General features: G+C 66.0%; 49 protein-coding genes and 1 riboswitch (2 of these 50 running past the window's edge). Of the genes, 25 read left to right on the forward strand and 24 right to left on the reverse strand.

Annotation, left to right across the window (positions count from 1 at the left end):
• Positions 1-238: the 3' portion of a signal peptidase II gene (locus LU671_RS09885; RefSeq protein WP_232855563.1), read on the forward strand. 251 nt of this gene lie to the left of the window's left edge; 238 of the gene's 489 nt are visible here — the last part of the coding sequence; the start codon falls outside the window, past its left edge; it ends in the stop codon at positions 236-238.
• 170 nt (positions 239-408) lie between these two features.
• On the forward strand, positions 409-615 hold the full coding sequence (locus LU671_RS09890; protein WP_203652342.1) for a hypothetical protein: 207 nt from the start codon (positions 409-411) through the stop codon (positions 613-615).
• A gap of 536 nt (positions 616-1,151) precedes the next feature.
• Here LU671_RS09890 and LU671_RS09895 read toward each other — a convergent pair.
• Entirely contained in the window at positions 1,152-1,997 is an 846-nt protein-coding gene (locus tag LU671_RS09895) for a type 1 glutamine amidotransferase domain-containing protein (protein WP_203652341.1), read from the reverse strand.
• Positions 1,998-2,011: 14 nt separating this feature from the next.
• A complete protein-coding gene (locus tag LU671_RS09900; RefSeq protein ID WP_203652340.1) occupies positions 2,012-2,317 on the reverse strand; it encodes a putative quinol monooxygenase in 306 nt (101 codons plus the stop codon).
• Positions 2,318-2,404: 87 nt separating this feature from the next.
• Between LU671_RS09900 and LU671_RS09905 the strand changes: the two genes are divergently transcribed.
• Positions 2,405-3,331, forward strand: a complete 927-nt coding sequence (locus LU671_RS09905; RefSeq protein WP_203652339.1) for a LysR family transcriptional regulator — start codon at positions 2,405-2,407, stop codon at positions 3,329-3,331.
• Here the strand turns inward: LU671_RS09905 and gspF are convergent.
• From gspF to gspG, 7 genes are read right to left on the reverse strand one after another with little or no spacing between them, the layout of a single operon-like run.
• Positions 3,312-4,517, reverse strand: a complete 1,206-nt coding sequence (gspF, locus tag LU671_RS09910; protein WP_232855564.1) for a type II secretion system inner membrane protein GspF — start codon at positions 4,515-4,517, stop codon at positions 3,312-3,314. The two genes, LU671_RS09905 and gspF, sit on opposite strands and share 20 nt — an antisense overlap.
• A complete protein-coding gene (gene gspE, locus LU671_RS09915) occupies positions 4,517-5,938 on the reverse strand; it encodes a type II secretion system ATPase GspE (protein WP_232855565.1) in 1,422 nt (473 codons plus the stop codon). Before gspE ends, gspF begins: the two co-directional genes overlap by 1 nt.
• Complete coding sequence (gene gspD, locus LU671_RS09920; RefSeq protein ID WP_232855566.1) at positions 5,935-8,304, reverse strand: type II secretion system secretin GspD; 2,370 nt, start codon at positions 8,302-8,304, stop codon at positions 5,935-5,937. The genes gspE and gspD overlap by 4 nt, the downstream gene beginning before the upstream one ends.
• A complete protein-coding gene (gspM, locus tag LU671_RS09925) occupies positions 8,301-8,822 on the reverse strand; it encodes a type II secretion system protein GspM (RefSeq protein WP_232855567.1) in 522 nt (173 codons plus the stop codon). Before gspM ends, gspD begins: the two co-directional genes overlap by 4 nt.
• Positions 8,812-9,732, reverse strand: coding sequence for a type II secretion system protein GspL (gspL, locus tag LU671_RS09930; RefSeq protein ID WP_232855568.1), 921 nt, complete (start codon positions 9,730-9,732; stop codon positions 8,812-8,814). The genes gspM and gspL overlap by 11 nt, the downstream gene beginning before the upstream one ends.
• Positions 9,729-10,661, reverse strand: coding sequence for a type II secretion system minor pseudopilin GspK (gene gspK, locus LU671_RS09935; protein WP_232855569.1), 933 nt, complete (start codon positions 10,659-10,661; stop codon positions 9,729-9,731). Before gspK ends, gspL begins: the two co-directional genes overlap by 4 nt.
• A gap of 24 nt (positions 10,662-10,685) precedes the next feature.
• Positions 10,686-11,132: a type II secretion system major pseudopilin GspG gene (gene gspG / locus LU671_RS09940; RefSeq protein ID WP_203652333.1), complete on the reverse strand. Its 447-nt coding sequence runs from the start codon at positions 11,130-11,132 to the stop codon at positions 10,686-10,688.
• A 148-nt stretch (positions 11,133-11,280) separates the two neighbouring features.
• Between gspG and gspI the strand changes: the two genes are divergently transcribed.
• Positions 11,281-11,640 (forward strand): type II secretion system minor pseudopilin GspI, encoded by a 360-nt coding sequence (gene gspI / locus LU671_RS09945; RefSeq protein WP_232855570.1) that lies wholly within the window; start codon positions 11,281-11,283, stop codon positions 11,638-11,640.
• A 137-nt stretch (positions 11,641-11,777) separates the two neighbouring features.
• Here the strand turns inward: gspI and LU671_RS09950 are convergent, their stop codons facing one another.
• Entirely contained in the window at positions 11,778-12,773 is a 996-nt protein-coding gene (locus LU671_RS09950) for a bile acid:sodium symporter family protein (protein WP_232855571.1), read from the reverse strand.
• Between the two features lie 142 nt (positions 12,774-12,915).
• Between LU671_RS09950 and ampC the strand changes: the two genes are divergently transcribed.
• From ampC to LU671_RS09980, 6 genes are all read left to right on the forward strand, one after another.
• Positions 12,916-14,055, forward strand: a complete 1,140-nt coding sequence (gene ampC, locus LU671_RS09955) for a class C beta-lactamase (RefSeq protein ID WP_232855572.1) — start codon at positions 12,916-12,918, stop codon at positions 14,053-14,055.
• Position 14,056: 1 nt separating this feature from the next.
• A complete protein-coding gene (locus LU671_RS09960; RefSeq protein ID WP_232855573.1) occupies positions 14,057-14,680 on the forward strand; it encodes a glutathione S-transferase family protein in 624 nt (207 codons plus the stop codon).
• A 307-nt stretch (positions 14,681-14,987) separates the two neighbouring features.
• Positions 14,988-15,320 (forward strand): hypothetical protein, encoded by a 333-nt coding sequence (locus LU671_RS09965; RefSeq protein WP_186714050.1) that lies wholly within the window; start codon positions 14,988-14,990, stop codon positions 15,318-15,320.
• A 138-nt stretch (positions 15,321-15,458) separates the two neighbouring features.
• The gene (locus LU671_RS09970) at positions 15,459-16,238 is read left to right on the forward strand and encodes a DNA/RNA non-specific endonuclease (RefSeq protein ID WP_232855574.1); all 780 of its coding nucleotides are present in this window, start codon (positions 15,459-15,461) and stop codon (positions 16,236-16,238) included.
• Positions 16,239-16,350: 112 nt separating this feature from the next.
• A complete protein-coding gene (locus LU671_RS09975; RefSeq protein WP_232855575.1) occupies positions 16,351-17,355 on the forward strand; it encodes an AAA family ATPase in 1,005 nt (334 codons plus the stop codon).
• Positions 17,352-17,990: an HNH endonuclease gene (locus tag LU671_RS09980; RefSeq protein WP_232855576.1), complete on the forward strand. Its 639-nt coding sequence runs from the start codon at positions 17,352-17,354 to the stop codon at positions 17,988-17,990. The genes LU671_RS09975 and LU671_RS09980 overlap by 4 nt, the downstream gene beginning before the upstream one ends.
• On the opposite strand, the gene LU671_RS09985 is transcribed toward LU671_RS09980, so the two are convergent.
• Both LU671_RS09985 and LU671_RS09990 read right to left on the reverse strand, forming a co-directional pair.
• Entirely contained in the window at positions 17,959-19,335 is a 1,377-nt protein-coding gene (locus tag LU671_RS09985) for a hypothetical protein (RefSeq protein WP_232855577.1), read from the reverse strand. The two genes, LU671_RS09980 and LU671_RS09985, sit on opposite strands and share 32 nt — an antisense overlap.
• 6 nt (positions 19,336-19,341) lie before the next feature.
• Positions 19,342-20,673, reverse strand: a complete 1,332-nt coding sequence (locus LU671_RS09990) for an McrB family protein (RefSeq protein ID WP_232855578.1) — start codon at positions 20,671-20,673, stop codon at positions 19,342-19,344.
• A gap of 356 nt (positions 20,674-21,029) precedes the next feature.
• Here LU671_RS09990 and LU671_RS09995 point away from each other — a divergent pair, with 356 nt between their 5' ends.
• A complete protein-coding gene (locus tag LU671_RS09995; RefSeq protein ID WP_232855579.1) occupies positions 21,030-22,364 on the forward strand; it encodes an MFS transporter in 1,335 nt (444 codons plus the stop codon).
• Positions 22,365-22,494: 130 nt separating this feature from the next.
• On the opposite strand, the gene katG is transcribed toward LU671_RS09995, so the two are convergent.
• From katG to LU671_RS10025, 6 genes are all read right to left on the reverse strand, one after another.
• Positions 22,495-24,741: a catalase/peroxidase HPI gene (gene katG / locus LU671_RS10000; protein ID WP_232855580.1), complete on the reverse strand. Its 2,247-nt coding sequence runs from the start codon at positions 24,739-24,741 to the stop codon at positions 22,495-22,497.
• 316 nt (positions 24,742-25,057) lie between these two features.
• Positions 25,058-26,470: a pyridoxal phosphate-dependent decarboxylase family protein gene (locus LU671_RS10005; RefSeq protein ID WP_203652324.1), complete on the reverse strand. Its 1,413-nt coding sequence runs from the start codon at positions 26,468-26,470 to the stop codon at positions 25,058-25,060.
• A gap of 185 nt (positions 26,471-26,655) precedes the next feature.
• Positions 26,656-27,600 (reverse strand): LysR family transcriptional regulator, encoded by a 945-nt coding sequence (locus LU671_RS10010; RefSeq protein WP_203652323.1) that lies wholly within the window; start codon positions 27,598-27,600, stop codon positions 26,656-26,658.
• Positions 27,601-27,686: 86 nt separating this feature from the next.
• Entirely contained in the window at positions 27,687-28,397 is a 711-nt protein-coding gene (locus LU671_RS10015) for a YebC/PmpR family DNA-binding transcriptional regulator (protein ID WP_232855581.1), read from the reverse strand.
• Positions 28,398-28,515: 118 nt separating this feature from the next.
• Positions 28,516-29,907 carry an FAD-dependent oxidoreductase gene (locus LU671_RS10020; RefSeq protein ID WP_232855582.1) on the reverse strand — a complete coding sequence of 464 codons (1,392 nt, stop codon included), beginning with the start codon at positions 29,905-29,907 and terminating at the stop codon, positions 28,516-28,518.
• A gap of 14 nt (positions 29,908-29,921) precedes the next feature.
• Positions 29,922-31,238 carry an MFS transporter gene (locus LU671_RS10025; RefSeq protein ID WP_232855583.1) on the reverse strand — a complete coding sequence of 439 codons (1,317 nt, stop codon included), beginning with the start codon at positions 31,236-31,238 and terminating at the stop codon, positions 29,922-29,924.
• A gap of 245 nt (positions 31,239-31,483) precedes the next feature.
• Between LU671_RS10025 and LU671_RS10030 the strand changes: the two genes are divergently transcribed.
• Both LU671_RS10030 and LU671_RS10035 read left to right on the forward strand, forming a co-directional pair.
• On the forward strand, positions 31,484-32,353 hold the full coding sequence (locus LU671_RS10030; protein WP_232855584.1) for a LysR substrate-binding domain-containing protein: 870 nt from the start codon (positions 31,484-31,486) through the stop codon (positions 32,351-32,353).
• A 913-nt stretch (positions 32,354-33,266) separates the two neighbouring features.
• Positions 33,267-33,641: a DUF2784 domain-containing protein gene (locus LU671_RS10035; RefSeq protein WP_232855585.1), complete on the forward strand. Its 375-nt coding sequence runs from the start codon at positions 33,267-33,269 to the stop codon at positions 33,639-33,641.
• On the opposite strand, the gene tam is transcribed toward LU671_RS10035, so the two are convergent.
• On the reverse strand, positions 33,618-34,394 hold the full coding sequence (gene tam, locus LU671_RS10040) for a trans-aconitate 2-methyltransferase (RefSeq protein ID WP_232855586.1): 777 nt from the start codon (positions 34,392-34,394) through the stop codon (positions 33,618-33,620). The genes LU671_RS10035 and tam overlap by 24 nt on opposite strands.
• Positions 34,395-34,547: 153 nt before the next feature.
• Positions 34,548-35,957 (reverse strand): amino acid permease, encoded by a 1,410-nt coding sequence (locus LU671_RS10045; RefSeq protein WP_232855587.1) that lies wholly within the window; start codon positions 35,955-35,957, stop codon positions 34,548-34,550.
• A 438-nt stretch (positions 35,958-36,395) separates the two neighbouring features.
• On the opposite strand from LU671_RS10045, the gene LU671_RS10050 reads away from it, so the two are divergent.
• The gene (locus LU671_RS10050) at positions 36,396-37,814 is read left to right on the forward strand and encodes an aminotransferase-like domain-containing protein (RefSeq protein ID WP_186715225.1); all 1,419 of its coding nucleotides are present in this window, start codon (positions 36,396-36,398) and stop codon (positions 37,812-37,814) included.
• Between the two features lie 44 nt (positions 37,815-37,858).
• Here the strand turns inward: LU671_RS10050 and LU671_RS10055 are convergent, their stop codons facing one another.
• Both LU671_RS10055 and LU671_RS10060 read right to left on the reverse strand, forming a co-directional pair.
• A complete protein-coding gene (locus tag LU671_RS10055) occupies positions 37,859-38,599 on the reverse strand; it encodes a hypothetical protein (RefSeq protein WP_232855588.1) in 741 nt (246 codons plus the stop codon).
• A 269-nt stretch (positions 38,600-38,868) separates the two neighbouring features.
• On the reverse strand, positions 38,869-39,615 hold the full coding sequence (locus LU671_RS10060; RefSeq protein WP_186734299.1) for a sulfite exporter TauE/SafE family protein: 747 nt from the start codon (positions 39,613-39,615) through the stop codon (positions 38,869-38,871).
• Between the two features lie 244 nt (positions 39,616-39,859).
• Between LU671_RS10060 and LU671_RS10065 the strand changes: the two genes are divergently transcribed.
• The 11 genes from LU671_RS10065 (at position 39,860) to LU671_RS10115 (ending at position 55,170) form a co-directional block, all read left to right on the forward strand.
• Positions 39,860-43,255, forward strand: coding sequence for an Ig-like domain-containing protein (locus LU671_RS10065; protein ID WP_232855589.1), 3,396 nt, complete (start codon positions 39,860-39,862; stop codon positions 43,253-43,255).
• Positions 43,256-43,346: 91 nt separating this feature from the next.
• Positions 43,347-44,312, forward strand: coding sequence for an SCO family protein (locus LU671_RS10070; RefSeq protein WP_232855590.1), 966 nt, complete (start codon positions 43,347-43,349; stop codon positions 44,310-44,312).
• Positions 44,313-44,387: 75 nt separating this feature from the next.
• Positions 44,388-45,665 (forward strand): bifunctional O-acetylhomoserine aminocarboxypropyltransferase/cysteine synthase, encoded by a 1,278-nt coding sequence (locus LU671_RS10075; protein ID WP_232855591.1) that lies wholly within the window; start codon positions 44,388-44,390, stop codon positions 45,663-45,665.
• Between the two features lie 64 nt (positions 45,666-45,729).
• The gene (locus LU671_RS10080; protein ID WP_232855592.1) at positions 45,730-46,503 is read left to right on the forward strand and encodes a hypothetical protein; all 774 of its coding nucleotides are present in this window, start codon (positions 45,730-45,732) and stop codon (positions 46,501-46,503) included.
• A 112-nt stretch (positions 46,504-46,615) separates the two neighbouring features.
• Positions 46,616-46,960 carry a carboxymuconolactone decarboxylase family protein gene (locus tag LU671_RS10085; protein WP_198742706.1) on the forward strand — a complete coding sequence of 115 codons (345 nt, stop codon included), beginning with the start codon at positions 46,616-46,618 and terminating at the stop codon, positions 46,958-46,960.
• A 78-nt stretch (positions 46,961-47,038) separates the two neighbouring features.
• Positions 47,039-47,608 (forward strand): GNAT family N-acetyltransferase, encoded by a 570-nt coding sequence (locus LU671_RS10090; protein ID WP_203652316.1) that lies wholly within the window; start codon positions 47,039-47,041, stop codon positions 47,606-47,608.
• A gap of 173 nt (positions 47,609-47,781) precedes the next feature.
• Positions 47,782-47,986, forward strand: a riboswitch (cobalamin riboswitch).
• Positions 47,987-48,093: 107 nt separating this feature from the next.
• On the forward strand, positions 48,094-50,220 hold the full coding sequence (locus tag LU671_RS10095; RefSeq protein WP_232855593.1) for a TonB-dependent receptor: 2,127 nt from the start codon (positions 48,094-48,096) through the stop codon (positions 50,218-50,220).
• A 234-nt stretch (positions 50,221-50,454) separates the two neighbouring features.
• A complete protein-coding gene (locus LU671_RS10100) occupies positions 50,455-51,510 on the forward strand; it encodes a GlxA family transcriptional regulator (protein WP_232855594.1) in 1,056 nt (351 codons plus the stop codon).
• A gap of 131 nt (positions 51,511-51,641) precedes the next feature.
• Complete coding sequence (locus LU671_RS10105; RefSeq protein ID WP_232855595.1) at positions 51,642-52,847, forward strand: NAD(P)/FAD-dependent oxidoreductase; 1,206 nt, start codon at positions 51,642-51,644, stop codon at positions 52,845-52,847.
• Between the two features lie 279 nt (positions 52,848-53,126).
• The gene (gene dkgB, locus LU671_RS10110; protein ID WP_232855596.1) at positions 53,127-53,930 is read left to right on the forward strand and encodes a 2,5-didehydrogluconate reductase DkgB; all 804 of its coding nucleotides are present in this window, start codon (positions 53,127-53,129) and stop codon (positions 53,928-53,930) included.
• Positions 53,931-53,988: 58 nt separating this feature from the next.
• Positions 53,989-55,170: an MFS transporter gene (locus LU671_RS10115; RefSeq protein ID WP_203652312.1), complete on the forward strand. Its 1,182-nt coding sequence runs from the start codon at positions 53,989-53,991 to the stop codon at positions 55,168-55,170.
• Positions 55,171-55,275: 105 nt separating this feature from the next.
• Here the strand turns inward: LU671_RS10115 and ahpF are convergent, their stop codons facing one another.
• Both ahpF and ahpC read right to left on the reverse strand, forming a co-directional pair.
• Positions 55,276-56,838, reverse strand: coding sequence for an alkyl hydroperoxide reductase subunit F (gene ahpF, locus LU671_RS10120; RefSeq protein ID WP_232855597.1), 1,563 nt, complete (start codon positions 56,836-56,838; stop codon positions 55,276-55,278).
• A gap of 281 nt (positions 56,839-57,119) precedes the next feature.
• A protein-coding gene (gene ahpC / locus LU671_RS10125) for an alkyl hydroperoxide reductase subunit C (protein ID WP_008090543.1) crosses the window boundary here: on the reverse strand, positions 57,120-57,454 show its 3' portion. It continues 229 nt past the right edge of the window; the window shows 335 of its 564 coding nt (coding positions 230-564); its start codon lies beyond the right edge, outside the window; it ends in the stop codon at positions 57,120-57,122.

Here is a 57,454-nt window from a genome sequence, read left to right on the forward strand (position 1 = left end):
CTGGGCGCTCAGGCACTGGCAGGCAACTCCGGTGAAGGCCGGCGCGGCCTACTTCATCGCCATGGGCGGACTGGCCAACCTGATCGACCGGGTGCTGCGCGACGGGCATGTGGTCGACTACCTCGTGCTCAACCTTGGGCCGCTGCATACCGGCGTGTTCAACCTTGCCGACATCGGCATCATGGTGGGTGCGCTGGTGCTGGCGTTGGGTGCCTGGAAGAAACCGGCCAGGGTCTGATCCCTCTTGCCAGGAGGTCGCGCACCCAGGAGCGTCCGACCTCCAAAATCGCTTGGCCAGATACTGGCCACACAAGCCAAGGAAACTTCCTTCAACTCTCAAGGCCCAGTCCGAGAGCAACTCGAGTTAACTTCACGCTACCTCAGTTTTCCTGCATTCGAGGGCAGCGCATGGACGAAGAGATAAAAGATCAGCATGAGGTCAATTCAGACGTCGCCTACTTCGAGGCTATTGCCGTCGAGAAGTTGTCCCGACTTCTAGCATCGAAGCAGTACGGCAGTTTCCTTACAGATGAAGTCATTGATGCCTTCAAAAATGTCGAAAGCTCAGCCTATGCTGGCAGGCCGCGCAAGCCACGCAGGCTCTCAAACACCTGAGAAATGTGAGCCCTGGTGTCGCGAAGCTATTGATCGCGTTTGGGCCGCCAGGTGCCTGCCGTAACCCTTGCAGCGCCTATGAGATCGAGCGCCGCCCGCGCGGCGCATCGCGACGCAAGGCCGCTCCCACATCTGTTTCGGGCCAGTCAATCCTGTGCCATTACCTTGTCCGCCTTGCTGGTCCAGCACGGTTTCAGCGTGGGCACTACTGCCGCCTCGCCTGTCTCAAGACATGCACCAAGGCGGGCAACCATGGCCTGACAGGCTCGGCACGTTGCAACAAATGTGGGAGCAACTGTCTTGCTCAATTTTTAGAATCTGGCGCGATCCCTGTGGGAGCGGGTTTACCCGCGAAGCAGGCGACGCGGTACCTGGCACCGGCTATGCCGGTGTTCGCGGGCAAGCCCGCTCCCACAGCGACCGTGCAGCCCTCAAGCCACGCGCCACGCCTGTGGGCGGCCTTGCGTCGCGATGCGCCGCGCGGGCGGCGCTCGATCTCATAGGCGCTATACCTGTTTCGCCAAGCACCTGAATCGCTATTGCCCTGCAGCCTCCAACCGTTCCAGCAGCGCATCGGCCAACGCCTTGTCGGAGAATGGGTTCTGCCCGGTGATCAACTCACGATCAACCACCACATGGGGCTGCCAGGCCTCGGCATAACTCATGTCACCTCCCGCGCCGGCCATGGCCTTGGCCGGATAGAACTGCAGGCGCTGGTCCTTGAGCGAACCTTCGAACACCTGCTCCTCCGGGTCGGAAAAGATGGTCATGCGATAACCCTGGTAGCTCCAATCTCCGGCTGCCGGGGTTTCGCCACGGGCCAATGCGGCGCGATAGGCGACCGGATCCTGCTGCGCCGACAGCAGCGTGATCGGGCCGTGGCAGATGGCGGCCGTGGGCTTGCCGGCCTGGTGGAAATGACGCAGCAAGGTGCCGACGTCCGGGTTGTTGGCCAGGTCGATCAGCGGCGCATGGCCACCTGGGATGAAGATCCCGGCGTAACGATCCAGATCGCCCGCCAGCACCTCCTTCAACGACAGCGTGTCGCGAATGTCCGGCAGGCTTTCGACCACCTGGCGGATTCGCTGCATCTCGCCGGCATCGCCGCCGAAGTACATCGGGTCGATCGAGCGTTCGTCGACACTCGGCGCATTGCCCCTGGGCGTCACCAGCACCAGCTTGTAGCCGGCCTTGAGCAAGCGGTCGGCGGGCACGCCGAACTCGTTGAGATAATAACCGGTGGGATACTGTTTGCCGTCCTTGAGCGGCAACTGGTTCTCGCTGGACAGCAGCACCAGCACTTCGCCCTTCGCGGCAGCGGCGGCGTGGCCACCCAGCAAGGCGCCGGCCAGCGCCAGCGCAACGGGAGCAATCTTGTTCATGGTCGATTCCTGATTCAGTTGAATGGCGCGATGTCCAACGGACGGGCAAGCTGCACCTGGGTCGGTGCGGCCAGCCAATCGGCGGTGGCGGCGCGGTAGGCCTGGTAATGGGTGCTTTGGCGATGGGCCTCGACGGCGGCCTCGTCGACGTACAGCTCGAACAGATCGAACGCCAGCGTCCCGCCCTCGCGCACGAACAAGTCGTAGCGCAGGTTGCCTGGCTCGGCACGGGAATGCTCGACCATCCGGCGCAGGGCCTGCTCGGTAGCGTCACGGTATTCGGGAAGGGGCTGGATGATGGCGAAAATGGCGATGGTCATGGGCGACTCCCTCAACAGGTTGGGCCCATCCTAACCATCGCGCTATGATTCGATAATTCGAAAGAACTTATTTCTGCGATCCAATATATGAATATCGGTAACAAGGATCTCAACCTGCTGCACCTGTTCCAGGTGCTCTACGAAGAGCGCAGCGCCTCCCGTGCCGCGCAACGCCTGGCGCTCAGCCAGCCGGCCCTGAGCCACAAGCTCAACAAGCTGCGCCACCAGTTTGGCGACCCGCTGTTCGTGCGCGCGCCACGCGGCCTCACGCCCACCCCCAGGGCCCACGAACTGGCACCCGAGGTGCAACAGTTGATCGGGCACCTGCAGGACTTCTTCAGCCGCTGCGACGGCGAGCACTTCCTCGAACGCCCGGTCCAGTTGCACCTGTACAGCACCGACTACCTGGAGCAGACCTTGCTGCCCGGGCTGCTGCCGATTCTTCGTGACCAAGCGCCCAACCTGACCCTGATCACCCACAACACCCGGGGCGACCTGCCCCGCGAGGCATTGGAGAAAGGCACCTGCGACCTGGCCATCGCCGGCTTCTACAGCGACCTGCCGGACACCTTCCACCAGCAGCGGCTGCTCAGCGAGGACTTCGTGGTGCTGGCCGCCGCCGACAACCCGAGGTTGGTCGACGGCCTGACCCTGGAGGCATTCGTGGCCTGCGACCACCTGTTGACGACCTTGACCGGCGATCTCGACGGCCGGGTCGACCAGGCCCTGCGGGCCCTCGGCCAGCAACGTCGGGTGGTAGCCGGGCTGTCCAGCTTCATCGCCCCCACACGCCTGGTGCGTGGCACCGACCTGCTGCTGACCTGCCTGCGCTCGCTGGCCATGGAGGCAGTCGAGCGCGACCCCGGCCTGCGCCTGCATGCCCTGCCCCTGGTGCTGCCGCACGTCGAGGTGATGCAGATCTGGCACGCGCGCACCCACGCCGATCCCTTGCGTGGCTGGTTCCGCCAGCAGGTGTGGGAGGTGGCGCAGCAGGTCATTGCACCAGCTGGTTGATCTCGATGATCGGCATCAGCACGGCCATGACGATCAGCAGTACCACCGCGCCCATGACCACGATCATCAACGGCTCCAACAGCGCGGTCATGCCCATGGCGCGGCGTTCGATGTCCTTGGCCAGGCTGTCGGCGGCGCGGTCGAGCATCGGCGGCAGGTTGCCGGTCTTCTCGCCGCTGGCGATCAGGTGGATGAGCAGCGGCGGAAAGACCTTCTCCACCGCCAGCGCCGAAGCCAGCCCGGCGCCCTCGCGCACCCGCGCCGTGGCCTCGTTGACGCACTGGTCGAGGCGATCGTTGCCCAGGGTCTGGCGCGCCGCCTCCAGTGCCCGCAGCAACGGCACCCCGGCGCTGCCGAGGATCGCCAGCGTGGAGGCGAAACGCGCCGTATTCAGGCCCAGCACGAAGCGTCCGAACAATGGCAGGCGCAGGATCCGCCCATGCCATGCCAGGCGCGCCGCCGGCGCGCGCAGGTAGACCCGCCAGCCCCAGAACACCCCGGCCAACAGGGCGAAGCACAGCACCCCCCATTCGCGCACGAAGTCACTGGCCGCCAGCATGGCCAGGGTCAACCCGGGCAGGTCCTGGCGCGCCTGGGTGAAGGCACTGACCACCTGTGGCACCACGTAGCTGAGCAGGAAAATGACGATACCCACCGACACCAGCCCCACCACCCCGGGGTAGATGAACGCGGTGAGGATCTTGCCGCGCAGGGTGTTGCGGTCCTCGATGTAGTCGGCCAGGCGCTCCATCACCTGGGCCAGGTCGCCGGACTCCTCGCCCGCCGCCACCAACGCCCGGTAGATCTCGGGGAAGTCCCGCGGCCGCTCGGCCAGGGCATCGGCCAGGCGCATGCCGCTGCGTACATCGCCACGCACCGCGCCCAGCAACTGCGCCACATGCTTGCGCTCGGCCTGCTCCAGGGTCGCCCCCAGCGCCGCCTCCAGCGGCAGGCCGGCGGCCAGCAGGCTGGCCAGCTGACGCGTGGCCCAGGCCAGGTCGCCGTCGGACAGCTTCGCGCCGAACAGACCATTGCCCTGCCCGCCCACAGCCAGGGCCTCGACCTCCAGGGTGGTCAGGCCCAGGGCGCGCAGCTGGGCCATCGCCGCCGCCGGACTGTCGGCTTCGAGCAGGCCCTTGACTACGCGGCCCTGGGCATCGGCGGCTTCATAGCGATAGCGATTCATCAGGCGTCCCGTGTCACGCGCAGGACCTCTTCCAGGCAGGTGCTGCCACTGTCGACCCAGCGCTGGCCGTCCTCGCGCATGCTGCGCATGCCGTTGCGCCGGGCGGCGGCGCGCAGGACCTGTTCGTCCGCGCCCTGATGCACCAGGCTGCGCACCTCGTCGTCCACGCAGAACAGCTCGTGGATGCCGGTACGACCGCTATAGCCGCAATGGTTGCAGTGCGCACAGCCCACCGCACGGTACTGCCCGGGCGTGGCCGGGTCGGGCTCGCGACAGTGCGGGCACAATCGGCGCACCAGGCGCTGGGCCAGTACCCCGAGCAGCGCCGAGGCCAGCAGGAACGGCTCGACCCCCATGTCGACCAGGCGGTTGACCGCCGACACCGCGTCGTTGGTGTGCAGGGTGGCCAGCACCAGGTGCCCGGTCAGCGAGGCCTGCACGGCGATCTGCGCGGTCTCCAGGTCGCGGATCTCGCCGATCATGATCACGTCCGGGTCCTGGCGCAGGATGGCGCGCAGGGCCACGGCGAAGCTCATGTCTATACGCGCGTTGACCTGGATCTGGCTGATGCCCGGCAAGTCATATTCCACCGGATCCTCCACGGTGAGGATGTTGCTGACGCTGGCGTCCAGCCGCGCCAGCGCGGCGTACAGGCTGGTGGTCTTGCCCGAGCCGGTGGGGCCGGTGACCAGCACGATGCCATGGGGCTGGCGGATGAGCTGGTCGAGCCGCGCCAGCAGGCCTGCGTCCATGCCCAGTGCTTCCAGGCGCAGGCGTCCGGCCTGCTTGTCGAGCAGGCGCATCACCACCCGCTCGCCATGACCGGTGGGCACGGTGGAGACGCGGATATCGATGGGTCGCCCGGCCACGCGCAGGGCGATGCGGCCGTCCTGGGGCAAGCGCTTTTCGGCGATGTCCAGCTGCGCCATGATCTTGATCCGCGACACCAGCGCGCCGTGCAGCGCCTTGCGCGGCGAAACCACGTCGCGCAGGGTGCCGTCGACCCGGTAGCGCACCAGGCAATGGCTCTCGAACGGCTCGATATGGATGTCGCTGGCCTGGTCGCGCGCGGCCTGGGTGAGCAAGGCGTTGATCATGCGGATCACCGGCGCGTCGTCCTGGGCCTCGAGCAGGTCGGTGACTTCCGGGATGTCCTGCAGCAGGCGATCCAGGTCCACCTCGTTCTCCGCCGCGCCCACCACCGCCGCCGCGCTTCCGGTGTCGGCGTAGGCACTGACCAGCAGCGCGTCCATCTGCGCATCGTCGAGCGCCTCGACCAGCACCTGGCCATGGCGCCTGCGCACTTCGGCCACTGCCCAGGCCGGGCTCGACGGGCAGCGCGACAGCACCGCACCGGCCTCGCCATCCACCTGCAGCACCAGGCGTTGGGCCTTGGCCCAGGCGTATGGCAAGCGGCTCAACGCGCCACCTCGTCCACCGGCACCGCGCGGATCGCGGCCCGTGGTGCGCGCAGCGCCGCCGGCTGGGCGCGGCCCTGGTCGGGCACGCCCTGCTCCACTGGCGGCAACAGCGGCATGTCCATGTCCGGCAAGGCCCAGGAATGCTCGGGCTTGAGGCTGCCCTGGGCGCGGCGGATGAAGTCGTAGCGGTTCAGGGTGATGCTGCGCCCGACCGCCGCATCGCGCACGATGTAAGGGCGCAGGAACACCATCAGGTTGGTCTTGTTGCTGGCGCGGCGCTCGCTGCGAAACAACGCACCGACCCCCGGCAGCCCGGACAGCCACGGAATGCCCTCGTTGGTCTGGGTGTAGCCGTCCTGCAGCAGGCCGCCCAGGACCATGATCTGGCCATCGTCGAGCAGGATGCTGGTGTCGATGGCGCGCTTGTTGGTCACCGTGCCGGCGGCGCTGGAGGCGCGCTGGTCGACGCTGCTGACTTCCTGGTAGACGTCCAGCTTGACCGTGCCGCCCTCGGAGATCTGCGGACGCACGTTCAGCCGCAGCCCCACCTCCTCGCGCTGGATGGTCTGGAACGGGTTGTTGCTGTTGCCGCCGCCGTCGGTAACGTACTGGCCGCTGACGAAGGGGATGGTCTGGCCGACGAAGATGCTCGCCGCCTCGTTGTCCAGGGTCAGCAGGTTGGGCGTGGACAGCACGTTGCTGCCGCCCTTGCTCGTCAGCGCACGGGCCAGCACCTTGAGGTCGAGCACCTCGCCGATGCCCGGGATTTTCACCGTGCCATCGACCACCCCCACTGACAGCCCCTTCGGCAGCACGTCGATGCTGCTGGGTCCCTTGACCAAGCCGCTGCCGCCGAGGTTGGCGCCGCCGAATACACCATTTTTGCCAAGGTTGCCGGCCTGCCACTGGATGCCAAACTCGTTGGCGTCGTCTTCACCGACTTCGACGATCAGGCTTTCCACCACCACCTGGGCGCGGCGCTGGTCGAGCTGGTCGATGACCTCGCGCAGGCTGCGGTACAGCGGCTCGGGCGCGGAAATCAGCAGGGTGTTGGTGGTCTTGTCGGCCTGGATGGTCGCGCCACCGGCGGAGAACGCGGTGCCCTGGTCGTTCTGCTGGGTGGTGCTGCCATAACCGTTCGGTGTCGTGCCGGCGCCCTGGCTGTTGCCACGGCTGCTGCTGGCGTTGTTGTTGGCGCTGTTGCCTTGCGTGCTGCTGCCATTGCCGTTGGCGCCGTTGCTACTGCCGCCGGTGAGCATGCCGCCTCCACTGAGCAGCGCACGCGTGGTGTCGTTGCCGGCAGTGTCACTCTCGCCGGTCAGCAGCCCGCGCAGGCTCTGCGCCAGCTTGTCGGCCTGGGCATTGCGCAGGTACACCACATGCAGGTTGCCGGCGCTGTTCTGGGCGTTGTCGAGCTTGTAGATCAGGTCGCGGGCCAGCTGGGTGCGCTCAGGGCTGCCGGAGCGGATCACCACGCTGTTCGAACGCGGGTCGCCCAATACGCTGATCTTCTGGGTCGGGTCGCTGCCCTGGCTGTCGAGCAGTTCATTGACCATGCCGGCGATGTCGCTGGCGATCCCATTGTTGATCGCCACCACGTCGGTGTCGATGGCCGTGGGAATGTCGACCCGGTCGAGGATCTGCGCCACCCGCTCGAGGTTCTCGGCGTAGTCGGTGACGACCAGGGTGTTGTTGCCGGGGTAGGCATTGATCGGGTTGTCCGGCGAGACGATCGGGCGCAGCACCGGGATCAGGTTGACGGCGTTCTCGTATTGCAGGCGGAAGGTGCGGGTGACCATGCCGTTGCCGGCGTCGCGGTCCCCGGTCACCAGTGCGCCGCCGAGCAGCTTGGCGTCGGCCTGGGGCACCACCTGGGCCACACCGCCGACGTCGACCACGCTGAAACCTTGCATGCGCAGGGCCGACAGCAGCATGGCGTAGGCCTTGCTGGCGGGGACTTCGCCCTCGGAGACCAGGGTCAGCTGGCCCTTGACCCGCGGATCGACCAGGAACTGACGCCCCGTGGCACGGGACAGGCCGCGTACCACCGCCTGAATATCGGCGTCGACGAAGTTCAGCTGTACCGGCTGGTCACCCAGTGGATTGGCCTGGGGCGGCGTCGCCACGGCGCGGCTGTGGCGCTGACCGACCCGAGGGCCAGGCTGACGCGTTGCCGGGCGGGTCTGCGCCTCGGGCTGCGCACGATGATCCAGCCCGGCCGACGAGGCGCCGGCCTCGGCCAGCGGGCGGCCCAGCTCGCTGCTGGCCAGGGGGCGTTGCACGCTTGGTGCGCTGGCGCAGGCGCTGAGCGCCAGGGCCAGGAGCAAGGGCGCGAACGGCAGTCGCGGTGAACGGAGGGACATCATGAAGGGTCCTTAGCGCCATGCGCCTGATCCATGCGAAGAGTTCCGGAGAAGGTCACCGGGCTGCCCGGCTCGGCAGCCGGATCGCGGCGCAGCGCCAGTTGGCCGGTGTCCAGGCCGAGCCGTGGCGGCACGCTCTGCAGCCAGGCCATCGCCGCTTCGGCCGGGGCCCGCTGCCAGCTCAGGCGCCAGGCATCGCCCTCGGCATCGAGCTGTGTCTGTGCCAGCAGGCCGGCCTGTTCCAGGCTTTGCCGCAATGCCAGGGCGGTATCTGCGGGCCGCTGCGCCAAGCGCTCGCCGAGCAGTGCGTCGAGCGCCTGGGCCTGGCCGCGCAGCTTGGGTGTCTCGGCTTGCCAGTGGTCGATCCGGGCCAGGGCCGGCTGGACCAGCACCTGCCAGCAGAACAGCACGCCGAGCAGACCGCCGCCCAGGGCGACGGCGCGGCGCTCCTGCGCGGCCAGGGCCTGCCAGCGTTGCCGCCCCTGCGCACGCAGGGTAGCCAGGCGCGCCTTAATCGACATGGGCCAGCTCCTCGCCAGACGGATTGGCCGCTCGCAGTGTCCAGCCCTGCCCGCTGGCCTGGCCGTCGATGCCACGGGCGGCAAGATCAGCCTGCCAGGCGCTGTCCGCCGGGACCTTGCCGCCGTCGGGCAAGGGGGTAATACGCAGCTGGCCATCCTGGTAATCCATGGCCTCGACATTACCGGCCAGGAACGGCATGACCTGCCCGGCACCCTCCAGCAATGCCGTCAGCCCCGCCGCCGCGCTACCCTGCCCGCCCTGCAGTTGCTGGCGCGCCTGCTGCAACGGGTTGAGCACCACCGGCAACTGCGGGAAGGCCGTGCGCACCTGTGTGACCATGCGGGTACGCAATGCTTCGCCCTCTCGAGCCAGGTGCGCGGCGTAAAGATTAAGGCCCAGGCACCAGACCAACGTTGCCGCCGCCCAGATGCCCAACGTGCGCCCCCAGGCCATCGGCTTCGTCGGCCCGGCCAGCCCGCCGCACAGATCCGCCGCCGACAGGGCATCGTCCTGTCGGGCGTACAATCCAGCCGACCTGATTCCATCGACCTGCAACCACGCCTGCAGCCTCGCCAGTTCCGTCAACCCGAGCCAGGCCACCGCGACCTGCCCATCGGCCCGACGCGGCCCATGCGCGACATGGACCTGCCCGGCATCACCCAGCACCAGCCCCTGCACCGCGCAGCACACGGCCGACGTAAGGCGCTTGCCGGCCAGGGGTGGCATGGCGATCTCCAGGGCCAGGCTATCCTGCTCGTGCAGGTGCAGACGCCAGGGCGCGCCCTTGGCCTGCCGAAGCAACTGTCCACGGCTCGCCTGCCCGTGCCGATCAGCCAGGCGATACTCCAGCACCGACGCCTCGTCCAGTTCGGCCAGCGGTGCCAGCCATACCTCCATGACCGTGCTCATGCGCCCACCCGACGCCAGATGACATCCGGTAACTGCCCCTCGCGCTGGCGCAACAGCGCCTGCAGGGGAAGTTCACGATTGCCCAGGCGCGCCAGGCCATGCAGGCGGAACCAGTCGCTGTTGATCCCCACCCGGACGTTGGCCATGGCGAGGGATGGCATGCGCAGACGATTGACGAAATCGCCGCGATTGATGAACCAGCGCCCGCCGTCACGTTCAGCCACCAACGCCGCGGCCTGCTGCAACGACAGGCCCGGCACCTGAGCGGCAAGCACTTCGGCACTGGCGGTGTTGCCGTTGACCCAGGTCAGCGCCGGCAGCACCGTGACGAACCGGCGCAGGCGCTTCAGGGCTTCGCCATCCATGCCCTTGAGCCCGGCCAGGGCCTCGACGCTGCGCAGCATCGGGCGCCTGGCCGGCAACGCTTCGTCGGCGCTGGCCGGTGAAGTCGCACGGCCGCTGGCCAGGCCCAAGCCGGCATTGGCGGGAGTGGCCAGCGGACGCTGTGGGTAGCTATCGATCACCTGCCCGGCAATGGCCGTGGCCAGTCGCTCATTGACCCCTATCAGCGCGCACAGACGCTGGAAGGTCGCCAACGCCTCGACGTCCACCTGGCCATCGACCACCAGGTTGCGCAGGTTGAACTTGCCCTGCTCGTCCTCCAGTTGCCCGTCGAAACGCACGCTGGCGGACGGCACATCGCGCATCGGGCGTGACCAGGGCTGGCCGCCGCGCACCAGCGGATCGCGCAGGCGCTGTTCGAACAGCACCTGGCGGCTAAGCTGCAAGCCGCCTTCCAGGGCCCATTGGCCTTGCAATGCCAGCTGGCGATTCTCCACCTGACGGGTCAGCAAGCCCTGACGCTCGATCATGCCGGCGGCAATCACCGCCACTACCGCAGCGATCAGCAACGCACTGATCACGGCCATGCCCTCCTGGCGCGCCATGGCCGGTCACAACTGCCAGGAGCCGAGGTCGGCATTCACCCCATCGCCGCCGGCCTGGCCGTCGGCGCCCAGGGAGAACACATCGATCTCGCCGTTGGCGCCCGGGTTCAGGTACTGGTACGGGCGCCCCCATGGGTCGTTGGGCAGGCGGTCGAGGTAGGCGCGCCATTGGCCGTCCTTGGCCTGGGCCGGTTTTTCCACCAGCACCTTCAGGCCCTGGTTCTGGTTGGGGTAGGCGCCGTTGTCCAGCCGGTACAGCTTGAGTGCCTGCATCAGCCCGCCGATGTCCTGGCGCGCCGCAGTGGCGCGGGCCTGGTCGGGGCGATCAAGCACCTTGGGCACCACCATCGCCGCGAGAATCCCGAGGATCACCACCACCACCATGATCTCGATCAGGGTAAAGCCTTGCTGGCGGATACGCTGGGCGGGCATGTTGCGGCGGTCGATCTGCATCTCGGCATTCCTTGCGTGAGTTCGAATCGGGGGCCGATTGTGGCAAGCCGGTATGTCACGGATATTGAAAAAGCTCGGGAGTCGGCGTCGTCAAACCGTCATCGCACCGCTCTACAGTGCCGCTTTGGCCTGCGCGAATGGAGTTCCCGTGCGCACCACCGAGGACGGTTTCACCCTGATCGAAGTGCTGGTGGCGCTGACCATCGTCGCCGTGGCCATGGCCGCCGCCGTGCGTGCCACCGGGTTGATGACCCAGGGCAACGGGCTGTTGCGCGACAAGGGACTGGCCCTGCTGGCGGCCCAGGGGCGCCTGGCCGAACTGCGCCTGGAGGGCGGCGCGAAGGCAGGCGTCAGACAGTTCGAATGCGACCAGGGGCGTTTGCGCCTGCGCTGTGAGCAACGCTTGTCGCGTGCGCCGGGGGCGATGCTGGAAGTGTCGCTGCAGGTCTTCGACCGCCAGCGCGAAGGGCCGGCGCTGGCGCGATTGCAGACATTGGTGGGTCAGTGAATGTGAATCGGACGCCTTCGTGAGAGCGAACTCGTGGGAGCGGGCTTGCCCCGCGATAGCGCTCGCCCAGGCAATCGCTATCGCGGGGCAAGCCCGCTCCCACCGCATCCTTACAGCCAGGCCTTCAGGGATGATCCTTACAGCGAGGCGCGCACCTCAGGATGCCCCTCCTCCACCCGCGCCGCATACCGCTGCGCCAGCACCGCGCAGACCATCAGCTGGATCTGATGAAACAGCATCAACGGCAGGATCATCGCCCCAATGCCGCCCCCCACGAACAACACCTGCGCCATGGGCACGCCTGTCGCCAGACTCTTCTTGGAACCAGCAAACAGGATGGTGATGCGGTCCTCGACATTGAATCCCAGCAGCCGCCCGAGCAAGCGCGTGCCCAGCAACACCACCGCCAGCAGGATACCGCACACGGCGAACAGCCCGGCCAGGTGCTGCGGCGACACCGTATGCCACAGACCGGTGACCACCGCTTCACTGAAGGCGGTGTAAACCACCAGCAGGATCGAACCCTGGTCCACCACCTTCAGCCAACGCGCATTGCGCTTGACCCAGGCGCCGATCCAGCGGCGGGCGACCTGCCCGGCGACGAAGGGCACCAGCAACTGCAGGGTGATCTTCAGCACCGCGTCCAGCCCGGAGCCGGTGTCGCCCGAGGCGCCCAGCAACAGCATCACCAGCAGCGGCGTCAGGAAGATCCCCAGCAGGCTCGAGGCCGCCGCGCTGCAGATCGCCGCCGGCACGTTACCCCGGGCCAGCGAAGTGAAGGCGATGGCCGACTGCACCGTGGCCGGCAAGGCGCACAGGTACAGCACGCCCAGGTACAGCTCGTTGCCCACCAACGGCACGAACAGCGGCTTGAACGCCAGGCCCAGCAACGGGAACAGCACGAAGGTGCAGGAGAACACCAGCAAATGCAGGCGCCAGTGACCGGCACCGGCGATGATCGCCTCGCGCGACAGCTTGGCGCCATGCAGGAAGAACAGCAGGCCGATGGCCAGGTTGGTCAGCCAGCCGAACAGCACCGCCCCCTCGCCGGAGCACGGCAGCACGGTGGCGATGAACACCACCCCGAGCAGGGCCAGGGTAAAGTTGTCGAACAGCATCCGTAGATATCTCATCACAGTTTCCGTCTTGTCTTTGTGCAAGCCTGGACGATAAGGTCTTGGCCCTTGTGCCGCTAACGCCGGAACCCCTGTCGGTGTCGCCCAACGGACACCTCGCTTCGCCACGCCCCTGATCCACGACAAGGAACGCCCCACCATGAAACGCCCCCCACGCCTGCTGCTGGCCGCCACCCTGATGCTGGCCGCGCCGCCGCTGCTGGCCAACGACCTGCAAGCCACCGTCGATGACGTGATCCCGGCGCTGATGCGCGAGCGAGGCATCGCCGGCATGGCCGTGGCGGTGTATGCCAACGGCCAGTCGCATTACTTCAACTACGGTCTGGCCGACAAGGCCAGCCGCCAGGCAGTGAGCCGCGACACGCTGTTCGAGGTCGGTTCGGTGAGCAAGACCTACACCGCTACCCTCGCCGCCCTGGCCAGCGCCGAAGGCAAGCTCGACTTGCAGGCCCCGGCCAGCCGCTACCAGCCGGCCCTGGCCAAAGCCTCGATCGGCAGCGCCAGCGTGCTGGAACTGGGGGCCTACAGCGGCGACTGCCTGCCCTTGCAGTTCCCCGATGAGGTGCAGACGCCGGCCCAGACCCTGACCTGGTTCCAGCACTGGCAACGCCGCTTCGCGCCCGGCACCCACCGCTGCTACTCGAACCCCAGCCTGGGCCTGTTCGGCGACCTCGCGGCCCGCGCCCAACAGCGGCCCTTCGCCGAACTGATGACCCAACAGGTGCTGCCCCGCCTTGGGCTCAAGCACACCTATCTGGAGGTGCCGGCCAGTGCCCGCGGGCTCTACGCACAAGGCTACGACGCCAAGGACAAGCCGGTGCGGGTCAACCCGGGCCCCTATGCCGAGCAGGCCTATGGCATCAAGACCAGTGCCAGCGACCTGCTGCGCTATGTGCAGTTGCAGCTGCAACCGGACACCCTCGACCCGGTCATACGCAAGGCCATCGCCATCACCCAGTCCGGTTACTTCCAAGTCGGCGCGATGACCCAGGGTCTGGGCTGGGAGCGCTACCCCTACCCGGTCAGCCTCGACACCCTGTTGGAATACAACGGCGACAAGATCATCCGCGGAGAAAACCCGATCCAGGCGCTGAACCCGGCGCTGCCCGCCGAGCCTGCCGCCTGGTACAACAAGACCGGCGCCACCGGCGGCTTCGGTGCCTACGTGGCATTCGTGCCGTCCAGGCAGATGGGCATCGTGCTGCTGGCCAACCGCAACTACCCCAACGAAGAACGCGTGCGCGCCGCGCAACGCATCCTTTCCAGCCTGGAGCCGTGACATGCTGAAGATCCTTGGCAAGGCCTCGTCGATCAACGTACGCAAGGTACTGTGGACCTGCGCCGAACTGAACCTGCCGTTCCAGCGCGAAGACTGGGGCAGCGGCTTTCGCACCACCGACACGCCCGAGTTCCTGGCGCTGAATCCCAACGCCATGGTGCCGGTGATCGTCGATGGCGACTTCGTGCTGTGGGAGTCCAATACCATCCTGCGCTACCTGGTCAACCAGTACGACGGCGAGGCGCTCTACCCCGGCGCCCCCCGCGCCCGCGCCGCGGTGGACCAATGGCTCGACTGGCAGGCCACCGACCTCAACGACGCCTGGCGCTACCCGTTCATGTCGCTGGTGCGCCAGTCGCCGGCGCACCAGGACCCCGCGCTGCTGGCCGCCAGCAGCGCCCAGTGGACGGCCAGGATGCGCCTGCTCGAAGCACGCCTGCAGGCCACCGGCGCCTATGTCGCCGGCGACGCCTTCAGCCTCGCCGACGTGGCCATCGGCCTGTCCCTCAACCGCTGGCGGCGCACGCCCCTGGAGCACCCCGAGTTGCCGGCGCTGGAGGCCTATCATGAGCGGCTGCGCCAACGCCCCGGCTACCTCGAGCACGGCGACAACGGACTGGCGTGACAGAACCGGCAGGATTGTCCGACAAGATGTAGTGAGCAAAAATAATCACTACAAACCTGTTGACGCCCTTCCCGCGCCTTGTGCATGATGAGGCCGTCTCCCCGATCGGGAGCGGTGGCAAGGGTGTTCCAGACGGCCTGCGCGGTAACGCAGGCCGTCCGTGGAGAGGGAAACTGCCCAGAAGGCAGCGTGAGAAAGCCCCTGTTGCGATGCTGCTGTAGCAGCCTTGGTTAGCGCGCTACATGGTGTGGCGCCGAATGTGAACTTCAGCCGAACTTCACCAACGAATGAGAGTAATGGGGGCTTTATGATGAACTTGAACAACAATCCAACCATCGACCAATTGGCCCGGCTGTTCGCCGCACGCAAGGACAGCCTCGACGACCACCTGCTGTGGGTCAGCCAGTCCGGCGAGGTCCGTCTGGATCGCCTGCCGCCGAACACGGTTGAAGCCGAATTCGAATCGCACATGCCCAGCATGCGCGCCCGCTTCAAGGTCTACCGCCGTGGCCAGGGCTACGTCGGCAGGAAGGCCGCCGCCGACACTTCCTTTGTCGGTCGCGTGCTGCAGACCCTGCAACAAGAATGGCCCGCCGCCCGCGAGCGGCAGGCAATCAAGGTGATCGACTCGCTGAACTGAATGCCTCGGCAGTCCACCGTTGCTTGAGCCCGGCCCGCAAAGGCCGGGCTTTTTCATGCCTGATGGCCAGCCCTTTCACAGGCAATCGATCCGCAGACTGTTGTACCATCCCGCGCCTTTGATCAAGGAAGACGCGCCATGCGCCGTTTGCTGTTCCTGCTGTTGCTCCTCAGCCTGACCTCCTGCGCCCCGCGCCTGCCCTCCCCGCCGCCTCCCGAACCCGCCGCCCCGCCCCTCACCCTGCTCGATCACGGCCGCTTCCGGCTCTGGTACGACTGTCAGCGCGGCGAGCCGCACCGCTTCGCGTTCACCCTATGGAAAGACCAGGGCCATTTGCAGCGCATCGACAACTTCCGTATCGACCGTAGTCTGCCCGAGGGCTGCAGGGGTCAGTTCTCGGCCAAGGCTTACTCGACTCCCAAGGGTTACCACCGCGGACACCTGGCGGCCAACAATCATTTCGACGACGACCGCGTGGCGATGGATGCCTCCAACCTGATGAGCAACATCGTTCCGCAACTGGCTTCACACAACAGCCGCACCTGGTACCAGACCGAGCTGCTCACCGAGTGCTACCGCGACCTGCACCCGGTGACGGTGATCGGTGGCGTGGTGTTTGGTCATGCCGGCGCGGCACTGGACAACGACGCCTTTGTCACGTCCCACGGCATTGCCACGCCCGAGGTGTTCTGGAAGGTGCTGCTGACCGAGGATGACCAGGGCAAGCCCCAGGTCATCGCCTGGTGGATCCCGCACCAGGCCGGGCTGGGCACCGACCTCGACCCATACCTGCGCAGCGTTCGTGAAATCGAGGCGTTGCTCGGCCCGGGCGAGGCACCGATAGAGGTGCCGGAGGCCCTGAAAGACCAGCGCCCGGTCCAGACTTGGCCAATACCGGCCGGCTGTGATCGACAATAAACCGGTCGACGGACAGGCTTGAGGGAGGCAAGAAATGGCGTAAAGCCATCACTCAACGTATGCTGCCCGCTCGCGAACGGCCCCGATTGCCGATCCCAGGAAAGGATTCTCCATGCGTACCCGACTGCACGACTTCGACTACGATTGCCCCCTCTCGATCCTCATCGGCGAAAACGGCAGTGGCAAGAGCCAGGCCCTTGCGGATATTGCCGAGGCCTACATCAGCAAGAACCGCACGGTCATCGCCATTGCCAACTGCCCGTTCGACAAGTTCCGTGACAAGGGCAAACGCTACTTCTTCATGGGTGGCCGCTATGGCCAAACCTTCCTCTCGATCGCGCTGCAACGTGTCATCGCGTCGATCAAGGAACCTTCCGATACCCGTTTTCTGATCGGTAAGGTACTTGAGCGCCTGGGATATGAGCCTCGCATGGGCATCTGCCAGGAGAACGCCAAAGCTCGAATCGACTGGTTCGACCTAGGAAGCAGCCAGTCTTCCGAGAGTCTCTCGCGGTATTCGGACAAAGGGGCGTGGACACTCAATCTGTACAAGGACGAACTACGCAACTGGCCGGCGATATTCCTGCACAAGGGCAACGAACAATTCCCGCTGGAGCAGGCGAGCTCCGGTGAGATCCAGTTGATCACGACCCTGGCCTTCATTGCTTCCCACATCGACAAAGATGCGGCGATCCTGATCGACGAACCGGAAAACAGTCTTCATCCACGTTGGCAGCATGACTACATCAAGAGGCTGTTCGACCTCTTTCACTACCACAGGCCCAGGGTGGTCATCGCAACCCACTCACCGGTCATGGTCACCACCGCGCCCCACGCCGAAATGCCCTGGCAGGCCTATGCCGTCAAGGACAACGCCCCCCGCCCCCTGGACTGTGGCGACGAAGGCATGGAGCAAGTGCTATGGGACGTGTTCAGGATGCTGACGCCACGCAGCGCTTTCCTGTCCCACCATATGACCACCCTGCTGCACCGCCGGCAGCAGGGCATGCTGACTGAACAGTTGTTCCACCGTGAGTTCGATGAATTGGAAGCCGCCGCCGCACATGACGGCAAGCAACTGCTGCTGATTCGCAAGGCGAGGATGCTCGTATCATGACCACATTCACCTACACGATGGATGAGCACCTGAGTATCGCCAGGGCACTACAGGTCGGCACCAGACCTCGCCCTTCGGCCAGAGAAATCTGGGAATCCGCCCATGTAGCACCGATCAAGCGACGGCTCAAGGCGCACAAACGCCGTGAACAAGGCGAGCGCTGCTGTTATTGCCAGAGACCTATTGGCGGCGAGTACAACATGGTGCTGGATATAGAGCATGTATTGCCAAAGAGCCAGTTCAATCATTGCATCTTCGACCTGCCGAACCTGGCGGTGGCATGCGCCAAATGCAACAGGAAGGTCAAGCGCGCACGACTGGACTTCATTGACCCGGCATTGCTGCGCATCCCCAGAATGCACAAGAGCCTACTGTTCAACCCGGATCATTACCGCATTGCTCACCCGAACCTGACCGATGCCTACAAGCATCTTTCCATAAACGTTCACCTGGTCGGACGGAGCACCTTGTTTCACTACGACCTGATCACCCCCATGGGCAAATACATGTACGACTTTTTCGAACTCCATGAGTTCGAGGCCGAATCCATCAGCCACGCCCAGGGCATACCCGCCCCGGTGAACGAAGACCTGCACGAACAGATCAAGGCAATTGAGCGGGAGATCTACGGTTGAACGCAGCGGCCTCGCTGCGCAGCGCCATCGACTGGTAAAGACTCGCGTAGCGTTCCAGCAAGACCCTGGTTTGCAGCAAGTGCACGGACAATGGCGGGTCCCAGGCTGGGGTCGCTTCCAGTGCATGCACCTCGAAGGCGCGACCCGGCAGCCACATTTCCAGGGCAATGGGCGGTTCGCCCGACGCAGTCGCGGATAGATGACAGCGCAGCAGCAAAGCGTAGATTTCCAGGTTGGTGAAGTCCCGTTCCTCCTTGGTCGGTGGCTCGTCCTCTTTCTCCTTCGGCCGCTGCCAAAGGGGTTGCGGGTAATACTTGAAGTCGACCACACGCCACCGCTCGCCAGCGTTCACCACCAGGTCGGGGCGCCGATGCAGATGGTTGCGCGAGAACACCAAGCGCTGCGCCTTTCGCCAGCGCGCCATGTCCCTGGGACCGCACACCCCGCGTGGCAGATGTTCGAAGTCACAGTTGTGGATGGTGGTGTCGGCATTTTCGGCCAAGGCATGACACAGGCACATCGACTCCCATACCGCCCAGAATCCTTGAACGCCCCAAACCAGGCCAGGTGACTGCTCCACGCTGCTCGCACCCTGCAGGTAGCGCGCCAGGGCATCATGCAACCGGCAGTAGGTGGCATCCCTTGGCGCGGCCTGGCGGTCGATTCGCCACAACAAGTGGCTAAGCCGCTCGCGGCAGTGCTTGATCTGCTCGGCATCACCCAGGTAGAGCGAGTCGTCTGCCGCCAGGTAGCGGTGCTGGAAGTCCTCCGCCAGGGCGATTCCATCACGGAAGAAACTGCCCCAGGCGCACTGAAGGTCCACCTGCAGCAGGTGCTGGTAGAAGTCCCGTGCCAGAAAACAATAGAGCCCCACGATTGCCTGTTTGCCCAGGCCCATTGTCCGACGCATGCCTGGTACCCGGTCCAGATACGGGATGTCGCCTTCGTCGAAGAGCGCACGGGACAGGTACCGGTCGAGTCGCTGGACGTCCTGAGGAGACGTCATGCCAGGATGCGCATGCAAGGACACTATGCTGCGAGGGTCCACCTCATCGAACAGCTCGTCGAATGCCAGCATGTCGACAAACCCCGCCCCCTTGCCCGCTGCCTGCGCGCCACCTTTGCCATGCCGCTCCACGCCATCCCTGGCCGCCATGATGCGCTCGCCATGTCCGGTGCGGCGAAACACGGCAAACATGCGGTAAAGCAGCGAAAAGACTGCGGTAGGTGATAACCCGCTGCAGTCGAGACCGTGAGGCACCTTGAGCAGAGTGCGTCCTTCGGCGCTCAGGAACAGGCCAATGTCCTTATCGCCTTCGACGATTTCAAGCGCTTCGCATAGCATCCTGGCTCAAGACTCCTCGCCTTTGGCATTGGCTGAAGGAGGCTTCATCAGGTTGTCGAAGAAGGTATCGAGACGATCAACGAACTGGTCGAACGTGCGCAACGTCTGTCGATTCATGCCGACCAACTCTGCAAGAGGCGTCTTGTCGCGCGCGTAGACATTGTCCCAAAGGTAGAGGCACAACTTGCCGGCGATATCGGCTCGCTGAATACAAGGCTCATCGACTTCCGCCTCCAACTCCTGCAGCGCATCCAGGAACTTCAGGATGGTGAGCCCTTCACTACCGGCGTCCGCCTTGGTCAGGTAGTAGGGATAAATGCCGCTGCCTTCGGAAAGAATGGCCTTGAACTTGCGTTTTGCGCCCACATCGTAGCCGGCCAGTTTCAGGATCCTGTCCTGCGTCGCCTTGCTGCAGTTTCTGGTGAATGCCAAGACGTTGTTTTCGAACGACGCACTGTTATCACCTCCGGCCCCAGACTCCGTGACGCTATTGGCAAGCGATCGCAGCCTGTGCCAGGCATCTGCGTCCTGAAGCTCGTGTACCTTGCCTTTGCGGGGCGGGCGCGCCTTGATGAACCATGGCCCGACCAGCTTGTCATCCAGTTGGGGCGCCGTGCAGGTCTCGCGGATGAAGTCATTCAGCACCTTGAGAAATGCCTCCCAACGAACCGGTTCGGCCGACGGAATCAAGGCATCGGCCTGGATGCGTTCCTCATCCGACTCGCCCAGGTGGACCCGACAAAACTCGAAATGCCAGCGGCGCTTGAATGCCGAGTCCATGAAGAAGATCGATTCGTCACTGGTGTTCATGGTGCCGATCATGTGCAGGTTCGGCGGCAACATGAGCCGGTTGTGCTCCAGGCCCTCGCGCAGTTTCTGCTGCAGAATGCTTTGCGTGGTAGTGACAGGCCCCATTGAAACCTTCAATGCCGAGCAGATCACCTCAGATACGGTGATCGAATAGCTCGACCATCCCTCATCGTCCCTGTCCAGCAATTGGAAGATATCGCCGAAGATCTCAGCGCAGTTACCCCGGTTGATCTCGTCGATCAACAACATCACCTTACCGGGCGTTTCTTTTTCCAACTCGGCATACGCACGCGTCAGCGCCTGGATCAGCGGGCCGGCATGCACCCTGTACTCGATCCGATGGTCAGCGTTAGTCAGGGGAAGCACCCGGGCGACGAACTCGCCATAGCTGTACTCAGGATGAAAGGTAACAGGGATGATGTTCTGGTCGACGGCACCCAGCTCGTCAGCCTTGTACTTGCGGGCGCGATGACTTTTGCTGGTGCCCGGAGGACCAAACAGAATCAATTGATGGGGAACTGATGCCATGTCGACCTCTTTCCATGAGTAGATGGCCCCCCCCAGAAACCTGTCAGGCTGACCAGAAATAGATTGCCCGCCAAATTACCATCAAAGTGCCACCAACCAAACCCATCAGGCATCCGCAATTCGCCCCCTAGAGCGCTCGCGCGCCCCTTAACGGCCCTTTCATCGACCTTTCGGGCGAGAACCGATGCAAGTGCTCCGGCCGCTTTGCCCCCCAGGTGTGGTCGTAACGGATAACCCGATGTCGTCTACGACAAAGCCTCCACCTCTTGCCGCTTGTCTACTGGCCCCAGAACAACGACGGCGCGCCCCGAGTGAGCCGCACCGGCCCAGGCTGCCCAGCGCAACGGAGAGCATCCATGTCCATTCCCCATGAGGTCCCGCCCGCCACCTTGCGGCGGGTGATCGTCGCCTCGGCCATCGGCAACTTCGTCGAATGGTTCGACTTCGCCGTCTACGGTTTTCTCGCCACCTTGATCGCCAGCCAGTTCTTCGCCAGCGAAGACGCAGGCGTCGCCCTGCTCAAGACCTTCGCCGTGTTCGCCGTGGCCTTCGCCCTGCGCCCGCTCGGCGGTATCGTGTTCGGCGCGCTGGGCGACCGGCTCGGACGCAAGCGCATCCTGTCGCTGACCATCCTGCTGATGGCCGGCTCCACCACCCTGATCGGCCTGCTGCCGACCTACGCCAGCATCGGCGTGCTGGCCCCGGTACTGCTCACCCTCGCCCGCTGCCTGCAGGGGTTTTCCGCGGGCGGCGAGTATGCCGGTGCCTGCGCCTACCTGATGGAGCACGCGCCACGGGGCCGGCGGGCGTTCTATGGCAGCTTCGTGCCAGTCTCGACATTCAGCGCCTTCGCCTGCGCGGCGGTCATCGCCTACGGCCTGGAAGCCAGCCTCACGCCCGAGGCGATGAATGCCTGGGGCTGGCGCGTGCCGTTCCTGGTGGCCGCGCCCCTGGGCCTGGTGGGCCTGTACCTGCGCTGGCGCATGGAGGAGACCCCGGCGTTTCGCCAGGCGCTGGCCGAAGGCAAGGCCCACGCGCACTCGCCGCTGGGCGACACCCTGCGCCACCACGGCCGCACCATCCGCAACCTCGGCGCGTTCATCTCGCTGACGGCGCTGTCGTTCTACATGTTCACCACCTACTTCGCCACCTACCTGCAGACGGTCGGCCACCTCAGCCGCGCCCAGGCGCTGCTGGTCTCGACCGTGGCCCTGCTGTTGGCCGCCGCCGGCTGCCCGCTGGCGGGTGCCTTCAGCGACCGCGTCGGCCGGCGCCGGACCATCGGTTTCACCTGCCTGTGGGTGATGCTCGCGGTGTTCCCCGCCTACTGGCTGGCCAGTTCCGGTTCGCTGTCGGGGGCCTTGCTGGGGGTGATCCTGCTGGCCATCGGCGCGCTGATGAGTGGCGTGGTCACCGCCGCGCTGCTGTCGGAATGCTTCCCCACCCGCAGCCGCTACACCGCCTCGGCGATCACCTACAACGTCGCCTACACCCTGTTCGGCGGCACCGCGCCGCTGGTGGCGACCTGGTTGATCGAACAGAGCGGCAGCCGCCTGGCACCGGCGTTCTACCTGGTAGTGATTGCGTTGCTGGCATTGGTGGGTGGGTTGGCCTTGCCGGAAACCTCGCAGGCTTCATTGCATGAGGGCACCCCAGGCAACGATCAGCCTGGGGTGTCGCAGGACCTGTAGGTGATAGCCCTGGGGCTTTTCGTGGGAGCGGGCTTGCCCGCGATGATGGCCTGAACGGTTGATGGCCTCATCGCGGGGCAAGCCCGCTCCCACAAGCCCGCTCCCACGAAACGACGCCCCAGGCCTTTCCTCAGGCCAGGTCGAAGCGGTCCAGCTCCATGACCTTCACCCACGCCGCCACGAAGTCCTTGACGAACTTGTCCTTGGCATCGCTGCTGCCATACACCTCACTCAAGGCACGCAGTTGCGCATGGGAGCCGAACACCAGGTCGACCCGGCTGGCGGTCCATTTCACCTGGCCGGTCTTGCGATCACGGCCTTCAAACGCTTCGTTGTCCGCCGAGGTCGGCTTCCACTCCACGCCCATGTCCAGCAGGTTGCGGAAGAAGTCATTGCTGAGCACGCCGACCTTGTCGGTGAACACGCCGTCCTTGCTGCCGCCATGGTTGGCGCCGAGCACCCGCAGGCCGCCGATCAGCACGGTCAGCTCCGGTGCGGTGAGGGTCAGCAACTGGGCCTTGTCCAGCAGCAGCTTCTCGGCCTTGACGCTGTAGCGGGCCTTGCTGAAGTTACGGAAACCGTCGGCCAGCGGTTCAAGCACGGCAAACGACTCGACATCGGTCTGTTCCTGCGAAGCATCCACGCGCCCCGGGTGGAACGGCACGCTGATGTTGTGCCCGGCATCCTTGGCCGCCTTCTCCACCGCCGCGCTGCCGGCCAGCACGATCAGGTCGGCCAGGGAGATCTTGTTACCGCCCTCGCCGCGGATCTTCTCCAGTGCCGTCAGCACCTTGTCCAAGCCCTGGTTCGCCGTCCAGCCGTTCTGCGGAGCCAGGCGCAACCGCGCGCCGTTGGCGCCACCGCGCTTGTCGGAACCACGGAAGGTCGAGGCCGAGGCCCAGGCGGCGGAAACCAGTTCAGGGACACTCAGCCCCGAAGCCAGCACCTTGGCCTTGAGCGCGGCGATATCGGCGTCGCTCGGTTGCGGTCCTGATTTGGGCAACGGGTCCTGCCACAGCAACTCCTCGTTGGGCATTTCTGGCCCTAGGTAGCGGGCCAACGGGCCCATGTCACGGTGGATCAGCTTGTACCAGGCACGGGCGAAGGCGTCGGCAAGCTGGTCGGGATTGTCCTTGAAACGCCGGGCGATGGGTTCGTAGACAGGGTCGAAACGCAGCGCCAGGTCAGAGGTGAGCATCGAGGGCGCATGTTTCTTGCCCGGGTCGTGGGCATCGGGCACGGTCCCCGCACCCTTGCCGTCCTTTGGCCGCCACTGGTGGGCACCCGCGGGGCTCTTGGTCAGTTCCCACTCGAAATTGAACAGGTTGTTGAGGTACTCGTTGCTCCACTTCGTCGGGGTCGACGTCCAGATTACTTCCAGACCGCTGGTGATAGTGTCGCCGCCCTTGCCGGTACCGAACTTGTTGCTCCAGCCCAGGCCCTGCAGCTCCAGACCTGCGGCTTCCGGCTCGGCGCCGACATTGTCGGCAGGGCCGGCACCGTGGGTCTTGCCGAAGGCGTGGCCGCCGGCAATCAACGCCACGGTCTCTTCATCGTTCATGGCCATGCGGCCAAAGGTCTCGCGGATGTCCTTGCCGGACTTCACCGGGTCGGGCTCGCCTTCCGGGCCTTCCGGGTTGACGTAGATCAGGCCCATCTGCACGGCGGCCAGCGGGTTTTCCAGGTTGCGCTCGGCCGACAGGTCGCGGTTCTGTTCCTCGCCATGCTTGGCGGGCTCGGCCACCAGGTCGCCCTGGCCCGGCGGCTGAGCCTTGACCTGGTCCTTGCCGTAACGGGTGTCACCGCCCAGCCAGACCTTCTCCGAGCCCCAGTACACGTCTTCGTCGGGTTCCCACACATCGGCGCGACCACCGGAGAAGCCGAAGGTCTTGAAGCCCATGGATTCGAGGGCGACGTTGCCGGTGAGCACGATCAGGTCGGCCCAGGAGATCTTGTTGCCGTACTTCTGCTTGATCGGCCACAGCAGGCGCCGGGCCTTGTCCAGGCTGACGTTGTCCGGCCAGCTGTTGAGCGGGGCGAAGCGCTGCTGGCCGGAGCCGGCGCCGCCACGGCCGTCACCGATGCGGTAGGTGCCGGCGCTGTGCCAGGCCATGCGGATGAACAGCGGGCCATAGTGGCCGAAGTCGGCCGGCCACCAGTCCTGTGAGTCAGTCATCAAGGCGGTCAGGTCATTTTTCAGGGCCTGGAAATCGAGACTCTTGAACGCCTTGGCGTAGTCGAAGTCCGGGTCCATGGGGTCGGACTTGCTGGAGTGCTGGTGGAGGATCTTCAGGTTGAGCTGGTCAGGCCACCAGTCACGGTTGCTGGTGCCGCCACCGGCGGTCTGATGGAACGGGCATTTCGATTCGTTCGCCATCTGCTTCTACCTTTTGGGTCGGTTCAATTCAGATTTCCGGGCGTTCTTGTATTTTCGTTGCCAGGTGTTGGAACGGGTGCGCCCGAAAGCGCGCCCACTCCTCATCAGTGTGGCCGGGCACGGCGGTGCACCGGCTTTTCGCGGAACCAGCAGAAAGACTAGCCGAGCTTGGGCAGAGGTCTAATAGAGGCGCTATTGGGGGGTGATAGCCTTGCTCTGTCAGCATTGCAAAACGTGTCGCGGGGCAAGCCCGCCCCCACAAACACGTGGGAGCGGGCTTGCCCCGCGACAGCGTTCAGCGCTTGAGCTTGCCGCGTTACTCGGCCACTACCGCCTGCAACCGGGCCCACAGCCGCTCGACATGCGCACGCTCGGTCGGCAGCGCCCCCACCGACACCCGCACCATCCAGCGCCCGTCGAGAGTCGCCGGGGTCACGTAGGCATCGCCCGAATTGTTGAGACGTTCGGCCCAGGCACGGGTATGGGCATCCAGCGCCTCACCCGCGAGGCCCGCCGGGCAATGACGGATGCACAGGGTCTGCAATTGCACCGGCGCCAGCACTTCCCACTGCGCCGTCGCCTCGACCTGGGCAGCCAGCCAACGGGCGTTGTCCAGGTCGCGACGCAGGCGTTGCTGCAGGGCCTCGACCCCTTCGCTGCGCAGCATGAACCACAGTTTCAGCGCGCGGAACCGGCGCCCCAGCGGGATGCCCCAATCGCGCAGGTTCTTCACCTCGCCATCGACCGCCGATTGCAAGTAGCTGGGGTTGGTGCTCATCACCCGGATCAGATGCTGCGGATCGCGCACGTAGTAGATCGAGCAGTCGAAGGCCACACCCAGCCATTTGTGGGCGTTGACCACCACCGAGTCGGCCAGCTCGATGCCGTCCCACATCCAGCGGCACTCCGGAAGGATCATCGCCGAGCCGGCCATGGCCGAGTCCACATGCAGCCACAGCTGGTTGGCCTGGGCGATCTCGCCGATGGGACGCAGCGGGTCCAGCGCGGTAGTGGTGGTGGTGCCGGTGGTGGCGACCACGGCGCAGGGCTGGTTGCCGGCGGCCAGGTCCTGCTCGATGGCCTCGCGCAGCGCCTCCGGACGCATGGCGTAGCGGGCGTCGGTGGGGATCAGGCGGATATTGTCGCGGCCGAATCCGGCCAGCAGCGCGGCCTTGTCCACCGAGCTGTGGGCGTGGGCGCTGACGTAGACGATCAATGGCCTGGCCTGGGCCTGCAGGCCGCCGTGCACCTGGGCGTGGTCGGTGGCGCGTTCGCGGGCGCTGATCAATGCCACCAGGGTGCTGGTCGAGGCAGTGTCCTGGATCACCCCGCTCCACTGCCCGCTCAGGCCCAGCAGCTGGCGCAGCCAGTCGAGGGTGGTTTCCTCCAGCTCGCTCAGTGCCGGGCTGGACTGCCACGACAGGCCAAGCACGCCCAGGCCGGTGCTGAGGAAGTCGCCGAGCACCGACGACAGGGTGCCGTTGGAGGGGAAGTAACCGTAGAAGTCCGGATGCTGCCAGTGGGACAGGCCGGGCATCACCAGCTTGTCGACGTCGGCGAGGATGGCTTCGAACGGTTCGCCTTGCTGCGGCGCGCCCTCGGGCAAGGCGGCCTTGAGGTAGCCCGGCTGGACCTGGGCCATGACCGGGCGCTCGCCGACGGTCTGGCGGTAGTCGGCGATCAGGTCGATCAGTTGGTGGCCGTACTGGCGGAATTGTTCGGGGGTCACGGGGGGCTCTCCTGTGGATTGTCAGGTGCGTGTGCCGGCCTCTTCGCGGGGCAAGCCCGCTCCTACAGGGACCGCGCAATCCTGTAGGAGCGGGCTTGCCCCGCGAAGAGGCCGGCACTGGCAACACAATGCCCGCAGTCTAGGCGCCTGCCGGCTTGCGAATAACCCCGCTTCGCGCATAGCTGCTATGGCGAAGGCGCATGCCCACCTTGCACGCCGAACTGCGACTGGCGCCACACCTCGAATACCCGGTTGCGCAGCCAGCGGTGCTCGGCCGAGGCCTGCAGGCGCTGGTGCCACACCACCCAGTAGCGCTGGGTGTGGTCGATGAAGCCCATCGGCCGCCAGCTCAGGCCGTGCAGCCGCGCCAGTTGCCGGGCGATGTGCTCGGGCACTGTAGCCAGGGCCTGGCCATTGCCGAGCACCTGGACCATGGCACTGAAGAACGGCACCTCCAGGCTGATGCGCCGCTGCAGCCCCTGAGCGCGCAAATGACGGTCGATGAAGCTGTCCTTGTCGCCGCCCCCGGACACCCGCACATGCTTGAAGGCCAGGTAGTCGTCCTGGCTCAGCTCGGCGCGGGTGCTCAGCGGATGGTCATGGCGCATCAGGCACACCGCCCGGTCCTCGCCCAGCAACCGGCCATGCAGGTTGGGCGGCGATTCGTCGAACAACGTGGTGGCCAGGTCGATCTCGCCGCTGGCAAGCAAGGCGTACTGCCCAGCCTGCCAGGTGCGGTACTCCAGCGACACGCCCGGCGCTTCCTGCTCCAGCACCGCGACCAGCTGCGGCAGCATGTGCTCGGCCACGTAGTCGGAGGCGGCGAGGCAGAAGCGCCGCTCGCAGCGCGCCGGGTCGAACGCCGCGGGCTGGCGCAGGGCGTTGAGCTCCTCCAGCACCTGGCGCAACGGCTCGACCAGCGCCTCGGCGTGCTCGCTGAGCACGTAGCCACGGCCCTGGCGGACCAGCAGCGGGTCGTCGAATGCCTCGCGCAGGCTGGCCAGCTGGCGGCTCAGGGCCGATTGGCTGCAGCCCAGGCGTTCGGCGGCGTGGCTGAGGTTCTTCAGCTGCAGGAGGCAGTCGAGGGTGCGCAGGTGGGCGAGGCTGAGGGAGGCGAAGGTGGGGTGCATGAGGCAGGTCCGGAAATGATCGCGGGGCAAGCCCGCTCCCACAGACGCGCTGGGAGCGGGGTTGCCCCGCGAGGATGACGCGCGGATCAGTCGGTCAGGCCGACATAGACGTTCTGCACGTCTTCGTTCTCGTCGATCGCCTCGAGGAAGGCCTCGACCTCGGCCAGCGCTTCGGCGCTCAGGCTGGCTGCGCTCACCGGGTTCTTCGGGGTGTAGCCGATCTTCGCCGAGGTGACGGTGAAGCCATGCTCCGGCAGGGCCTTCTGCACGGCATCGAGGTCGGTGGTGTCGGTGATGAACAGGGTCGAACCCTCTTCCTCGCCATCCTCGAAGTCCTGGGCACCGGCTTCAATGGCCGCCATTTCCGGGTCGGCGTCGCCTTCCGGGGTAGCCTCGATCAGGCCGACATGGTTGAAGTCCCAGGCCACCGAACCGCTGGCGCCGAGCTGGCCCTTGCGGAACAGCACGCGGATCTGCGCCACGGTGCGGTTGATGTTGTCGGTCAGGCACTCGACGATCAGCGGCACCTGGTGCGGGGCGAAGCCTTCATAGCTGACCGCATGGTACTGCACGGCCTCGCCGTCCAGGCCCGCGCCTTTCTTGATCGCGCGCTCCAGGGTCTCACGGGTCATCGAGGCTTTCTTGGCCTGGACGATGGCCAGGCGCAGGCGCGGGTTCATGTCCGGGTCGGCACCGGACTTGGCAGCGATCTGGATCTCCTTGGCCAGCTTGCCCATGACCTTGCCTTTGGCATTGGCCGCTGTTTCTCTATGTTTGGCTTTCCACTGTGCGCCCATATCGACTCTCTTTGTTTCCGCGGCCGGTTCAGGAAGCGACCGGCCTTAAAGTGGGGAGAGTTTATACGCCCTGCGCACCGGGTTCGACAAGAAATCGCGTATCCCGCGTGGGAGCGGGTCAGCCCTTGTCCGCCTTCCCCGCCGCCGCCGCGAACTTCGCCAGGCGCACGTCCAGCCGGCGCGGCCGCACGCCACGGTCCTCGGCGCGTTCCTTGCGGCGGATGGCATTGCGCACCAGCAACGACCCCAGGTAGCGCACCGGCTCCGGCGGAAACTGCCCCAGCGGCCCCTTGACCAGCGGCGAGCGGGTCCAGGCGTTGTCCAGCCCCAGTGCCAGCGACGACAGGATCTGCCCGCCCATGTGGCACGGCCCCACCCCGCTGCCGGAGTAGCCGAAACCGTAGAACACGTTGCCCTGCCCATCGAGCCGACCGAAGAACGGCAGCCCGGTCACCGAGCGGTCCGACGGCCCGTTCCAGCTTGCCGCCAGCGGCACCTCGGCCAGCGCCGGGAAGAACTCGGCCAGGCTTTCACGCAGCAGTGGCTGGTACGGCGAAGGCTGGTCGAACACCGGCAGCATGCGCCCGCCGTAGGCGAAGGTATTGCCGCCCTTGCCGAGCATCAACCGGCCATCGGAGGTGTTGTGGTAGTAGTGCACGAAGATCCGCGAGTCGAGCACGCTGACGCCGCTGTCCAGGCCGATCTGACGCAACAGTTCGGGGCACGGCTCGGTGATCACCATATCGCTGGAGACGATCGCCACGCTGCGTTCGAACTGCGGGAAGGCCCGCGCCATCCAGGCATTGAGGCCCAGCACCACGCGGTCGGCGCGGACGGTGCCGGCGCGGGTGCGCACCTGCACCGGCGCGCCATGCTCCAGGCCGGTCATCGCCGTGCCCTCGTGGATGCGCACGCCACGCTGCAAGGCCACCCGGCGCAGGCCGCGCACCAGCCGCCCCGGCTGCACCGTGGCCGCGGCCGGCGAGTACCAGCCCTCCAGATGCCGGTCGGAGCCGGCCAGGCGCTGCACCTGCTCCAGCGCCAGGCGCTGAAACGAATTGATCCCCTGCTGCTCCAGCGCGGCGATCACCGCATCGGTGCCACCGAGCTGGGCCTGGTTGGTGGCGGTGTAGAGCGTGCCGTCCATGCGGTAGTCGCAGCGAATGCCGTTGGCCGCGCAGAACTCGCCGATGGCGCCGATGCTGCGCTCGGACTCGCGCACCAGGCGCACCGCCTCGGCCACGCCGAACAAGCGCTCGAGGGTGAAGTACTTGGCCGACCAGGACAGCGCGCAGCCACCGTTGCGCCCGCTGGCCCCGGCGCCGCAGATATCCGCCTCGAGCAGCAGCACTTCCAGCTGCGGCGCCTGTTCCTTGATCATCAGCGCGGTCCACAGGCCGGTGTAGCCACCACCGACGATGCACACGTCGCAGCGCACGTCGCCGGCAAGCGGCGGGCACGGCGCCTGGTCTTCCTGGTCCAGGGCCTGTTGCAGCCAGAAGGGTCTCATCTACTTGCTTTCCTTTAGGTACGCAGTGGCTTGATCGCCATGCTGGTGTTGGGTGCCACATCGGTGGCCTGGGGTGCTGTTGCCGGGCGGCTGTTCCAGTGCGGCAGCAGCACCAGGGCGGAGAACAGCGCCGTGCCGGCGAAGACGATAAACACCGTGACGCTGTCGAAGTAACCGGGCAGCAGGCCGCCGAGCACCGCACCCACCGAGCCGCAGCCATTGACGAAACCGGCCGCGGTGGCGCCGGCCTTGGCCGTGCCGAAGTCGATGGCCGCGGCGCCGCTGATCATCGAGTCCGGGCCATACAGGGTCAGACCCATCACAAACAGCAGGGCCACCACCAGCAGCACGCTGCCGCTGTGCATCGCCGCCATGAAACCGGCCAGGGTCAGGGTCAGCAGCACCAGGCTGATCACGCAGGCCGGCATGCGCCGGGCGCCGAACAGTTTGTCCGAGGCCAGGCCGATGAGAATCGGCCCGAGCAACCCGGCCAGTTCGAAGGCCGTGGGAATGATCGCCGCGCCGACCTTGCCCACCGACGGCATCTGCTCGAAGACGATCACCGGGCCCCACAGCAGGATGGCGTAGCGCGCAGGTTTGAGCATGAAGTAGGCCAGGCCCAGGGTCAGCACCGTGCGGTTGCGCAGGATCTCGCGCAGCGGCGCCCACACGCTGCACAGATTGCCCCCCGGCGCCATGCTCTGCGGCTCGGGCTCTACCGCCGGCAAGCCGACGTCCTCGGGCTTGTTGCGCTGGAAAATGAAGAACAACACCGCCACCACGGCCACCACCACGGCGCTGGAGAAGAACGCCGCATGCCAGGTGCCGACCAGGGTGTAGGCCCACCAGCCGGCGAACGGCGAGGCCACCAGGCCGCCGAAGGCGTAGCACGAACTCCACAGCCCCAGCACCCGTCCGCGCTGGGAGGCCGGGAAGAAACTGCCGATGTTCTTGCACAGCCCCGCCCAGCCGGTGGACTGCGCCAGCCCCTGGATCAGCATGCAGGTGGCGAAGATCGGGAAGGTCGCGTAACTGCCCATCACCACCGCGGCCGCCGCCGAGATCAGCAGCCCGCCCAGCACCACCACACGGGGGCCAAAGCGGTCGGCGAGCATGCCCCAGGTGAACTGGCCCACGGCGTAGGCGGACAGGTAGATCGCATCGAGGTTGGCCATGGCGGCCTTGTCGAGCATGAAATTCGGATCCTCGCCGATGCCGAGCTTGGCCACCGAGAAGGCTTTGCGGGTGAAGTAGAAGGCGGCGTAGGCCAGCCAGGTAATCGCGAAGATCTGCACGCGCCAGCGTTTGATGGCGCCCAGGGATTGATTCATTGACTCTGACCTCTTGCTTGAGTGTGCCGGCAGAATGTGAAGAAACGCCTGTCTTGTTGTTGTGTTGCGCACTGCGTGACGGAGGGACGTCACCTGGTCAGATGGCGGTGGTGCCGCCATGGCCGACATGGCGCCGCTCGTGGCGGCGCAGCCGGGTTGAAACACATGGAAACAGCTGCTGACTGATAAATAAAATCGATTTATCGTATTTCACACATAAGCCCAGCTTGTAAGCGGAGTGTTCGATGTCGGTCTCCCATGCTCAACTCAAGGCCTTTCATGCAGTCGCCGAACAGGGCAGCTTCACCCGTGCGGCGCAGAAGCTGTTTTTGACCCAGCCGGCGGTGTCCGACCAGGTGCGCAAGCTCGAGGAGCGCTTCGGTGTGCTGCTGTTCCAGCGCAACAAGCGCTCGGTGCAGCTGACCGACCTGGGCGAGCGCTTGCTGGGCGTGACCCAGCGTCTGTTCGCCTGTGAGGCCGAGGCCGTGGAGCTGCTGCAGGACTCCCGCGCCCTGCACACCGGCAGCCTGACCCTGGCGGTGGACGCGCCGGTGCACGTACTGCCGCAGATCGCCCGGTTCTGCCAGCGCTATCCGGGGATCCAGGTGAAGATCGAGACCGGCAACACCGACGAGTCGCTGGCCCGGCTGTTCAGCTACCAGGCGGACCTGGCCCTGCTCGGGCGCGATGTCGATGATGAGCGGTTGTTCTGCGTGCCGATGCGGCGTGACCCGATGGTGGCGTTCGTTTCGCACAACCATCCGTGGGCCAGCCGGGGGCAGATCAACCTGGCGGACCTGGATGACACGCCGTTGGTGCTGCGTGAGCCGGGGTCGGTGACGCGGCAGACGCTGGAGGAGGAAATGCAACGGGCCGGGTTGCGGATCCGGCCGGCGATCCAGGTCGAGGGGCGTGAGGCGGCGCGGGAGGCGGTGGTGGTGGGGATTGGCGTTGGGGTTGTTTCGGCGGCGGAGTTTGGGGCTGATGCGCGGGTTTGTGCTTTGCCGATTGTGGATTGTCGGCGGCATTTGACTGAGACGCTGGTTTGTTTGAGTGAGCAGAGGACGCGGCGGGTGGTGGCTACGTTTTTGGGGATGGTTTTGGAGGGGATTTAGGGCTGGGGCTTTAGTGATTGTTTTGAACTTTGCATACATATTCGTAGGCGATGTCGACATTTAGTCACCTTTTCGCCTTTACGGCGACCTACTTTTCTCTAGGGAAAAGTAGGCAAAACCGCCCCGCTCCATTCATCCGGCCCCTGCGCTGCGCTCCGGGGTTCCCTCGCTCCGTTCTTGCTCCCGGGAGGACCGCGCTGAACGCCCCATCCTGGGGCGCAGCGCTTGACGGCCATCCATGGCCGTCACCTCCCTTCGCAAGAACTCCGCTCGGCCTCCTGAAGTCGCAATTGGTGTTGCCTGAACTATTGCGCGCTTAGAAGCAAGAGCAAGAGCAAGAGCAAGAGATGCGAAGTTAGTTGTTTGACAGTTAGTTATGTATTGATTCTACCGGCCCTTTCGCGGGGCAAGCCCGCTCCTACAGGGATCTATATAACGGCGACTGTCGTGTAGGAGCGGGCTTGCCCCGCGATGCGATCGAGAGATTAATTAGATTTAAACTAGCGACAGCGGCGCCAGTCCAGGCGCCGCCCCTAACTTCGCGACTTCAGGAGGCCGAACGCAGGACTTGCGGAGGGAGGTGACGGGCATGGATGCCCGTCAAGCGCTGGGGCCCAGGATGGGCCCTGCAGCGCGGTCCTCCCGGGAGCAAGGCCGGAGTGAGGGAACCCGGAGCGAAGCGTAGGGCCGGATGAATGGAGCGCAACGGCTTTGGTTACTTTGGCCACGACCAAAGTAACCCGCCGTAAGGGCGGAAAGGTGAATAAGCGTCGACATCGCAAATGAATGCGCATACAACTATCAAAACAACTACCGCCCAGCCTCAAAAACCCAGAAACCCAGAAACCCAGAAACCCAGAATCAAAAAACCATGACAAACTAACCCGACTCCAACAGCAAGGCCCCACCCACCATGTTCTACCGCCTGGCCGCCGACACCCTGGTCCTGTTCCACCTCTCGTTCATCCTGCTGGTCCTGTTCGGCGGCCTGCTGGTGCTCTGGCGCCGCCGCGCCCTGCTGATCCACCTCCCCGCCCTCGCCTGGGGCCTGGCCGTGGAAGGCCTGCACCTGGAGTGCCCCCTGACCGACTGGGAAAACCACCTGCGCACCGCCGCCGGCGACGCCGGCTACCACGGCGGTTTCGTCGAACACTACGTCTGGCCAGTGATCTACCCCGCCGGCCTGACCCCACAGATCCAGCTGTGGCTGGGCACCGTCGTGCTGCTGCTCAACCTGGGGGTTTACGCCTGCGTGATCTGGCGCCTAGCGCGTCGCCACCACGAATAACCGCGGGAACGGCAACAACACCCTGCCATCGCTGGCCGGCGGATAGTCACGCTGCATGGCCTGCAGGTAAAGCTGCAGGAAACTCGCCTGCTCCTGCTCATCCAGCCGCGCCAGGTAAGGCCGCAGCGCCGAGCCCTTGAACCACTCCACCACCGCCTCGGCACCACCTTCCAGCGGGTGGTGATAGGTGGTGCGCCACACATCCACCCGCGTACACAGCGGGCTGAGCAGGTCGTAGTAGAAGCCGGCGTTGTGCCGCGGCGGCAGGCTGAAATCGGCGAACTTCCCGGCCCAGGGCCCCTGGCTGGCAATCTCTCGCAGTTGCCGGTGCGCCGGCTCATCGAGGTTGTCGGGGGTCTGCACGGCCAGGCTGGCGCCCTCGCTCAGTTGCCGCACCAGGTGCGGGTAAAGCTTGGCGTGGTCCGGCACCCACTGTAGCGACGCGTTAGCAAGGATCAGGTCCTGAGGCTCGTGGGCCGTCCAGCTGGCAATCTCGCCAATCTCGCAGCGCACCCGCGGAATGCTTAGGCGTGGCCGCTGCCGGGCCTTGCCGATCATGTCCGGATCGCTGTCCAGGGCGACGACCTGGGCATCCGGACAGCGCTGCAGCAATACCTCGGTAGAGTTGCCGGGGCCGCAGCCCAGGTCCGTGGCGTGCCGCGCCGGACGCGCCGGCACGGCAGCCAGCAGATCGCGCACGGCGCGGGTGCGTTCGTCTTCGAACAACGAATACTGGGTGGCGGACCAGGCCATGGGCGACTCCTTGTAGGGCAATTGTGTGCAGCATAAGCCATGTCGGCATGTAGCAACGTAAGGATGATCTGACTGGCAAAGGAGGCGATGCCCACAAATGAAAACGGCCGATCCCTTAAAAGGGACCGGCCGTTGCCAGAGGCACTGCCGCGATCAGTGACGCGTGGCGGTACGGATCTGGTGCACCACGCCCATCGCCACCACGATCGCCGCGGCGATGCCGGTGGAAATCACCAGGATCTGGTAGTCAGGCATGAAGGCCATGGTCACCAGGGCCGCCACGATGAACAGGATCACCAGGTAGGTCAGCCACGGGAACAGCCACATCTTCAGGCGCACTTCCTTGCCCTCGGCGATCAGCTTGCGGCGCATGCGCAACTGCGAGAAGGCGATCACCAGGTACACCAGCAGGGCGATCATGCCGGTGGTGTTCATCAGGGTTTCCAGCACGTCCTTCGGCCGCAGGGTGTCGCTGAAGTTGATCAGCGCGCAGAACACCGCCACCAGGCACGAGCCGATGATCGCATTCACCGGCACGCCGGTACCGGTGCGGGTGTACTTGAACAGGCGCGGCGCGTCGCCGCGCTGGGCCAGGGAGAACAGCATGCGCGAGGCGGTGTAGTGGCCGGAGATCAGGCAGCTGCTCACCGAAGTCAGCACCACGAAGTTCATCAGCAGCTCGGCATACGGCACACCCAGCAGCTCCAGGGTACGGCGGTAGGCGCCATAGCCGGAAACGCCCAACTGCGGGTCGTTCCACGGTACCAGGCAGACGATCAGGAAGATCGAGCCGACGTAGAACAGACATACCCGCCACACCACCGAGTTGGTCGCCTTGACGATCTGGGTGGCCGGATCCTTCGCCTCGGAGGCCGCGATGGTGACGATCTCGGCGCCAAGGAAGGCAAACATCACCCCCAGCAAGGCCCCGATCACCGTGGTGATGCCGTTGGGCATGAAGCCTTCGGCAGTCAAATGGGTGATACCGCGCACTTCGCCGAACTGCCAGATGTTCATCACCGCGGCGGTGCACACCACCAGGAAGCAGACGATCGCCACCACCTTGATCAGCGCGAACCAGAACTCGAACTCGCCGTAGTGCTTGACGTTGAAGAAGTTGACGGTGATCAGCAGCAGCGTCGTGGCCAGCACGAACACGTTGACGCTCACGTCGGGGAAGAAACCGTGCAGGATCTTGCCCGCCACGTAGGCCTCCCAGGCCATGAGGATCACCCAGTACCACCAGTACAGCCAGCCGATGGTGAAACCGGCCCAACGGCCAATGGCGCGGTCGGCGTAGGTGGAGAACGAGCCGGTGTCCGGCGAGGAGGTCGCCATTTCGCCGAGCATGCGCATGATCAGCACCACCAGGATGCCGCCTGCAAGATAGGCCAGCACGGCGGCCGGGCCGGCGCTGTGGATCACGCTGCCGGAACCGACAAACAAGGCGCCGCCGATCACCCCGGCGATCGACATCATCGTCAGGTGGCGCGACTTGAGCGAGGCACTGAGCTTGCTCTCGTGCCCATCCTTCGCGGTGGTGGATGTGGATGTTGCGTCCATCAGTTATTTACCCCGTGCTTCTTTTTATCCAAGGAAAAACTGTGAAACCCCGATGGTTATCGGTCTCACCTGTACATCAGTGCTACTGCGGGCAGGGAGGTGTGCGGAGCACACGCAGGCCATCCGTGGCGGCCTGCTTACGCGGCCAGAGGCAACCCTCTGGACGAACTGAACCATGCTGGGGACGGACGAGAAGCGTCCGGCCAGGCGAAAGGAAGGTGCGGGGCAAACCCCGACGGCAAAGCAGCGATGTTGTGATTATTCATGGCGCTGGTACGTGCTGTGTTGGCTATATCTGACACGTAATGTAAAAATGTCGAACACATAGAGCCATGCACAGCGGCATGAAAAACGCACTGCACTGTACAGGCCGCCGATGCAATACACCCGCGATACCCCTGCAGGCGCCTGTCGCCGCGCACACCTGAAGGCCCCCGAATGCTCCAGCTCCATCCGGACTCCTCCACCCCGCTGGTCAACCAGATCATCGACGGGCTGCGCGCGCTGATCGACGACCAGACCCTCAAGCCCGGGGCCAAGGTCCCGTCGATCCGGGCGTTCGCCTCGACCTACTCGGTGAGCACCTTCACCGTGGTCGAAGCCTATGACCGCCTGGTGGCCCAAGGGTTGCTGGTGAGCAAGGGCAATGCGGGGTTCTTCGTCAATCGTGCGGCGAACGAGTTGCTGGACAAGCACAACGTCGAAGTCGACACCAGCCGCCCCACCTTCAATTCCGAGTGGTACCTGCAGCAGATCTTCGAGATCCGCCAGTTGCCATTCAAGCCGGGTTGCGGCTGGCTGCCCAACGACTGGATGTACGAGGAGGGCCTGCGCCGCGGCCTGCGCCAGGTGGCCGGCAGCCCGCTGGAGCTGTCCGGCTACGGCGACCCCCTGGGCCTGCCGGAGCTGCGTGCGCTGACCGCGCAGAACCTGCAGCAGGAACTGTCGATCGTCGCCAACCCGGCGCAGCTGATGCTCACCCACGGCGCCAGCCAGGCCCTGGACCTGGCCGTGCGCACCCTGGTACGCCCCGGCGACGTAGTGCTGGTGGACGACCCCGGCTACCCCAACCTGATGAGCATCCTGCGCACCCAGGGCGCCACCCTGGTGGGCGTGCCTCGCACTCCGGCCGGCTACGACCTCGACCAGCTAGAGCGCCTGCTGGCCCACCACCGCCCAACGGCCTTCTTCACCCAGCCACACCTGCACAGCCCGACCTGCTCGCGCACCCCGCTGGCGCAGCTGCACCGTTTGCTGCAACTGGCCAGCCAGCATGGTTTCCGCCTGGTGGAAAACAACCTCTACGCCGACATGATCGCCGACCCGCTGCCGTGCCTGGCCAGCCTCGACCACTTGCAGCAGGTGGTGTACGTGGGCAGCTACTCGAAAAGCATTTCACCCAACGTACGGGTCGGCTACCTGCTGGCCAACCCCGAACTGACCCAGCAACTGCTGCACCTGAAGATGCGCTCGGGCCTGACCACTTCGCAGGTGATGGAACGGGTGGTATACGCCGCGATCATCGACGGTCGCTGGCGCAAGCACCTCAAGCGCCTGCGCCAGCGCCTGGCCGAGGCGCACCAGGAAGTCGGCCGGCACCTGCACCGGCTGGGCTTCGAGCTGTTCATCGAATCGGATGAGGGGATGTACATCTGGACCCGCCATCCGGCGATCCCCGACAGCGCCGCGCTGCTGGATGATGCCCTGGAGAAAGGCATCATGCTCGGGCCCGGGCAACTATTCATGGTCGATGCCAAGGCCACCGGGTGGATGCGCTTCAATGTGGCGTTCAGTACCGATCCGGCGATGTGGGAGTTGCTGGAGAAGGTGTTGGTCAAGCACGTTCGCCGAGGTTGAAGTCAACACTTCTCATAAGCGCGGAAGTAGCCCGGCGTACTCACCTAAAGAGAGTGCGAAACACCCGCAGCCCTGCTCCGCCCCAGCCACGCATACGCCAACGCCAGCAACCCCAGCACCAGCCCGGCAAACACCGCCACCACCACCTGGCTGTAGCGCGCCAGCAGCGCCGGGAACCCCACCACTTCGCGGGTCACCTGGATATCGGCGCTGCCATCGGCATCGCGGATGCTGATCCCGCCCTGGCGGATCTGCGAATAGTCGGCGTCGAAGTACACCCAGACCTTACTCTCGCTCACCCCGTCGATGGCCGGCAGGTCGATGCTGCTGGTGGGCGTCGGCACCAGCGTGTCATTGCCGGCGGCGTCGCGCACCTGCACCAGGCCTTTGGCCGGCAAACGGATGTGCACGGCCTTGAGCGGCGTCTGCGCGGGGTTGTACAGCTCGATGAGCAGGCCGGTGCGGTGATCCACCAATCCGGCCTCGAACGGCCTGGCAAACAGCTGCAGATACGGGGCCTGGGCCAGATCGACCAGCTTGTCGATCTGCGGATGGCTGAGGGCACCAGCGCCGATCTCGCTGATCTGCGAGTGCAGCCGCTCGTACTTGAGCAGGTCGTTGGCCTGGCTGATACGCTCGCTGAACTGGCCCGGATAGGTGAGATGGGCGTAGGTCAGGCGCGCCTGCAGGCGGTCGTCGTCGCGCAGCACCGCATAGAGCGCGGCGGCGACGGTGACCAGGGCCAGCAGGCCCACCAGGGATTTACCGACTTTTTCCCAATTCACCTTGAGGGTTCCTTGTTTACGGGCGTGACGAGAGGCAAGGCAGGCAAGGGTGCCAAGAACACCGGGTTCGGGCAAGGGTTGGCTGCGTGTGATGAAGCGGTCTTGTGCGATGACCGAAATGTAAGCGTTTCCCTGTAGGAGCGGCCTTGTGCCGCGAAAGGGCTGCGTAGCGGCCCCTGGATTTCAGCGTCGATGCAAAGATCGCCGGGGACGCTTTGCGGCCCTTTCGCGGCACAAGGCCGCTCCTACAGAGGAGGTGATCGGCCGCATCAGCCCCGCGCCAGCAATCCCGGCACAGCCACCACCAGCATCGCCACCCCGGACAGGGTCAGCAGCCCCAGCACGATCCGGCGAAACGCCAGTTCACTGATCCCCAGGTACAGCCGCGTGCCCAGCAGCGTCGGCACTGCCATCGCCAACGCCACCACCGCGAACGCCGGCAGCAGCGCCGGGGTCACCAGCCCGCTGCCCAGGTAGGTAAGCATGGTCACCGCCAGCATCGACAGGTTGAAGTTCTGGATCACCGCCCGCTGGGTGTCGCGCTCGAACCCGCGCAGGGTGCACCAGAGCGTCGGCACCGTGCCGGTAAAACCACCGATGCCGCCCAGCACCCCGCCGACCATGCCCACCGCGCCATCGGCCAGGCGCCCGCCCTGCAGACGCGGCAGGCGCGGCGCCAGCAGCATCAGTGGGCACCACACCACCAGCAGCGTGCCGAACACCGCCTTGAACCACAGCATGTCCAGGTAAGGCAGCACCCACACGCCCAGTGGAATCCCCGCCAGCCCGCCCAGCACGAAGGGCCACAGCAGCGTCCAGCTGAAGCCCCGGCGCACGCTGAACACGGCGATCAACTGCCCGGTAAGGCTACCGAACACGGTCAGTACCGCCGCCACCCGTGGCTCCAGCCCCCAGGCCCAGAACGACATGGCCACCATGCCGAAGGCAAAGCCCGACAGGCCCTGGACGAAACCGGCGACGATGGCGCCAAGGGCGATGAGATAGAGCGGATCCATGTGGGCTCCCTGCGACGATCGATGACAACGGCTGGGGAGCATTCCCCACCCAGCAATGGGTGTCCAGCCCCAGGTTTGCGGCAACATCTTGAGCGTTTCTCGTTCGCAACATTGCAACATCTTGAAACAACTGGCGTTTGGCCATTTACCGCTTGGCACAGCCGTTGCTGACCTCTGTTCAAGGCACATCGCCGCTCCTCGAGTGGCAACAGATGCCAGTCTGCACAACACGGGGCATACGGCAATGAAGAAACCAGCTGCAACATCGACCCAGGTGTCCAGGTTGTCCTCCCTCACGGCACTGCTGCTCAGCCTGGGGCTGGCCAGCGCGGTCGCCGGGTCGCTCGACGACGTGAGCCAGCCACCTCCTACCGATCCTTCCGCGTACAGCGACCCGCCCGCCACGCCAGCGGCCCAGGCGGCGGCACTGGAGGCCCTGAAGTCGATGCCCGAGGCCAACGAAGGCTCGCTGGAGCTGACCAATGGCGTCTACGGCACCCGCGCCACCGTGACCAGCAACAACGTGCTGCCCCCCGCGTTGCAGACTTCGCGCAAGTACCCCACCAACGGCAAGCCCAGCCCCTTGTTCGGCGCCGAGCCGTTCACTCAGCAACTGCTGCTGTTCGAAGAGTTCGGCCCGGAGAAACTCGACCCGGCCACCCCGCCCTACGCCATGACCTTCCCGCCGCCCGTGATCGGCGCGGCCCCCGCCCAGGACCCCGACTACGCCGCCCGCAGCAGCCCCAACGGCAACGCCCTGGAAGCGTTCCTGACCCAGCCGGGGCTGACGCCGTTCCCGTCGCAGTACGCCAACGTGCTCGACCGCAACCCGTGGAAGGCGCAGATCGAGATGTTCCTCAACCGCAGCGGGGTCGGCTCGCCCGCCGAAGGCCGTCCGCCAGGAAAGGGCTGGTCGCACCAGCGCTGGAACGAGTTCTACCCCCAGGCCGCGTTCAAGACCGCCCAGGCCGGGGCGCGCATCAACCAGGGCCTGCGCGACCGCAAGCAGCTGCACAACTACGCCAAGGGTGAATTCGCCCCGGGCGGGCTGTACTACCAGACCTCCGACATCCCCACCACCCTGGGCACCACCAAGGGCATCGACACGCGCTTCCACCCGAAAATGCCCCTGCAGGGCCACAAGGCGCTGTGGACCTTCGACGGCACCTTCCCGGTCAAGCTGCTGATGGTGCGCTACGGCCAGCCGGTACTGATGCGCCACTACAACGCCCTGCCGATCGACCCATCGGCCAACAACGGCTTCGGCCTGCACACCATCTCCACCCACGAGCATAACGGCCACTCGCCGGCCGAGAGCGACGGCTTCGCCAACGCCTACTTCTTCCCCGGCCAGTATTACGACTACCGCTGGCCGATCCAGCTGGCCGGCTACGACACCATCAACACCCGTGCCCAGGACCCGCGCGCCGCCTTCCCCTGCGCGCCGGGCGAAACCCTGTACGTCAACGACGCCTCACCAGGCCTCAAGACCTGCGAGAACGGCAGCATCAAGATCCGCGGCGACTGGCGCGAGACCATGAGCACCCACTGGTTCCACGACCACATGCTCGATTTCACCGCGCAGAACGTCTACAAGGGCAACGCGGTGATGATGAACTACTACTCGGCCATCGACCGCGGCAACGAGGCCCTGCAGGACGGCGTCAACCTGCGTTTTCCCAGCGGCGCGGCGATGCCGTGGGGCAACCGCGACTATGACGTCAACCTGGTGATCGCCGACAAGGCCTGGGATGCCAACGGCCAGCTGTGGTTCAACCCGTTCAACACCGACGGCTTCCTCGGCGACCAGATCCTGGTCAACTGGCAGTACCAGCCCAAGCTCAAGGTGCGCGCGCGCAGCTACCGCTTCCGCATTCTCAACGGCTCGGTGTCGCGTTACTTCAAGTTCGCCGTGGTGCGTGAAATCGCCGGCACCAGCGGCGAGTTCAAGGGCCCGACCGGCTCCAACCTTTCCTACGCCCGGGTGCCGTTCCACATGATCGCCAACGACGGCAACATCATGGAACACGCCGTGCCGTTCGACGGCACCCTGGACCTCAACGGTGACGGCAACCTGCAGGACAACAACGCCATCATGCCGCTGCAGGGCATCGCCGAGCGCTACGACATCATCATCAATTTCGCCAGGAACGGGATCAAGGTCGGCGACAAGCTGTACTTCGTCAACCTCATGGAACACGAGACCGGCAAGGGCCCGAAACAGCCCATCGCCCTGGCCGACGTGCTGTCGGGCAAGTACAAGCCTGTGATCAAGCAGACCAGCAACGGCCCGGAATGGGATGGCGGCGACCCGGTGGTCGGCAAGTTCATGCAACTGATCGTGCAGCCCTACACCGGCCAGGACGTCAGCATGGACCCGAGCCTGTATGAACCGGCCAAGCCCGGCAAGGCTGCTGGCCTGGCGATGATCCCCCTGCCCATCGACCGCAACAGCGCCAGCGATCAGGTCAAGATCAAGGCCGCTCGCCACCGCGAGTTCATCTTCGGCCGCTCCGACGGCACCGACAGCACGCCCTGGACCATCAAGACCGACGGCGGCTTTGGCTTCACCATGGACCCACGGCGTATCAGCGCCGCCCCGCAACTGGCCAACGAAGCCACCGACGCTGGCTTCAGCGGCGATGGCACCCTGGAAGTGTGGAAGATCAAGAACGGCGGCAACGGCTGGAGCCACCCGGTGCACGTGCACTTCGAGGAAGGGGTGATCCTCAGCCGCGACGGCAAGGCGCCGCCGGAATGGGAAAAATGGGCGCGCAAGGACGTGTACCGCATCGGCGCGGATGCTGATTCGTCGGAAGAAGTGGAAATGGCCATTCGCTTCCGCGAGTTCGCCGGCACCTACATGGAGCACTGCCACAACACCCAGCACGAGGACACCTCGATGCTGCTGCGCTGGGACCTGGAACACCCCGGCCAGTTCCAGATGATGCCGACGCCGCTGCCCGGCTGGGATGGCGTGGAATACATCAACTCCGCCGCCCTGCCGACCTTCCGCACTGCCAGCAGTGGCCCCGGCAACGACAGCAACAAGCCGCCGGTGGCGGTGAACGACAGCGCCGCGACCATGGCCGGCAAGCCGATCGTGCTCAACGTGCTGGCCAACGACACCGATCCCGACGGCAACCTGCCGCTGAGCATCAGCAGCCTGGCTCAGCCCGACTCCGGCCAGGGCACGGTGAGCAGCAACGGCACCCAGCTGACCTATACCCCCCCGGCCACGGTCGCCACGGCATTCACCGCCAGCTTCACCTATGCCGCGCGCGACGCCAAGGGCCTCGAGTCGCTGGCGCCGGCCACGGTGAGCATTGCGGTCTCGCCGGCGGTACCGATGGACCAGATCCAGGTCAGCAGCGCCACGGTACAGTTGCGCAGCAACAGCCGCTGGACCTGGGAAATCGCCGGGACCACCTCGGTGGCCGCCGGCAACAGTATCCGGGTCTCCACCAACACCACCAGCGGGCCGCTCGACCTGGGCCTGGCGACCCTGACCACCAGCGGCAGCGGCGCGCGCTGGAAGTTGTCGGTGACCACTACTGGCAGCGGCCCGGCCTCGCCACCGGCGGTGACGGTGAAGTCGGCGCTGGGGCAGAGCGTGACGGTGCCGCTGAGTATCCGTTGATATCGCCAAGACCACACTGGGGATTGGCGTGGGAGCGGGCTTGCCCGCTCCCACGCTGTCCTTGCCTGTCCCCTGACCAGAGGGTAGAACCATGCCCCGCCTCTGCCGCCTGCTGCTCCTGCTGCTGCTCCCCCTCAGCCTTGCCTGGTCGCTCCCCCCCAGCACCCGCGCAACGCCCTCCACACCCTGGGGCGCCGACTACTTCCCCAACATCCCCCTGCTCACCCAGGACGGCCAACAGGTGCGCTTCTTCGACGACCTGATCAAGGACAAGGTGGTGGCCATCAACTTCATCTTCACCGGCTGCGGCGACTCCTGCCCGGTGGAAACCGCGCGCCTGCGCCAGGTGCAGAAGCTGCTGGGCGAGCGCGTCGGCCAGGACATCTTCATCTACTCGATCAGCATCGACCCCTACAACGACACCCCCGCCACCCTCAAGCGCTACGCCGAGAAGTTCGCCATCGGCCCCGGCTGGACCTTGCTCACTGGCGAAGCCGCCGACATCGAGCAACTGCGCCGCAGCCTCGGGCTGTACATCGAAGGACTGGAGAACGGCCGCAGCAAGGACCACAACCTCAGCCTGATCATCGGCAACCAGGCCACCGGCCGCTGGATGAAGGCCTCGCCCTTCGAAAGCCCGTACATCCTCGCCGACCGCCTGGCCAACAGCCTGCACAACTGGAAGACCGCCAGCGCCCAGCGCCGCGACTACACCCAGGCCCCGGATATCCGCCCGCCGAGCGCCGGCGAACAACTGTTCCGTACCCGCTGCTCGTCGTGCCATACCCTGGGTGATGCCGAGCCCGGTGCCACCCGTGGCATCGGCCCGGACCTGCTGGGGGTGACCCGTCAGCGGGATGAACAGTGGCTCAAGCGCTGGCTGAAGGAGCCGGATCGGATGCTGGCGGAGCAAGACCCGCTGGCAATGCTGTTGTACGCGCAGTACAACCAGCTGGCGATGCCCAACATGCGCCTGGGGGAAACCGAAGTGGCCGCGCTGATCAGCTATCTCGAGGAAGAAACACAACGGCGCCAGGTGCCCTCGGCGCAACGTTGAACCTCGCCCCTTGACCGCCAGCGCCGCCCCAGCCCATGCTCAGCCGCTTCCATCCCACGCTCAAGGAACGACCGCATGAAGCTGGAAACACTCGCCATCCACGCGGGCTTCAGCCCCGACCCGACCACCAAGGCGGTGGCCGTGCCGATCTACCAGACCACCTCGTTCGCCTTCGACGACACCCAGCACGGCGCCGACCTGTTCGACCTCAAGGTCGCGGGCAACATCTACTCGCGCATCATGAACCCCACCAACGACGTGCTCGAGCAACGCATGGCCGCCCTCGAGGGCGGGGTCGGCGCGCTGGCCGTGGCCTCGGGCATGGCCGCCATCACCTACGCCATCCAGACCGTCGCCGAAGCCGGCGACAACATCGTCTCGGTGGCCAAGCTGTACGGCGGCACCTACAACCTGCTGGCCCACACCCTGCCGCGCATGGGCATCACCACCCGCTTCGCCGCCCACGACGACATCGCCGCCCTCGAGGCCCTGATCGACGCGCGCACCAAGGCAGTGTTCTGCGAGTCGATCGGCAACCCCGCCGGCAACATCGTCGATATCGCCGCGCTGGCCGAGGCAGCCCACCGCCATGGCGTGCCGCTGATCGTCGACAACACCGTGGCCACGCCGATTCTCTGCCGCCCGTTCGAGCACGGCGCCGATATCGTCGTGCACTCGCTGACCAAGTACATCGGCGGCCACGGCACCAGCATCGGCGGCATCGTCATCGACTCGGGCACATTCCCCTGGGCCGGCCACAAGCAGCGTTTCGCCCTGCTCAATACTCCCGACCCGTCCTACCACGGCGTCACCTACACCGAAGCCTTCGGCCCCGCCGCCTTCATCGGTCGCTGCCGCGTGGTGCCGCTGCGCAACACCGGCGCCGCGCTGTCGCCATTCAATGCCTTCCTGATCCTGCAAGGCCTGGAGACCCTGGCCCTGCGCATGGAGCGCCATACCGAGAATGCGCTCAAGGTCGCCCGCTACCTGCAGGAACACGACCAGGTGGCCTGGGTGAAATATGCCGGCCTGCCCGACCACCCCGAGCACCAACTGGCCCGGCGCTACACCGGCGGCAAGCCGGCGGCGATCCTGTCGTTCGGCATCAAGGGCGGCCAGGCCGCCGGGGCGCGCTTCATCGATGCGTTGCAACTGGTGGTGCGCCTGGTCAACATCGGCGACGCCAAGTCGCTGGCCTGCCACCCCGCCTCCACCACCCATCGTCAACTCAACGACGAAGAGCTGGAGAAGGCCGGCGTACCGCGCGACATGGTGCGCCTGTCGATCGGCATCGAGCACAGCGACGACATCATCGCCGACCTCGCCCAGGCCCTTGAGGCCAGCCGCGGCTGATCGACCCGCGCCCCACCCAATGCCGACGGCGGGCGCGTACCCTGCAGAACCGGAACCTCGCGTAATGACCCTTTTCTACCTGAAACTCCTGGTCACCCCGCTGCTGATGTGGGCCATCTCCCTCGCCTCGCGGCGCTGGGGCGGACTGCTCGGCGGGCTGCTGTCCGGTCTGCCGATCACCTCGGCCCTGGTGATGACCTTCCTGTGCCTGGAGCAAGGCACGGGCTTCGCCCTGGGCGCGGTGCCCGGCGCGCTGGGTGGGTTGGCGGCGGTGCAGGCCACCTACGCCTTCTACCTGTTCGCCACGCGCAGGGTCGATATCGCCCCGGCCGTGCTGCTGGCGATCCTGTTCTACGGCCTGGCGGCCTATGCCTTCACCTACTGGGGTGGGCTTTACCTGTCGGTGGCCGTGGCGCTGCTGCTGATCGGCGTGCTGATCCGCGCCAGTGGCCGCGAGCCCAGGCCCGACACCCTCGCCCGTCCCCGGCAGCGGTATTGGGAGATTCCCTTGCGCATGGTATCCGCCACCTCGCTGCTGATGATCACCACCAGCCTGGCCAGCTGGCTGGGGCCGGCCACCAGCGGCATGCTGGCGCCAATTCCGGTGATCGCCTGGCCACTGGTGGTGTTCGCCCATGTGCAGGGCGGCCGAGCCGGGATGGCGGCGATGGTGCGGGGCAATGCCATTGGTGCGGTGGGAGTGATTGCATTCTACCTGGCGATGGCGGGGTTGCTGGAACGATTGGGGGTTGCCGTGACCATCGGCCTCGCCATGGGCCTGGCAGTGGCACTGACCGTCGCGTTGGCGGCGGCGCTGCGCCGGGTACCGACCGATTGACCAGTGATTCGAACAGGTCCCGGGTTTGATCCATCCTCCCTGGGGCCAGCCCCTCCAGCGAAATATCGACTAGCCTGAATGCTCCTGTTGCCAACCTGACAAGGTGAAGACGATGAGCATGATGGACTGGGACGCCTACCGTAAGCAGTTGATGGCCGGCATCGGCGATCTCAAGCAACTCTCACCCGATACCGTGGCCGGCTACGCGACCGCCAGCGGCGCCGGGGCCAAGACCAATCACCTGGACGCCAAGACCCGTGAGCTGATCTCATTGGCCGTCGCCGTCACCACCCGCTGCGACGGCTGCATTGCCGTGCATTCGCAGCAGGCGGTCAAGCACGGCGCCACCCGCGAGGAGATCGCCGAGGCCCTGGGCGTGGCGGTGGCAATGAACGCCGGCGCCGCGCTGGTCTACTCGGCCAGGGCGCTGGACGCCGTGGGCAAGACTGGCGCCTGAAACTTCATGGCGCCGCCGCCCTTGCGCGACGGCGCCGCGACACCCAGACTTGGCGGTTCAGCCCGTGCAGGAACCACCATGATCCAGATCCGCCCCATGACCCCGGAAGACTTCGAACGCTTCTGGCCGACCTTCCAGGCCATTGTCCAGGCCCGCCAGACCTACGCCTTCGACCCGGCCCTGGACGTCGACCAGGCGCGTCGGTTGTGGCTGGAAACCCCGTTGCGCACCCTGGTGGCCGAGGACGACGGCGTGCTGCTCGGCTCCTACTTCCTCAAGGCCAATGCCGCCGGCCCCGGCGGGCATGTCGGCAACTGCGGCTACATGGTCTGCGAGCAGGCCCGCGGCCGGGGCGTGGCCAGGCTGATGTGCGAGCACTCGCAGAAGCTGGCGCGCCAGGAGGGCTTCCTGGCCCTGCAGTTCAATTCGGTGGTGGCCAGCAACGAGGTGGCGGTGGCGCTGTGGCACAAGCTCGGCTTCGAGACCGTCGGCCGCCTGCCCAGGGCTTACCGCCATGCCGAGCTGGGCCTGGTGGACTGCCTGGTGATGTACAAGTGGCTGGCAGACGAGCCGGTGGTGGAAAAGCCGGCGCTGCTGATCGGACGCAAGAATATCGAGGCGCGGGTTTCGCGTCGGCGCGGGCGCTGAACCCATCGCGGGGCAAGCCCGCTCCCACGATCCGATTGCCTGGAGCTGCCAGGGTATCGCCGTGGGAGCGGGCTTGCCCCGCGATCAGCGACAACGCAATTGCAGCTAACCCATTGCCCCACCAGATATTTTCCTGCCACCCAGGCGATTGACTCGCCACCCGTTCGATGGTCAGATGCGCGCCAGTTTCAGGTGTCCTGCGCCGCCGCGCGCAGGGTGAAACGGGAAGCCGGTGCGTCGTTGTCACGACAAGTCCGGCGCTGCCCCCGCAACGGTAAGCGAGCGAATCCTTCGACAGACCACTGTGCGCACGCATGGGAAGGTGAAGGCTTCATGCTCCTCGCAAGCCCGGAGACCGGCCTGAGGCTTCACTTGGCAACCCGCGGTGGGCGGGCGCAGGCCGGTATCCGCGCGCGCCTGCGTGCGCGCTTCGCCGTTGCGTGTTTTCCACCGGGATCCATTCCTTCCTGCAGCAGTGGAACGACATGTCCCGATTCAACAAGCTTCACACCCTGGCGGCCTGCCTGGCCGTGTCCCTGCCAGCACTGGCCGACGACCATGAAGTGGCGCCCCTCACCCTGCCCTCCACGGCGATCACCGACACCCGCGAGCCACAGGTCATCGACCTGGCCACGCCAACCCCGGCCGGCTCGCGCCTGAACCTCAGCGCCCTGGACACCCCGGCCAGCACCAGCAGCCTGACCGAGGCGCAGATCCAGCAGCGCAACAACCTCACCGTGCAGGACGCCGTGACCCGCTCGCCGGGCCTGACCTTCATCGGCACACCGGGCGACGGCGGTACCGGCCTGTCGGCCCGGGGCTTCACCGGGCAGAGTTCGGTGATGACCCTGTTCGACGGCTCGCGCCTGTACGCCGGCGCCGGCACCCTGACCTTTCCGGTCGATCCGTGGATGGTCGAGCGCATCGACGTGATCCGCGGCCCCGCCTCGGTGCTGTACGGCGAAGGCGCCACCGGCGCGGTGGTCAACGTGGTGCCGAAGAAGCCGTTCGCCGGTGACATCCGCAACCACCTGCGCCTGGGCTACGGCTCCTGGGACCGCCAGCAACTGGGCCTGGACAGCGGCGGCAGCCTGAGCGAGCGGCTGAGCTACCGCGTGACCCTCAACCAGCAGGCCGGCAACGGCTGGGTCGACCGCACCGACTCGCGCAGCCTGGCCCTCAGCGCCGCCCTGCGCTTCGATGCCAGCGACGACCTGAGCTTCACCCTCGCCCACGAACGCGGCGATGCGCAACCAGCCAACTACTACGGCACCCCGCTGATCGACGGGCACCTGCGCAGCAGCGTGCGCCGCAAGAACTACAACGTCAGCAACGACGAACAGCGCTACCACGACGAGTGGACGCGCCTGACCACCGACTGGACCCTCAGCGACAGTGTCATCGCCAGCAACCAGCTGTACTACATCAAGAGCCGCCGCCAGTGGCGCAACGCCGAGTCCTACGCCTGGGACGCCGCCAACGGCGTGATCCAGCGCGGCAGCTTCTTCGAGATTCGCCATAACCAGGAGCAGCTCGGCGATCGCCAGAGCTTTACCTTCGACCATGGCCTGTTCGGCCTGGCCAGCAAGACCGTGGTCGGCGCCGAATACAACCGCATCCGCTTCAACGTCGACAGCAACTCGCCCTACAGCGATGGCAGCAGCGACCCGCTCGACCCGTGGCATCCGGCTCCGGGCGGTTTCCACAGCCTCAGCCCGACCCGCGCGCAGACGCTGTCCAAGGTCGACACCTTCGCCCTGTTCGCCGAGAACCGCACCCAGCTGAGCGACCGCCTCGCGCTGGTCACCGGCATCCGCCGCGACCAGAACCACATCGACCGTGACGACCTGGTCAACAACGCCCGCAGCGACCGCAGCCTGCAAGGCGGCAACTGGCGCGCCGGGCTGGTGTACGCGCTCACCGACGACCTGTCGCTGTACGGGCAGTACTCCACCAGCGAGGACGGCGTCGGCGACCTGCTCACCCAGCGCCCGAACAAGCGCCTGGAGCTGACCGAAGCGAAGCAGACCGAGATCGGCCTCAAGCAACGTTTCTGGGATACCCGTGGCGAGTGGACGCTGGCGGCCTATCACATCGTCAAGAAGAAACTGCCGGTGTACAACCCGCTCACCCACGACAGCCAGCAGGCCGGCCAGCAGACCTCCGACGGCCTGGAGGCCAGCCTGGAACTGGCGCTGGGCAACCAGTGGCAGCTCTCGGCCAACGCCGCGCTGGTGAGGGCCAAGTACGACGATTTCCTGGAGGAAGGCGACAACGGCACGGTCAACGACCGCGCCGGCAACCGCCCGCAGGATGTGCCGCGGCGCACCGCCAACCTGTGGCTGAGCAAGGGCTTCGGCCAGGCCGTCGATGCCGGTATCGGCCTGCGCTATATGGATGAGCGCTACGCCAGCGCGGCCAACGACCAGCGCGTGCCGGGTTACACGGTGGTCGACGCCAACCTGGGCTGGCAGGTACTGCCCGATGTGCGCCTGGGCCTGCAGTTGAACAACCTGTTCGACCGCCAGTACGCCCAGTCCAGCTACAGCGGCGAGCAATGGCTGCTGGGCGCGCCGCGCTCGTATTTCGCCACGGTCGACTACAGCTTCTGAGGCAGGTACAGCCCACTCGGGGTTCAAAATGTAAATCTCCGATCTGACTGGGGCAGCGTGGGAGCGGGCTTGCCCCGCGATGCTTCGCCAACCTGGGCCGACGTCATCGCGGGGCAAGCCCGCTCCCACGCTGTTCCTGCAAAGCCTCGGCGCCTGCGCCTGTCGCGCGGCGCTTGATCGGCGCCGCGCCAGATGCTCGACTTAGCGCTACGCCTCCGTCACAAGCAGCGCGCCATGACCGACATCCCGCAGATCCCCACCCCGCCCGTACACGCCCTGGATCAGCCGCGCACCCTGCTGTTCCTCGCCTACCCGCAGATGGGCCTGCTCGACCTCACCGGCGCGCAGACGGTGTTCTGGGCCGCGACCAAGGCCCGAACCGCGCGTGGCCTGCCGGGCTATCGCCTGGTCACTGCCAGCCTCGAAGGCGGCCTGGTGCCCACCGCAGAAGGCCTGTCGATAGGCACCGAACCGTTGGCCCCCTGGTTGCGCGAGCCGTTTGACACCCTGGTGGTGCCCGGCGCACCGGAGATCGTCCACACCCTCCCCGATCACGCCGAGCTGATCGCCTGGCTGGCCCAGGCCGCCCAGCGCGCCCGACGCACCGCCTCGGTGTGCAGCGGCACCTTCCTGCTGGCCGCCGCCGGCCTGCTCGACGGCCGCCGGGCCGCCACCCACTGGGCGATGTGCGACGCGCTGCACCGGCGCTTCCCGGCCATCGAGGTGGATGCCGAGTCGATCTTCGTGCAACAGGACCAGGTGTGGACCTCGGCCGGGGTCAGCGCCGGCATCGACCTGGCGCTGGCCCTGGTCGAGGCCGACTGCGGCCGCGAGGTGGCGATGCAGGTGGCCCGCGAACTGGTGGTGTTCCTCAAGCGCCCCGGCGGCCAGGCGCAGTTCAGCGAACTGCTCAAGGCCCAGGGCGAGGACGGCGCCGCCTTCGAGGCCCTGCACCTGTGGCTCAACGAGCACCTGGGCGACCCGCGCCTGACGGTCGAGCGGCTGGCCGAGCAGGCGCGCATGAGCCTGCGCAACTTCACCCGGGTGTACAAGCACAAGACCGGCCGCACCCCGGCCAAGGCCATCGAAGTGTTCCGCCTGGAGGCGGCGCGGCGCTTGCTGGAGAACTCCGACCAGCATATCGAGCAGGTTGCCCGCCACTGCGGGTTCGGCAGCGAGGAGCGCATGCGCCTGGCGTTCCAGCGCCATCTGGCGGTGACCCCGCGGGACTACCGGGCACGCTTTGCCCGCAGCGTGCCGCTGGCCGAAATCCAGGGTTCTTTGGCCTAGGGGCAAACGGGGCACGCCTTTAGCATCTGCTGCACGCCTGTCGGGCCGCAATCCAGGCCCACCCACAAGGCGTACCCTTTTCCCACTGCCGCAGCGACAACATCGATAATCGCGGCATCCAGGAGCACCCCATGAAACAGATCCTGATCATTGGCGCAGGCTTCGCCGGGCTGTGGAGCGCCCTCGGCGCCGCCCGCCTGCTCGACCAGCACAAACACGACGACGTGCAGATCACCGTGCTCGCCCCCCAGGCGGAACTGCACATCCGCCCCCGCTTCTACGAACCCGATGTGCACACCATGGGCGCGCCGCTGCAGGCTTTGTTCGATGCGGTCAACGTGCGCTTCGTCAAAGGCAGCGCCTACCACATTGACCAGGCCAGCCGTGAAGTGGCGTACCGCCAGCCCGGCGGCATCGACGCCAGGCTTGGCTACGACCGCCTGATCATGGCCTGCGGCAGCCTGCTCAACCGCCCGGCGCTGGAAGGCTTCGACCGCCACGCCTTCGACGTCGACAAGATCGAGTCAGCCACCCGCCTGGAAGAACACCTCAAGTCCCTGGCCGCCCGCCCCGACAGCCCGGCGCGCAACACCGTGGTGGTGGCCGGGGGCGGCTTCACCGGCATCGAGACCGCCACCGAGCTGCCCAGCCGGCTGCGGGCGATCCTGGGCGACAAGGTCACGCCGCGCATCGTCGTGGTCGACCGCGGGGCGAAGATCGGCGCCGCCCTGGGCGACGGTATCCGCCCGGCCATCGAGCAGGCCTCGGCGGCGCTGGGCATCGAATGGGTCTGCGGCGCCACGGTGGCCTCGGTGGATGCCGGTGGCGTGCTGCTCGACAACGGCGAACGCATCGCCGCCAATACGGTGGTCTGGACCGTCGGCTTCAAGGCCAACCCGCTGACCGAGCAGATCACCGGCGAGCGCGATCGCCAGGGCCGCCTGCATGTGGACGGGCAGCTCAAGGTCATCGGCAACCCGGATGTGTATGCCGCGGGCGATGTGGCCTACGCGGCCTGCGACGAGGTCGGCAACTTTGCCGTGATGTCCTGCCAGCACGCCATCCCCCTGGGCCGCTACGCCGGCAACAACGCCGCTGCCGAGCTGATCGGCGTGGCGCCGATGACCTACAGCCAGCCCAAGTACGTCACCTGCCTGGACCTCGGCGCCTGGGGCGCGGTGTACACCGAAGGCTGGGAACGCACCGTTTCGCCACCGACCGACAAGGCCGAGGCCAAGCAGCTCAAGCAGCAGATCAACTCGGTGTGGATCTACCCACCGGCGGCGGACCGGGCCACGGCACTGGCAGCGGCCGACCCGCTGATACCGGTCGCCTGACAGCACTGCCAACCTGCCACAGATCGCCCGCCCCCGGGGCTGCGCTGTTACTGAGAGCAGTCAGCGCAGCCCCTGCGGGCTTGCCCCGCGATGGCGGCGATAGCCGCCATTGCCTCGCCCCGCTCACAATCCAACCAGGTATTCATGACTCCAGGTCAAAGGACCTTGGCGCGTCAACGGCTTAATCAATCCCGCCGAACACCGCACACTGCACCTACCCGTTCGATCCCGTGCCCCACTGCCCGGGCCTCGATCCCCTCACTCGACAGGAGCAGTTGCATGAGCATTCCAACCTTTGGCCTGGGTACCTTCCGCCTCACCGGCCAGGCCGTCATCGATTCGGTCAAGTCGGCGCTGGCGCTGGGCTACCGCGTCATCGACACCGCGCAGATCTACAAGAACGAGGCCGAGGTCGGCCAGGCCATCGCCGAAAGCGGCGTGCCGCGCGACGAGCTGTTCATCACCACCAAGATCTGGGTCGACCACTACGCCGCCGACAAACTGATCCCCAGCCTGCGCGAGAGCCTGGCCAAACTGCGCACCGACCATGTCGACCTGCTGCTGATCCACTGGCCGGCGCCGGGCAACGGCGTCGAGCTGCCCGAATACATGCAGGCGCTGGCCGACGCCAAGCGCCAGGGCCTGACCCGCCAGATCGGCATCTCCAACTTCAATATCGAGCTGACCCGCCAGGCCATCGCCGTGGTCGGCCAGGGCGAGATCGCCACCAACCAGATCGAACTCAGCCCGTACCTGCAAAACAGCAAGCTGACTGCCTTCCTCCAGGAGCAGGGCATCACTACCACCTCCTACATGACCCTGGCCTACGGCAAGGTGCTGAAGGATCCGCTGCTGACCGAGATCGCCGCCAAGCACAAGGCCACCGTGGCCCAGGTGGCCCTGGCCTGGGCATTGCAACTGGGCTATGCGGTTATCCCGTCGTCCACCAAACGTGAGAACCTGGCCAGCAACCTGCTTGCCCGCAGCCTGCGCCTTGACGCCGACGACATGGCGCGCATCGCCACCCTGGAGCGCAACGGCCGCGAAGTCAGCCCGGACGGCCTGGCGCCAGCCTGGGACTGATATCCTTCGGGCATGGAGGCCCACCGCCCCGCTCTCAACCGCTTTTTCGGAGCTCCCAATGAGCACGCTTTCCCCCAAACGGGTGCTGTTCGCCCTGGCCATCGGCGCCTTCGGCATCGGCACCACCGAGTTCACCCCCATGGGCCTGTTGCCGGTGATCGCCGATGGCGTCGGTGCCAGCATCCCCAGCGCGGGCATGCTGATCACCGCCTATGCCATCGGCGTGATGGTCGGCGCGCCGATCATGACCTTGCTGTTCAGCCGCTTCGGCAAGCGTGCCGCGCTGATGATGCTGATGGGCATCTTCACCGTCGGCAACCTGCTCTCGGCCCTGTCGCCGGACTACTACACCCTGCTGCTCTCGCGCCTGATCACCAGCCTCAACCACGGCGCCTTCTTCGGCCTGGGCGCGGTGGTGGCCGCCAGCGTGGTGCCCCGGGACAAGCAGGCCAGCGCCGTGGCCACCATGTTCATGGGCCTGACCATCGCCAACATCGGCGGCGTGCCAGCCGCCACCTGGCTCGGCCAGCAGGTCGGCTGGCGCATGGCCTTCGCCGGCACCGCGGTGCTCGGCGTGCTGGCCATCGCGGCGCTGTGGTACGCCCTGCCCAAGGGCGAGCGCGGCAGCGTGCCCCATGTGCGCAAGGAACTGGCGGTGATCGCCCGCCCCAACGTGCTGCTGGCCATGGCCACCACGGTACTGGGCGCCGGCGCGATGTTCACCCTGTACACCTATGTCGCCCCGGTGCTCGCCGAACTGACCGGCGCCTCCGACAGTTTCGTCACCCTCGGCCTGGTGCTGATCGGCGTCGGCTTCACCCTCGGCAACAGCCTGGGCGGCAAGCTGGCCGACTGGTCGCTGGACGGCGCCGCGCGGATCTTCCTCGGCGCGTTGGCGGCGATCATGCTGCTGATGCCGCTGGTGCTGGGCAGCCATGTCGGCGCCGCGCTGGCCTTGCTGGTGTGGGGGATGTTCACCTTCGCCGTGGTGCCGCCGCTGCAGATGCGAGTGATGATCGCCGCAGCCGAGGCTCCGGGGCTGGCGTCATCGATCAACGTGGGTGCATTCAACCTGGGCAATGCCGTCGGCGCCGCCCTGGGTGGCGCGGTGATCAGCCTGGACCTGGGCTATGCGGCGGTGCCGATGGCCGGTGGCCTGCTGGCGGCGACCGGGTTGCTGCTGGTGTGGCTGGGCGGGCGCGGCAAGGCCGCCGACGAAGCGCTGAGTAATCCAGCCTGACCGGGATCACCCACATGGGGCGAGCTTGCCCGCGATAGCCCCAACACAAGAACGCCGCCATCCCCGAAGGAATGGCGGCGGTTTCACGTTTACACCCCGCTACCGTCAGGCCGGCGCCGAAGTGCGGATCAGGTGATCAAAGGCCGCCAGCGACGCCTTGGCGCCCTCGCCCACGGCGATGACGATCTGCTTGTACGGCACCGTGGTCACGTCACCGGCGGCGAACACGCCGGGGATGCTGGTCTGGCCCTTGGCATCGACGATGATCTCGCCACGCGGCGAAAGCTCCACCGTGCCCTTGAGCCAATCGGTGTTCGGCAACAGGCCGATCTGCACGAAGATGCCTTCCAGCGCCAGGTCATGCAGCGTGTCGTTGGTGCGGTCCTTGTAGCGCAGGCCGGTGACCTTCTCGCCATCGCCGACCACTTCGGTGGTCAGCGCGCTGGTGATCACCTTGACGTTCGGCAGGCTGTGCAGCTTGCGCTGCAGCACGGCATCGGCGCGCAGCTGGCTGTCGAACTCGATCAGGGTCACCTGGGCGACCACGCCGGCCAGGTCGATGGCCGCTTCCACGCCGGAGTTGCCACCACCGATCACCGCCACGCGCTTGCCCTTGAACAGCGGGCCGTCGCAGTGCGGGCAGTAGGCCACGCCACGGGCGCGGTATTGCTGCTCGCCCGGCACGTTCATTTCACGCCAGCGGGCGCCGGTGGCGAGGATCACGGTCTTGGCCTTGAGCGAGGCGCCGCCGGCCAGGCGTACTTCATGCAGGCCGCCATCGGTGGCCAGGATCAGCGCTTCGCCGCGCTGCAGGTTCATGATGTCGACGTCGTACTGCTTGACGTGCTCTTCCAGGGCCGTGGCCAGCTTAGGCCCTTCGGTCTCCTGCACCGAGATGAAGTTCTCGATCGCCAGGGTGTCGAGCACCTGGCCGCCAAAGCGCTCGGCGGCGACACCGGTGCGAATGCCTTTACGGGCGGCGTAGATCGCCGCGGCCGCGCCAGCCGGGCCACCCCCGACCACCAGCACGTCGAAGGCGTCCTTGGCGTTGATCTTCTCGGCCTGGCGAGCGCCGGCATTGGTGTCGATCTTGCCGAGGATCTCTTCCAGGCCCATGCGGCCCTGGCCGAACACTTCGCCGTTCAGGTAGATGCTCGGCACCGCCATGACCTTGCGGGCTTCGACTTCATCCTGGAACAGCGCGCCATCGATGGCGACGTGGCGCACATTGGGGTTGAGCACCGCCATCAGGTTCAACGCCTGGACCACGTCCGGGCAGTTCTGGCACGACAGCGAGAAGTAGGTTTCGAAGGTGAATTCGCCCTCCAGCGCCTGGATCTGCTCGATCACTTCGGCACTGGCCTTGGAGGGGTGGCCGCCGACCTGCAGCAGCGCCAGCACCAGGGAGGTGAATTCGTGGCCCATGGGGATGCCGGCGAAACGCAGGCTGATATCCGCGCCAGGGCGGTTCAGCGAGAACGAAGGACGACGGGCGTCGTTGCCATCCGCGCTGAAGGTAATGAGGTTCGACAGGCCGGCGATTTCCACCAGCAGGTCGTGCAGTTCGCGGGACTTCGCGCCGTCGTCGAGGGAGGCAACGATCTCGATCGGCTGGGTGACCCGCTCCAGGTAGGTTTTCAGTTGCGATTTAAGCGTGGCGTCCAACATACGGGCGATTCCTTTTTCAAAACTCGGATACAAAAACGCCCAGGCGAGATCGCCCGGGCGTTTTTACGGGGCGGTAACTACTTCAGCTTTGGCGGCTGTCTACCGCCCGCGATTGGCGCATAACCGGATTTTCGTTCGAGAAGTGACTGCGCGGCGATCAGGCAAGGCGAAAACAGGCGAGGAACGGTCGGAGTCGCGCTCGACTTTGCTGGGTGCAAATGAGCATTCCGAGCCTGTTTTCAACGCAGCATGTCGTCGCGCAGGCGCTTATCGGACGAAAATTAGATCTTGCCGACCAGGTCAAGGGACGGAGCGAGAGTGGCTTCGCCTTCTTTCCACTTGGCCGGGCAGACTTCACCTGGGTGGGCGGCAACGTACTGGGCAGCCTTGACCTTGCGCAGCAGTTCGCTGGCGTCACGGCCTACACCACCGTCGTTGATTTCAACGATCTTGATCTGACCTTCCGGGTTGATCACGAAGGTACCGCGATCGGCCAGGCCGGCTTCTTCGATCAGCACGTCGAAGTTGCGCGAGATGACGTGGGTCGGGTCACCGATCAGCGGGTACTTGATCTTGCCGATGGTGTCCGAGGTGTCGTGCCAGGCTTTGTGGGTGA

This window comes from Pseudomonas sp. NMI760_13 (assembly GCF_021283245.1).
Lineage (GTDB): Bacteria > Pseudomonadota > Gammaproteobacteria > Pseudomonadales > Pseudomonadaceae > Aquipseudomonas > Aquipseudomonas peradeniyensis.

Bases quoted from the DNA above. Each gene is read 5' to 3' on its own strand.
- LU671_RS10105 (WP_232855595.1), top strand. From the start codon at position 51,642: ATGAAACAGATCCTGATCATTGGCGCAGGCTTCGCCGGGCTGTGGAGC.
- LU671_RS10050 (WP_186715225.1), top strand. From the start codon at position 36,396: ATGCTCCAGCTCCATCCGGACTCCTCCACCCCGCTGGTCAACCAGATC.
- LU671_RS09895 (WP_203652341.1), bottom strand. From the start codon at position 1,997: ATGAACAAGATTGCTCCCGTTGCGCTGGCGCTGGCCGGCGCCTTGCTG.
- LU671_RS10060 (WP_186734299.1), bottom strand. From the start codon at position 39,615: ATGGATCCGCTCTATCTCATCGCCCTTGGCGCCATCGTCGCCGGTTTC.
- ampC (WP_232855572.1), top strand. From the start codon at position 12,916: ATGAAACGCCCCCCACGCCTGCTGCTGGCCGCCACCCTGATGCTGGCC.
- LU671_RS10070 (WP_232855590.1), top strand. From the start codon at position 43,347: ATGCCCCGCCTCTGCCGCCTGCTGCTCCTGCTGCTGCTCCCCCTCAGC.
- LU671_RS10020 (WP_232855582.1), bottom strand. From the start codon at position 29,907: ATGAGACCCTTCTGGCTGCAACAGGCCCTGGACCAGGAAGACCAGGCG.
- gspL (WP_232855568.1), bottom strand. From the start codon at position 9,732: ATGAGCACGGTCATGGAGGTATGGCTGGCACCGCTGGCCGAACTGGAC.
- LU671_RS10095 (WP_232855593.1), top strand. From the start codon at position 48,094: ATGTCCCGATTCAACAAGCTTCACACCCTGGCGGCCTGCCTGGCCGTG.
- LU671_RS09990 (WP_232855578.1), bottom strand. From the start codon at position 20,673: ATGGCATCAGTTCCCCATCAATTGATTCTGTTTGGTCCTCCGGGCACC.
- LU671_RS09995 (WP_232855579.1), top strand. From the start codon at position 21,030: ATGTCCATTCCCCATGAGGTCCCGCCCGCCACCTTGCGGCGGGTGATC.
- gspD (WP_232855566.1), bottom strand. From the start codon at position 8,304: ATGATGTCCCTCCGTTCACCGCGACTGCCGTTCGCGCCCTTGCTCCTG.
- LU671_RS09905 (WP_203652339.1), top strand. From the start codon at position 2,405: ATGAATATCGGTAACAAGGATCTCAACCTGCTGCACCTGTTCCAGGTG.
- LU671_RS09900 (WP_203652340.1), bottom strand. From the start codon at position 2,317: ATGACCATCGCCATTTTCGCCATCATCCAGCCCCTTCCCGAATACCGT.
- LU671_RS09970 (WP_232855574.1), top strand. From the start codon at position 15,459: ATGCGCCGTTTGCTGTTCCTGCTGTTGCTCCTCAGCCTGACCTCCTGC.
- gspM (WP_232855567.1), bottom strand. From the start codon at position 8,822: ATGTCGATTAAGGCGCGCCTGGCTACCCTGCGTGCGCAGGGGCGGCAA.
- LU671_RS10025 (WP_232855583.1), bottom strand. From the start codon at position 31,238: ATGAATCAATCCCTGGGCGCCATCAAACGCTGGCGCGTGCAGATCTTC.
- LU671_RS09960 (WP_232855573.1), top strand. From the start codon at position 14,057: ATGCTGAAGATCCTTGGCAAGGCCTCGTCGATCAACGTACGCAAGGTA.
- LU671_RS10030 (WP_232855584.1), top strand. From the start codon at position 31,484: ATGTCGGTCTCCCATGCTCAACTCAAGGCCTTTCATGCAGTCGCCGAA.
- LU671_RS09980 (WP_232855576.1), top strand. From the start codon at position 17,352: ATGACCACATTCACCTACACGATGGATGAGCACCTGAGTATCGCCAGG.
- LU671_RS10010 (WP_203652323.1), bottom strand. From the start codon at position 27,600: ATGCACCCCACCTTCGCCTCCCTCAGCCTCGCCCACCTGCGCACCCTC.
- LU671_RS10115 (WP_203652312.1), top strand. From the start codon at position 53,989: ATGAGCACGCTTTCCCCCAAACGGGTGCTGTTCGCCCTGGCCATCGGC.
- katG (WP_232855580.1), bottom strand. From the start codon at position 24,741: ATGGCGAACGAATCGAAATGCCCGTTCCATCAGACCGCCGGTGGCGGC.
- LU671_RS09890 (WP_203652342.1), top strand. From the start codon at position 409: ATGGACGAAGAGATAAAAGATCAGCATGAGGTCAATTCAGACGTCGCC.
- LU671_RS09965 (WP_186714050.1), top strand. From the start codon at position 14,988: ATGATGAACTTGAACAACAATCCAACCATCGACCAATTGGCCCGGCTG.
- LU671_RS09985 (WP_232855577.1), bottom strand. From the start codon at position 19,335: ATGCTATGCGAAGCGCTTGAAATCGTCGAAGGCGATAAGGACATTGGC.
- LU671_RS10085 (WP_198742706.1), top strand. From the start codon at position 46,616: ATGAGCATGATGGACTGGGACGCCTACCGTAAGCAGTTGATGGCCGGC.
- gspK (WP_232855569.1), bottom strand. From the start codon at position 10,661: ATGGCCGTGATCAGTGCGTTGCTGATCGCTGCGGTAGTGGCGGTGATT.
- LU671_RS10075 (WP_232855591.1), top strand. From the start codon at position 44,388: ATGAAGCTGGAAACACTCGCCATCCACGCGGGCTTCAGCCCCGACCCG.
- LU671_RS10065 (WP_232855589.1), top strand. From the start codon at position 39,860: ATGAAGAAACCAGCTGCAACATCGACCCAGGTGTCCAGGTTGTCCTCC.
- LU671_RS10080 (WP_232855592.1), top strand. From the start codon at position 45,730: ATGACCCTTTTCTACCTGAAACTCCTGGTCACCCCGCTGCTGATGTGG.
- gspG (WP_203652333.1), bottom strand. From the start codon at position 11,132: ATGCAGATCGACCGCCGCAACATGCCCGCCCAGCGTATCCGCCAGCAA.
- LU671_RS09950 (WP_232855571.1), bottom strand. From the start codon at position 12,773: ATGAGATATCTACGGATGCTGTTCGACAACTTTACCCTGGCCCTGCTC.
- LU671_RS10045 (WP_232855587.1), bottom strand. From the start codon at position 35,957: ATGGACGCAACATCCACATCCACCACCGCGAAGGATGGGCACGAGAGC.
- LU671_RS10100 (WP_232855594.1), top strand. From the start codon at position 50,455: ATGACCGACATCCCGCAGATCCCCACCCCGCCCGTACACGCCCTGGAT.
- ahpF (WP_232855597.1), bottom strand. From the start codon at position 56,838: ATGTTGGACGCCACGCTTAAATCGCAACTGAAAACCTACCTGGAGCGG.
- gspF (WP_232855564.1), bottom strand. From the start codon at position 4,517: ATGAATCGCTATCGCTATGAAGCCGCCGATGCCCAGGGCCGCGTAGTC.
- tam (WP_232855586.1), bottom strand. From the start codon at position 34,394: ATGGCCTGGTCCGCCACCCAGTATTCGTTGTTCGAAGACGAACGCACC.
- LU671_RS10090 (WP_203652316.1), top strand. From the start codon at position 47,039: ATGATCCAGATCCGCCCCATGACCCCGGAAGACTTCGAACGCTTCTGG.
- LU671_RS10015 (WP_232855581.1), bottom strand. From the start codon at position 28,397: ATGGGCGCACAGTGGAAAGCCAAACATAGAGAAACAGCGGCCAATGCC.
- dkgB (WP_232855596.1), top strand. From the start codon at position 53,127: ATGAGCATTCCAACCTTTGGCCTGGGTACCTTCCGCCTCACCGGCCAG.
- LU671_RS09975 (WP_232855575.1), top strand. From the start codon at position 16,351: ATGCGTACCCGACTGCACGACTTCGACTACGATTGCCCCCTCTCGATC.
- LU671_RS10035 (WP_232855585.1), top strand. From the start codon at position 33,267: ATGTTCTACCGCCTGGCCGCCGACACCCTGGTCCTGTTCCACCTCTCG.